The sequence below is a fragment of the Glycomyces tritici genome (assembly GCF_030403505.1).
The window spans coordinates 115,344-170,287 of the sequence record NZ_JAUEMJ010000012.1; the positions used below are offsets into that span (position 1 = coordinate 115,344).

Genomic DNA, 54,944 nt, shown 5'->3' on the forward strand with positions numbered 1-54,944 from the left:
ATGAGGCCGTGGTCCTCGGGGAGGCGGCGGCAGGCCTGGCCGATGGCGTCGGCGCGGACGATGGTGCCGGTGCGGGAGTTGAAGATCAGGTACCGGGTGACGGTCTCCTTGTAGGGGAGGATCTTCAGCAGGATGAGGGGGCCGATGCGGGCGTAGGCGATGTCGGCGTCCGCGAGGGACTGCAGGGGCTCGGCGACGGGCTCGGAGTAGACGCCCTCGCCGGTCTCGGTGTTGTCCTCGATCTTGACGGTGAGGTCGCCGCCGAGGCACTCGACGAAGATCTCGTCCTCGATGGAGACGTGCGGGTGGCGGCCGGTGACATGGTGCTCGCGGCCGGTGGGGGTCCACTCGAAGTCGTGAGGTTCGGGCCAGACGGCGTCCGCGTCGCCGCGGGCGTCCATATAGGCCGGTTCCTTGCCGGGGGCGAGCGCCCAGCGCAGAACGCGCTGGTCGGCGAGGTTGTCGCCGATCTTGAAGACGGCGAGGAGGCGGCCGTCGACCTCGCGGACCTGGAGGAGCTCGGTGGACCGGTAGTACCGGTACATCTCGGTGAAGTCGGCGGTGAACTTCGGCTGGTCGAGGAGGTGCCCGGGCTCGGTGACCTCGGTGAACGCGAACTCACTGCCCTCGCGCTCGAAGTCGTGGAGCGCGAAGACGTCGCCGACCTCGGATTGGGACTTGAGTCCCATGTGGACGTTGTAGCCGAAGAGGAGGCGGTCGCCGACGCGGGCGATGTCGCGGGGCACGCAGTTGTTCGCGGTGCGGATGCGGGTGGTGCCGAGGAGGGTGAGCCCGGTGGAGCCGAAGGCGTCGGTGCGGGCGGTGTTGAGCGCCTCGGCGCGCCCGGCGAGCTCGTCGGCGAAGTCGGCGAGGCGGGACGAGAGGACCTCGTACGTGCCGGCGTCGAGGGCGGCAGCGGCGGGCGCTTCGGTGGCGGACTTCTCTTCGGCCATGGGTTCCCCTGGGAGCGTTGGGAGTCGGACTGAGGGACCGCGACCCTGCGGGCCGCGGTCCCGTGCGATGACCTACTTGGCGATCTCGAGCGCGGGCTTCTCGGCGACGCCGAGTTCCTTGGCCTTGCCGAGGAGACCGGAGAGCACGTCGTGGTCGCCGCCGCCCTGCATGAGCTTGACGAGCGCGGCCGAGACCGTCAGGTTCTTGACGTCCTCGCTGCCGACACCGCTGAGGACGCCCTTGAGGTCCTCGGCGAACGACGTGGAGCCGTTGCCCCACGTGGCCGCGACCGACTGCGCCACTTCGGAGTGGGCGACGAAGCCGTCGACGGCCTTGCCGTAGCCGATCGCGCCGACGACCCGGTCGAAGAACTGGGTGTCGCCGCCGACCAGGGAGATGTCGGCGTTGCTGAGCCCGGCGGAGATGACCCCGGCCTGCTGCTCGGCGATCGAGCGGCGGGCCTCGATCTCCATGCCCCGCAGCTCCTTCTCCATCTCCAGTCGCAGGCGGTACTCCTCGTGCCCGCGGCTGGCGTCCGAGAGCGCGTCCATCGCGACGGCCTTCTCGGTGAGGCCGATGGACTCGGCGAGGAGCTTCTCGCGCAGGGCGTTCGCCTCGGCGGTGCCCTTCGCGGCCTGGGCCTCGGCCTCGGCCAGGCCCTTCGCGGAGGTGGCGGTCGCCTCGGCCTTGCCGATGGCGGCCTGCGCCTCGGCTTCGGCCAGGCCCTTGGCCTCGGCGGCCTTCGCCTCGGCGAGCCCGCCCTTCTCGATCGCGTCCGCCTCGGCCTCGCGGACCTGGACGGCGGCCAGACCCGGGGCGGCCGCGATGGCCTGGTCCCCTTCGGCCTGGCGGATCTTGGCGCGCGCCTCGAGCTCGGCGGCCTGCTGGGCGGCTTCGGCCTCGGTGAGGCGCTGGCGCGCAAGGTGCTTCGAGGCGGCTTCGCCGGCCTCGGCGGCCTTGATGTCCTTGACCAGGCTCTCCTGGGCCTCGGCCTCGGCGAGGATGATCACGCGCTGGCGCTCGCGCTCGGCCTCTTCGACCGCGCGCAGGCGCTTGATGCCCTCTTCCTGCTCGGCGACGGTCTTCTCGACGGCGATGCGCTCGCGGATGACGTCGGCGATGTCGCGCTTCTGCGCCTCGAGCTCCTTCTGGGCGGCGATGCGGGCGAGCTCTTCCTCGCGCTCGCGGCTGACGACCTCGAGGATGCGGTCCTTCTCGATGCGCTCGGTCTCGACGGCGATGACGCGCTCGCGGTTCTTCTCGGCGACGGCGATCTCGCGGAGGCGGTTCTCGTGCTGGATGCCCGTGGCCTCTTCGGTCTTGATGCGCGCGGTCTCGCTCTTCAGGCGCTCCTCGGCCTGGACCTTCTGCACCTCGGCGGACTCGCGGGCCCGCAGGGTCTCGATCTCGCGCTGCTGGCGGATCTCGGCCTCGGTCTGGCGGCGCTCGAGTTCGAGCACGGCCTCCTTGGCCTCGACGTCCTGGCGCTTGATCTCCTTCTCCTCGGTGCGGCGGTGCTCGTTCGTGGTGACCGCTTCGATCGCGGTGAGCTGGGTGATCTTGCGGATGCCCTGCGCGTCGAGGATGTTCTTGGGGTCGAGCTGGTCCATCGGGGTCTGCTCGAGGTAGTCGATCGCCGCGTCCTCGAGGGAGTACCCGTTGAGGTCGGTGCCGATGACGTTGAGGATGCGGTCGCGGAACTCGTCGCGGTTGGTGTACAGGTCGGTGAAGTCCAGCTGCTTGCCGACGGTCTTGAGCGCCTCGGCGAACTTGGCGTTGAACAGCTCCTGCAGCGTGCTCTGGTCCGAGGCGCGCTTGGTGCCGATCGCGCCGGCGACGTTGATGACGTCCTCGACCGTGGCGTTGACGCGCACGAAGAACGTGATGGAGATGTCGGCGCGGATGTTGTCCTGGCAGATCAGGCCGTCCTTGCCCGCGCGGTTGATCTCGATGGTCTTGACCGAGATGTCCATGTACTCGGCGCGGTGGATGATGGGCAGCACCAGCGCGGAGGTGAAGGAGACCTTGCGGGTGCGCAGCTTCGTCACGACGAGGGCCTGGCCGGGCGCGACCTTGCGGTACAGCCGGATGATCATGAGCAGCAGGCCGATGAAGACGACCGCGACGACCACGAACGTGATCAGCGTCGCCGAGTTGGTGGCGTCCATGCGATGGTTCCTAACGAGACTTCGGGGGAACGGGGACTTGACGTGCAGGGCGACGCGCGAGTCAACGCCGCCGCGGCGGGCGTGACCACACCCTAACCAAGGTGCGCCATGTCGTGGGTACGCGAGGGTGCTCGAGGCACGAAACCGGGAGAGCGCAAACCGGGCACACCGTGGCAATACATGACGGTCCACTGTGAGGTGGGAGTGAACTCACGGTGCGGCGGAGGTCAGGACTCCATGACCAGGCCCGGCGGCAGCGCCACCGGCACGACCAGGAACACCTTCTCGACCTCGTCGTAGTCGAAGACCACGACCTTCGAGTGGCGCGCGAACAGCTCCTCGTCGAGGCCTTCGGGCTCGTGCGGGGAGCGGCGCACGTTGATGAGGAGCAGGCTGCCCTCGTCGTCGGTGATCTCGGCCTGGCCCGAGTCGAGGGTGACGGTCCCGGTGCGCACCACGCAGACCTTGCCGACGAGGTCGGCGTGCGCGGTGGCGGGCGCGTCCTCGAAGAGCCGGCCGAGCGGCCGGGTGAGGAGCTTGGCGCCGAGCATGCCGACGCCGATCCCGGCGACGAGCACGGCGGTGCCGGTGAGGGCGGGCGGGATGAACATGTCGGCACTGCGCACCCAGCTGGTGCCGAGCACGGTCACGATCCAGCCCAAGGTGATCCACAGCGAGAGGACGACGGTGAACGGGACCGCGCCGAACCCGAAGGCCGACCAGAAGCCGCCTCCGGCGTCGAGCTCGGCGTCCCCCACGTCGACGATGTCGACGTCGAGCGCGCCGATGATCACGGTGATCCAGTACAGGACGACGACGACGAGGCCGAACGAGAAGACGACCGGTGGGAAGGATAGGGCTATATCCAGGAACTCACTCATGGGGCACGGGTCCTTCTTGGCGAAGCCGAGGGCCCGCGGGCGGCGGATGCGGGCGCTTGCGGCGCTGTAGGCGTTCGGCCGGTCTCTCCGGGTCAGCGAGATCGAGCCTGCTTCTAGGGTAATGCACGCGCCCACTCCGGGGAAGGTTGCGCAAAGCGGACGGTCCGGCCCGCCGACCGGCGCTGCGGGCGGGCGCCACCGGGCTCGCGTCCAGGCCCGGGCACTGGGCAGGCCCGGGGAGCCTCTCCGCGATATGGTGTGACCGGTCGAACAGCTCGTCCGCCCGCAAGGCGGACAGGCCGTCACTCACATCGCGCAAGGAGGTCCGGTGCCCGGTTTCCCGACCGCACTGGCGAACGCGGCCGCAGGCTGCGACGCCGCCGCCGCCCGCCTCGCCCAGGTGGCGCAGCGCCTCGGCGACGCCGCCTTCCAGACCCCGGTGGACCCCGAGCTCCTCGCGGCCGAGCGGCAGATCGCCGACGCGGCCGCCGCCTCCGCGCAGCAGCTGCGCACCGACCCCGAACTGCTCCACGCCGGTCGCGTGATGCTCCACGAAGGACGCACCGTGCCGCTCATCGTGCCGTTCGGCGTGCGCGGGCACCTCGCGACCTCGGTGGACGCCCGCGTCGAAGGCGTCGCGACCCTCGTGCGGACCGCGATCCTCCACGCCGTGGCCACCCGCGAACCGGGCGGGCTGCGGGTGGTCGGGATCGACACCGCGACCCTCGGGGCGTCGTTCGCACCGCTGCGCCCGCTCGCCGACGCGGGCGTGATCGAAGCGGTCGCCACCGACGCGCGCGCCGCCGCCGACGCCGTCGCCCTGGCCGAATCCCAAGTGGCCGAGCACATCGCGGGACGCCGCACCGACCGGATGCTGCTCGTCGTCGCCTCACTCGGCGAAGCGCCGCGCCAGCTCGTCGAACGCGTCTACGCGCTGGCCCGCTCGGGCCTGGCGCACGGCGTCACCGTCCTCGGCTGCGGGCTGCCCGACCTGCCGCAGGCCGCGGTCATGCACGCGGAGGCGGGCGCGGTGGCGATCACGAACCCGCCCGCGGCGCCGTTCGGGCGCGGGGAGCGGCTGGCCGCGCCCGTGGACTGGCCCGAGGCCCTCGATCCGTCCTTCGTGGCCGGTGAGGCGCTGCGCCTCGCCGATCGCGCCAAGGCCGCCGCGACCCTCACCTTCGCCGACCTCATCCCGGACCGGCCCGAATCGGGCGACCCGTCGCGCGGCCTGGAAGTCCTCATCGGACGCGACGCGGCCGGGGAGGTGCGGCTGCGGTTCGACGACGCGACCCCGCACTGGCTCGTGGGCGGGCGCACCGGCGGCGGCAAGACCGTGTTCCTCCTCGACGTCCTGTACGGGCTCGCGTCCCGTTACGCCCCTTCGGATCTGGCATTGTTTTTGCTGGACTTCAAGGAGGGCGTCTCGTTCACCGAGTTCATCCCGACCGAGCGCGACCCCAGCTTCATCCCGCACGCGCGCGCCGTCGGCGTCGAGTCCGACCGCGAGTACGGGCTCGCCGTGCTCAAGACGCTGAACGAGGAGATGACGCGCCGCTCCACGGTGATGAAGCGGTACGGCGTGGCGTCCTTCGCGGGCCTGCGCGAGCACGAGGCGTACCCGCGGATCGTGTGCGTCGCCGACGAGTTCCAGGTGCTCCTCGCCGGGAACGACCGGGTCGCCTCCGAAGCCGTTGCGCTGCTGGAGAACCTGGCCCGCAAGGGCCGCTCGTACGGCGTGCACCTCGTGCTCGCCTCGCAGACCGTCTCGGGCATCGAGGCGCTGTGGGCGAAGAAGGACTCGATCTTCGGGCAGTTCCCGATGCGCATCGCCCTCCCCGGCGCCCGCACCGTGCTGGAGACGAACAACGATGCGGCGTCGCGGATCTCGCTCGGCCAGGTCGTCGTCAACACCGAAGGCGGCACGGCCGGGGCCGACCGCATCGCGCGCTTCCCCGACACCGACACGCATGTGATGCACCGGCTGCGCGAGCAGCTCGGCGAGGCCCACGCGGGCGTCGGCGCGCCGCGCGTGTTCTACGGCTACCGGCCCGTGCACCTCACCGACACCCTTCCGGGGGAACGGAAGCCGGGACGCGCCCTGCTCGGCCGCGAGGTCTCGCTGCGCCTGGACGCCGCCGGCGTCGACCTCGACCGCCGCCCCGGCCGGCACCTGGCCGTGCTCGGCTCCGACCCGGTGGGCGGCGAAGCCCTCGAAGCGGCCGTCGAATGCCTGGCGGGCAACGGCTCCCGCATCCTCGCCGTCGACTTCACCGGCAGCGCCGACCTGCGCTCGGCCGCCGACCGCATCGCACCCGAGGCCTTCGCGGCGGCGCTCGCGGCCATCCCCGACGGCACCGTGATCGCCGCGTGGGGCCTCGACGCCGCGGCCCTGGACATGAAGGCGCAGCAGGCACTGCGCGCGCTCCTGCGCACCGGGCCCGCCCGGGACGTGCACCTGCTCGGCTGGTGGCGCAACCTCCGCCGCTTCACCGACGACATCGGCGGCTCCGCGGGCCGCGAGGACGTCGCGTGCGCGCTCGTCCTCAACCTCCCCGGCGGCGAGATCATGAGCCACTTCGGGCAGCAGTTCCAGCACTGGAGCCCGCGCGCGGGCCGGGCCCTGCTCATCGACCGCCACGCCGACACCGGCGGCGGCAAACTCGTGGTCCCCTTCTCCCGCAATGAAGACCACGGGCCGGGACCGCAGCGCAGCGGCGGCAGCGCCCCGATGGAGAGGACCCGCCAGTGAGCGCCTTCGACGACTACCTCGCGCAGCTGCGCCGCCTCGACGAGACCCGCCGCAGCGCCGCCGAGGCCGCCGCCCGCACGGCCTCGGCGGCCGAGTCGCTCGGCCAGCGCACGGCCCGCCTCGCCGACCAGGCCGCCGCACAGCGCACCGCCGTCGACGACCTCGCCCGCGCCGCCCGCATCGCGCCCCCGCAGCGCGTCCCGAACCCCCCGCCGCTGCACGGCGATCCGACCGCGGACCTGGACGCCGCCGAGGCCGACCTGCGGACGGCGGGCGCGGAACTCGAGGAGGCAAGGTACCTCGCGCACCGGGCGCCGCTGCTGCCGCGCTGGCGCGCGGACGAGCGCAACGGGCTGATCTACGGGCTGTTCGCGCTGCTGTGCGTGGTGGTGCAGCTGCTGGTGCTGCGCAACCTGCGGGCGGAGGACACGTTCGGCATCGTCCTGCTCGCAGCGGTCCTCATCGGAGCGCCGCTCGGGGCGTTCGGCTTGGGCTGGTTGACGATCGGTGTCGCCGCCCGCCCGCGGATCGGCGACGAGGAGAAGCGCCTGGAGCGCAACTACCGCCTCGGCCTCGTCGTGTGCGCATCGACCCTGGTCGTGGCCTGTCTGGGGTTCTTCAGCTAGTGGCATTCGCGGCTTATAGTCGCAGGAGCAGTACCGCGCGGGGGCGTTCCCACCCCCGGATTTCGCCCTGCGGTGCGCGAGCAGAACGGCTGACACCATGTCCGATTCCAGCGAGCACGGCTCCAACATCACCCAGTACGCCCCGGTCCAGGACCCCGGCGCGGGCGAACGGATCGCGAACGACATCCCCTTGGCCAAGCCGGTGTACGGGATCGCCCAGGAGATCAACGACGCCGTCAACGGCGACACGTCCGTCGCCGACGCCGCGGGCGGCATCGCCGCCGACCTCGGGATGCTCGCCGTGGGCGGGCTCATGGCCATCAAGGACCCCGTCTACGCGCTCGCGAACGCCGGGCTCACGATCCTGCTGGAGCTGGTGACGCCGCTGAACGACCTGCTCGAGATGGTCTCGGGCGACCCGGGCCAGATGCAGCATCAGCAGGAGGTCTGGGGGCAGGTCGAGGAGGCGCTGGGCGCGCTGAGCGAAGAGGTCGGCACCGCCGTCGACACGTGCATCCCGAACTGGCAGGGCTCGGCGGCCGACGCGGCCTACAACCAGCTGTACGGATTGTCGGCCGCGATCGGCGCGATGGGGCACGAGGCGGCCGGTATCAAGCAATTGCTGGCCTGGGCCGAGGTGGTCGCGCAGACGATCTACGACGTCATCAAGTCGATCCTCGCCGAACTGGTGTCGTGGCTGATCATGCGGGGGCTGGTCGCGTTGGCGGCCAGCTCGTTCACGTTCGGCGCGGCGTTCGCGGAGTTCCTGCTCAGCGGCATGGTGAAGGCGATGAACGCGATCTCGCGGGCGATCGACAAGTTCGCGAAGGCGGGCAAGATCTTCGCGAAGATCGCGCCCCTGCTGGAGAAGTTCTTCCTGCCCGCGGGCAAGCCGCTGTGGAAGGCCGTGCTGATGAAGGGGCTGGTCAGCATCGGCGTCACCGGCGGCCTCGGGGCGGCCACCACGGGCTACCAGCAGCTGTCGGGCGGGTCCGGCCTGACCGTCTCGCTCTCGGCGCTGAGCGCGCAGGGCCTCACCGTCGACCTGGACGAGTTGGACGCCCTCGCAGGGCAGCTCGAGGGGCTGGCGGGCAGGGGCGGGTCGATCAACACCGTCGCGTCCGGGGCCGCCTCGGAGGAGATGACCTGGGGGCTCACGGGACTCTTCTTCGCCTCGTCGTACCAAGGCTCGTGCGAGGAGGCGGCCGCATCGACCGGGCAGCTCTCGGAGTCGCTCAACGGGCACGGGCAGCTGCTGCGGGACTGCAAGGCGGCATACTGCTCCTCTGACGAGGTCGCCGCGGCGGAGTTCGAGGCGAAGTACAACGAGCTGGCCTAGGAGCCGCGCATGGAGTCGTTCGTCCAAGGGATCGCCGAGGTCGTGTTCGGCGAGGCTTCGCGGGCCGCGCGGCGCCGCCGGGCGTCGGCGTTCGCCGCTTCGCTCGGGCTGCGGTTCCACGCGGAGGGCCGCCCTGGGGACGACGCCTCGTCCGGATGGTTCGACGAGCTGGAGATGCTGGGCGTGCCGTTCGTGCAGCCGGTGGCCGACACGTTCGCGGGTTCGCACCAGGGGCGGCACGTGCTCGGGTTCGAGAACCTGGTCTGGAGCAAGCGCAAGCGCCGCAACGTCCCTCACCGGTTCACGGCGGTGAAACTGGTTCGGGCGGTGCCGGATCTGCTGGTCGCGAACGAGACTCCGGCCTGGTTCAAGCCCGATGCCCCATGCCTGCCGGTGCCGGCTCCTCAGGGATCAGTGGTCTCCGCGGCCGATCCGGGTTCCGCGAGTGCGGTGCTCGCGGCGTTGCGTGGTCAAGGGCCGCTCGACCATTCGTGGATGGTGCGGGCGAACTGGGTGATCGGCTGGCATCGCGGCCGCCTGCGGACCGGCGGCGCGAACGACGCGGCGTCGGCGCTGGAGTTCCTGACCTCAGCCGCCGACGCCTGCGAGCGTTCGTAGCGGCGGCTCAGACTCGGACGATCATCTTGCCGGTGTTCTTGCCGCGCATCATGTCGAGCAGCGCGTCCACCGCGTGCTCAACGCCGTCCACAATGGTCTCGTCGTAGGCGATCCTCCCCTGGCCGAACCATTCGGCCATGCGCGTGCCGAACTCTTCGCGCAGGTGCGTGTAGCCGCCGAGGGTGAAGCCCTTGATGGTGAGGCTCTGCTGGATGATCTTGGCGAGGTTGTCCGGGCCGGGCTTGCGCTCGGTGCTGTTGTACAGGGAGATCGCGCCGCAGGCGGCGATGCGCCCCTCGCGGTTCATGACGTCGAGCGCGGCCTCGAGGTGGTCGCCGCCCACGTTGTCGAAGAAGACGTCCACGCCGTCGGGCGCGAGGGCCTTGAGCTGCTCGCGGACGGGCGCGTCCTTGTAGTTGAACGCGGCGTCGTAGCCGTACTTCTCGGTGAGGAGGCGGACCTTCTCGGGGCTGCCGGCGGAGCCGATGACGCGGCCCGCGCCGAGGAGCTTGGCGATCTGGCCGACCGCGGTGCCGACGGCGCCCGCCGCGCCGGAGACGAAGACGGTGTCGCCCGGCTGCAGGTCCGCGATCGCGGTGAGGCCGACGTAGCCGGTCATCCCGGTCATGCCGAGGATGCCCAGGCGCAGCGAGAGCGGCACGCCCGGCATCTCGGGCACGAGGGTGAACCCGGCGGCGTCCTCCTGGACGAGGTCGCGCCACCCGTACTGGTGGAGGACGACCGAGCCGACCGGGAGGGCCTCGGCGGCGGACTCGACGACGCGGCCGACCGCGCCGCCGGTCATGGTCTCGCCGAGGACGAACGGCGGGATGTAGCTCTTGGCGTCGTTCATGCGCCCGCGCATGTACGGGTCGACCGAGAGGAACGCGTTCGCGACCCGCACCTGGCCGGGTTCGAGCTCGCCGTAGGCGACCTTCTCGATGCGGAAGTCCTCGGGCTCGGGCCAGCCCTGCGGGCGGCGGACGAGCTGGATCTGGGTGCTGACGGCCTCTGACATGTCGGTTCCCCTCGTTTTTGTAATGGTCGTTCTACTAATATATACTGGAACGATCATTACGCAAAGAGAGGTCGGTCATGGGGCGAACGCAGACCTTCGACACCGGTGAAGTGGTCCGGGCCGCCCGAGGCGTGTTCTGGAAGCACGGCTACGAGGCCGCCTCCATCCCGGCGCTCGAAACCGCCACCGGACTGCGCCGATCGAGCATCTACAACGCCTTCGGCAGCAAACGCGGCCTCTTCGACGCCGCCGTCGCCTCATACCTCGACGAGATCGTGCGCCCGCGGCTCGAGCCGCTCAAGGCCGAGCTCCCCGCACCCAACGCGATCCTCGACTACCTGCACGGCCTGCGCACCGGGCTCGAACGCGCCGGCTCCTTCACCTCCGCGAACGGGTGCCTGCTCATCAACACCGCCGGAGCGCCCATCGCCGACGACGCCACCGTGCGCGAAACGGTCGCCGCCTACCGCGCGGAACTGCGCGCCGCCATCGGCAGCGGACTCCGCCGCCACCTCGCCGACCTGCCCGCCGACCAGGTCGAGCGGCTCACCGAGACCTGCACGGCCCTCGTCGTGGCCGCCTACGCGCTCACCCGCGTCGACAACGCCAGCGCCCTCAGCAGCATCGACACCGCCCTCGACCTCATCGACCGGGCTTAAGCGCCCTTGCGGCGCTTGAAGAGGTACACCAGGCCCACCGCGGGCAGCACCAGCGGCACATAGCCGTACCCGGAACCGAAGTGCGACCACACCGAAGGCTCCGGGAACCAGTGCGGCACCGCGAAACTCAACGCGCCCACCGCGAGCACCCCGGCCATCTCCACGCCGACGGCGAGCATCGCGAGGGCGCCCGCGCCGCGGATGATCGCGATCGCGGCCACCAGGTAGATGAGCGCGGCGATCGCGCTCAGCGTGAAGCTCACCGGCGCCGCGTCGAACTTCGTCACCACCTGGAACACGGCCCGGACCCCCGCCGAGACGGCGAACACCACGTAGACCAGCACGATGAGGCGCCCGAACCCGGCCGCGAGCGCCCGCGGCGCCGCCTCGGTCTCAGACATTGACCTGCAGCTCCCAGATCTGGTGCACGCGCAGCATGAGCGCCGCGCAGATCAGCCCCGACGCCGCCACGGTCCCGATCCCCCACCGGCTCCGGTCGATCGAGCCCCAGAAGCAGGCCGCCACGGGCACCAGGATCGTCGTCACCAGGTAGGAGAAGAACAGGGCCTTCCCGTCGCCGGCCTCGCCCGGCACGATCGCGATCGACACCGCGAGCTGCGCCAGGAGCAGCACTTCCAGCGCCGCGACGCCGACGAGGTGGCGGCGTCCGACGAGCTGGGAGCGGGCCGTGTCCACGAAGAACCAGGCGCTCATCAGCAGCGCGGCGGCCTGGACGGCGAGGTAGAGCCATTCGATCACGCCTCGACGCTAATACAGGGCCCCGGCGGCGCCTCCGAGGCCGCACTGCGGAGTGGCCGGCGCGTATCGTGGTCTGGCCCCGGCAGCCCCTCTGCCCCCTCTGATCGAAGTGGACCACTCCCATGCGCGCCTTCAAGTTCAGCGCCGCCGCCCTCGCCCTCGCGATCTGGTTCGCCCTCGCGGCCGCCGTGGTCGTGTGGTGCGTCTCGTACCTGTTCTGGGGCGAGTACCACCAGGTGACCGTCCTCGACGACGGCGCATCCCCGAACTGCGTCGGCACCTGGTGCAGCGACGGGACCTGGATGCGCTCGCCCGCGACCTACGAAGGGGACGGCGGCACCGAGACGATCACGGTCCTCGCCGACTTCGAGCCCGGCATGGAACCGCAGATCCTCATCGGCCCGCTGCCCGGCCTCGGGCTGACCTCGCGCTTCATGGCCGTCATGCCGCTGGTCATCGCCGGACCGGCGGTGCTCACCTCAGGCCTCGCCAACGTCGCGTTCTGGTCCTCCCGCCGCGACGACTGAGCTCGGAAGCTCGGCGGCGTCCCACCGCGCGACTAGACTTCGCGGCATGGCAGACCTCACGCACGTCGACTCGACCGGGGCCGCCCGGATGGTCGACGTCTCAGAGAAGGACGTCTCGCACCGTTCGGCGCTCGCGACCGGGCGGCTCCTGACCACCCCCGAGGTGGTCGCGGCGCTGCGCGAGAACTCGCTGGCGAAGGGCGATGCGCTGGCGACGGCCCGGATCGCGGGGATCATGGCGGCGAAGCGCACGCCGGACCTGGTGCCGCTGTGCCACCCGATCGCGATCAGCGGTGTGAAGCTCGACCTCACGGTGACCGACGAAGGCGTCGAGATCGCGGCGCGCGTGAAGACCACCGACCGCACCGGCGTCGAGATGGAGGCCCTCACGGCCGTGTCCGTGGCGGCGTTGACGTTGGTGGACATGGTGAAAGCCGTCGATCCCGCCGCGGTCGTCACCGATGTCCGCGTAGAGGAGAAACTCGGAGGGAAGACCGGCACATGGCACCGATAAGCACACTCGTGGTCGTCGCATCGAACCGCGCGGCCGACGGCGTTTACGTCGACACCTCCGGGCCGATCCTGATCCAGGGCTTCGCCGCCGCCGGATTCGACGTGGCCGGGCCCGTCGTCGTGCACGACGGCGACGAGGTCGAGCAGGCCCTGCGCGACGCCGTGGACGACGGGTTCGCCCTGGTCGTCACCTCGGGCGGCACCGGGCTGACCCCGCTGGACCTGACACCGGAGATGACGCGCCGCGTCATCGACCGCGAGGTCCCCGGCATCGCCGAGGCCCTCCGCGCCGCCGGACTCGCGAAGACCCCGCACGCGGCGCTCTCGCGCGGCATCGCCGGGACCGCGGGCAAGACGCTGATCGTGAACCTCGCCGGGTCCGCGGGCGCCGCGAAGGACGGGCTCGCGGTGCTCACCGCCGAACTCATCGAGCACGCGGTGTCGCAGCTGCACGGCGGCGACCACGCCCGCACCGACGCGGCGAAGGACCCCGGCGCGACGCCGGAGTTCAGCGACGTGGCGAGCGTGGCGCAAGTGCACGGCACCGGCGCGACCCACGCGCCCGGCGAGAGCGCAGTAGGGCCCGACTCCGGCGCGGCACCGGGGTCCAGCGGCACCGACACCGCGCACGCGCCCGGCGACGACACCGACGCCCACTAGGAGGCGACTGATGACCACCCCGATGCCCTGGGCCGAGGCCCGCGAGACCGCTTGGGCCGCAGGCTTCGCGGCCAAGCCCGCCGCTGCCGAGCTGCCGTTCGGCGAGGCGGTCGGCTCCGCGCTGGCCGCGCCGCTCGTGGCCGTCTCCGACCTGCCCGCGTTCCCGACCTCCGCGGTCGACGGCTGGGCCGTCGCCGGCGAGGGCCCGTGGCGGGTCGAACCGGCGCAGTTCGGCGGGGCCGTGCTGGCCGGCCAGGTGCCGGACGCGCTCAAACCCGGCCACGCGGTCAAGATCGCGACCGGCGCGCAGGTCCCCGAGGGGACCGAGGGCATCATCCGCTTGGAGCACAGCGAGTTCGAGGACGGCCTGGTCAACGGCCCGGCCGCACGCGAATGGCGCGAGGCCGGCGAGGAGGCCGCGCAGGGCGAGGAGCTGCTCGCGGCCGGCACCCCGGTCAGCCCGCCCGTGATCGGCCTCGCGGCCGCCGCCGGGCACGCGACGCTGCCCGCGCACGCCAGGCCCGCCGTGCGCGTCGTCGTCTTCGGCGACGAGCTGCTGACCTCCGGCGTCTCCCGCGAGGGCCGGGTGCGCGATTCCCTGGGGCCCATGGTCCCCCACATGCTCCAAGCCGCCGGCGCGGCGGCCGGGCCGAGCATCGGGCCGGTCGAGGACACCCTCGATGCGCATGTCGCGGCGCTGCGCGAGGCGCTCGCCGACGCGGACCTGGTGTGCACCACCGGCGGCACCATGGTCGGCCCGGTCGACCACCTGCACGCCGCGCTCGCCGAGATCGGCGCGGCGTACGTCATCAACACCGTCGCCGTGCGACCGGGCTTCCCGATGCTGCTGGCGCGCACCGAGGACGGCAAGTTCATCGCCGGCCTGCCGGGCAACCCGCAGTCCGCGGTGATCGCGGTCGTCTCGCTCGTCGCGCCGCTGCTCGCGGGCCTGCGCGGCCTGCCGCTGCCGCCGCTCGGCACCGTCACGCTCGCCGAGGACGTCCCGGGCCGCGGCGGCTTCACCCACCTGGCCCTGGTCGACCGGGCCGGGCACCGCCTCGGCCACCACGGCTCCGCGATGCTGCGGGGCCTGGCCAACGCCGCCGGGTTCGCCGTGATCGGCCCCGAGAGCGCTGGGGCCGCAGGCGCCACCGTCGAACTCGCCACCGTCCCTGGAGCGTGAAACCATGATCCGCGCACATGTGCTGGACGCCCCGCTCGACGTCGCCGAGCACGAGGCCGCGGTCGCCGCGGCCGAGGCCGGGGCGGTCGTGTCGTTCTCGGGCGTCGTCCGCAACCACGACCACGGCCGGGGCGTGCTCCGGCTGTCCTACGAGGGGCACCCGTCCTCGGGCGAGCTGCTGCGCACGATCGCCGCGGAGATCGCGGCGCGGCCGGGCGTGCGGGGCGTCGTCGTCTCGCACCGGATCGGCGACCTCGCGATCGGCGACCCGGCCCTCGTCGCGGCCGTCGCCGCCGAGCACCGCAAGGAGGCCTTCGACGCCTGCGCCGACCTCGTCGACGAAGTGAAGGCCCGCCTCCCGATCTGGAAGCACCAGTTCTTCGACGACGGCACCGACGAATGGGTCAACTGCCCTTAGCTCCGGTCGGTGCACCCGGGCGGGCTCGCAGCGCTGCTCCGAGCACCCGGCCCCGCGCTTGGTGCCCGTCAGATTCGCCCCGCACACCGGCGTCCTCAACGACAACGGCCGCGGGGCCGGGCCCCGCGGCCGCTTCACGAAATGTCGTACCCATGGTGCAGGGTCTATACCGGGGGCCCATCAATGTCCGATTTGCCGGGACCCTCCGCTCAGCTTCGGCGCGTCAGGCCGAACCCTCGCCGCCGCCCTGGCCTTCGCCGTCGTGCCGCTGCTTGCGGCCCAAGGTCTTCACCAGGACCACGCCGCCGACCACGACCACCAGGAGGCCGAGGAGGATCGCGGCCAGCGCCGCGCCCGTGTTCGAGTCCTCCTCCTCGCGGGTCTGGCCGCCGGTCGCCCGGCTGGTCTCCTCCTGCGTCGTGGGGTCCGTTGTCGCCTCGGCGCCGGTCGTGGCGTCGGCGGTCGGCTCCGCGCCGGGGGCGTAGAGGCCCTCGGGGATCGACTCGACGGTGAACGTGATCGTGTCGTCCACCCGGTGGCCGTCCTCGGAGATCACCCGGAACGCCACCGTGTACTCGCCGGGGGTGGTGTAGAGCATCGGCTGGATGAACGTGTCGCCGTCGTAGCTCGGGTCGGCCACGTCGAGGACCTCGCCGGTCGGGTCGGTCACCGCGATCTCGGTCGAGGCCTCGTCGAGGATCTCGGAGAACGTGGCCGAGACTTCGGCGGGCGCTTCGGCGACCGTGGCGCCGTCCTCGGGGTCGGTGCCGGTGAGCGCCGCGTGCGCCGAGGCGGGGGCGGCGAGGCCGAGCGTCAGGAGGCCGCCGCCGACGGCGGCCAGCGCGAGCGCGGCGGCGCGACCGGCGCGCGGGGCTTTGGCGCGGAGTATGGGAGTTCGATCCATTTCGCCATAGTGCCACGGAGCGTTCGGCACCCCATTGCGGGAAAGGTCACATCAATCACCAGGTCACAGGAGTGGCGTGACGGACGGTGATCGTCATCGGCGAATATGGCCCGGTTGGCGCAGATAGTACCGCTGACCCTCGTGTTGACGATCGCGAGAAGTTGTGATGTGCTTACGTCCATGGTTGAACCGATCCGATGGGGAATCCTGGCGACCGGTGGAATCGCATCGACCTTTGTGGAAGATCTTGCCCTCCTCGACGATTGCCGCGTCACCGCTGTGGCCTCTCGATCGGCGGAGCGCGCCGCCGCGTTCGCCAAGAAGCACGACATCCCCCAGGCCTGGGAGTCCGTCCAGGCCCTTGCGGCAGACGACGAAGTCGACATCGTCTACGTCGCCACGCCGCACTCCCATCACTACCTGCCCACCCTCCAGCTCCTCGAAGCCGGCAAGCACGTCCTGTGCGAGAAGGCCTTCGCCTACAACGCCTCGCAGGCCCGCACGATGTTCGACGTCGCCCGCGAGCACCAGCGCTTCCTCATGGAAGCAATGTGGACCCGCTGCAATCCGGCGATCCGCGAGATGCGCCGTGCCATCAAGGAGGGCATGATCGGCGAGGTCGTGTCCGTGCACGGCAACTTCTCCTTCGCCGGCGACATGCCGGCGAGCCACCGGCTCCGCAACCTCGAGCTCGCCGGGGGCGCCCTCCTCGACCTCGGGGTCTATCCGATCACCTTGGCGCACTTGGTCCTCGGCAAGCCCGATGCGATCGAGGCCCACAGCGTCATGGACACGACCGGGGTGGACGCGCAGACCGCGCTGACCCTCAAGTACCCGAACGCGATCGCGCAGCTCTCCTGCTCCTACCGGGGCGGGCCGGCCAACGAGGTCACGATCAGCGGCACCTTGGGCCGCATCGAACTGCGCGACTACGCCTACCGCCCGAGCGGGTACACGCTCGTGCGGTACGACGAGTCGCCCCGCGAGTTCGAGGCGCCGTACGTCGGCCACGGCTACGTCCACGAGGCGCTGGAGGTGCACCGGGCGCTGCGCCAGGGGCGACTCGAGTCGACGCTCGTGCCGCCCCAGAGCACCATCGAGGTCATGGAGATCATGGACGAGGCGCGCGCCCAGATCGGGCTGCGCTACCCCGGCGAGACCCACCCGAAGTAACTCAGGCTCCTTGGCCCGCAGGCGGATCAGTACTCGATCTGCTTGCGGGCCTCTTCGCGTTTGGCGCTGATGGCCGCGTGCTTCTCGCGCAGCCACGCGACCCGGTTCTCGGCGGTCTCGATCGTGGTCTGCTCGGCCTGCTCGACGAGCACGCCGCGCCGCGCGGCCTCCTCGCGGAATACCTGGTCCAGGCCCGGCAGGAGGGCCATCACGGGGCCGGTGAAGAACCCGGTCTCGGCCTCCTTCGTCCGGATCCAGCCCTTGTACTCGATCTCGCAGACCACTTGGCGCCGACCGGCTTCGGGGTCGCGGATGGCGAGGTCGGCGACCATCGCCCAGATCGTGAAGATCGCGGAGGTGGCCTTCTCGGCGACCCAGCCGCGGCCGGGCACGAGCGGCAGGAGGTTCTCGATGCTCTCGGTGAAGGAGTCGGTGGAGAGCTTCTGGATGATGCCGTCCAGGGAACGCGTGCGGATGGCCTTCACCTTGTGCCATTTGGCGGTCGAGCCGTCGAAGCCGACCTCTTCGGGGCCGATGTCGATGGTCCCGAAGTTGTCGAGCAGGCCCAGCAGCATCCCGGTGCCCATGGGGGGCTTGCCGCCTGAGGTGATGAGCTTGCCGAGGCTCCACTGCCACTCCTCCTGCACCGGCGAGGCCGGCAGGGGCAGCCGCCTGAGGAGCTCTTCGAGGTCGCCTTCTTTCAACGCGGTCTTGGCGTCGCTCGCGAAATTGACGGCGCCGTCGCGCTTGGCGACCGCATAGCCGGTCGTTGCGTCCACTTTGCTCTTGGCGAGGCCGACGGCGGCGTCGCGCTTCTCCCGGGCCGCGTCGACGCCCACGTCGACGACCATCTTGCCCGCTTCCTGCGCGCGCTGCTTCATCTGCTCGAGGCGGTCTTTCATTCCCATGCGAGCAAGATACAGGTCGCGGGCCAGTCACCCAGTGGAGCAGCCGTCGCCTACCGTTGGCTGGAGCACCTGCAAGGCCTGCTGAAAGGACCCCATGACGCCCGCCCGCGACGACACGCCCCGCCGCCGCCTCGGCCGCGGCGCCTACCGCACCCGCGACGACGCCTACCCGCAGCCGCTGCCGCTGCGGGTGGGCGACAACGAGATGCGCGTCGTCAACGAACGCGCCACGGCGGCGGCGCGCCCGAACCGGTCCCGCAGCGACCCGCTCACCGGCCTGCCCAGCCGCAAGCCCATGCGGGTCGTGCAGAGCGCCGACCTCCGGCCCGGGCCCGGCGAGGGCGTCGTCTCGGTCGTGGCCGACTCCGGTGCCACCGCGCCCGTCATCGCCGTCGACGGCGTGCCCGTCGCCGTCGGCAACGGCCAGCTCGACCTGGTGCTCCCGGCCGGGCCGCACACCGTCGAAGTGCAGAACACCGCCACCGTCGACCCGGTCGTCGTGCAGGTCGCCGAGCACGGCGCGCACCAGGTGCAGTACTTCGAGGACGGCGTGAGCGGCCACCGCGTCCTCGGCGAGCTGCCCGAGACCGCCGAGTTCATCCCCACGAACGCGGGCTGCTGGTCCTGGCTGGTCATGGTCTCCGCGATCTGCTGCCTGCCGATGAGCGCGGTCTCGATCCTCATGCCCAGCGAGACCTGGCACCTGGTCACGGGCATCGTCCTCGGCGCGGTCGCAGTGGTGCTCATCGGCGCGGGCTGGCCCCTGTACCGGCGCACGAAGGCCAAGTACCACCGCGACATCGCCCGGCAGCGCCGCGCGCTCCCGCGCGAGCCCGTCGCGTACGGGACCGACGCGATCCTCCTCGGCGCCCAGCCGACCGCCGTGCCGCCGCTGCCGGAGGGCATGGCCGCGATCGACCTGCACCTCACCTGCGGCCGGCACCTGTGGGCCGGCGGGCGCAAGGCCGCGCACGGCTCGTTCCTGGCCCGCGCCTGGACGCGACCGCCGAGCGTGCGCATCAACGGCATCGAGCGCCGCGCCTCCTGGGGGCACTGGCGCTACCTCGTCCCCACGGGCGAATACCAGGTCACGGTGCTCGTCGACGGCCGCCCGGTGAACCTCGACGTCCCCGAACGCCACACCGGCGGCCCCGGGGCGCAGCGCGACCTCGTCGTCGAAGCCCATGCGGGGCAAGCGGTCGCGGTCGAAGCCGAGGCGCAGGTGTACGCGGTCTGGCGCTCCGCCACCGGTGAGGTCGAGTCCTTCGAGCCGCGCCTGCGGCTGGAGACCGCCTAACCGTTCAGGATCGCCGCGTACTTCCGTTGCAGCGCAACGAGCTTGTGCGTGAACAGGTGCTCCTGCTCCTGCTTCGGGTCCGCGCCCTGCGTGAGGTTCGGCGTCGCGTAGACGAACATGCCGCCGCGCGCCATCCACACGACGCGGAGCATCTGCAGCTCGTCCTTCGCGGCCTCGGCCACGGCCCGCGCGGCCCCTGAATCCTTGGCCCACACGGTGACCTGCACTGAAGTGTCCAGGAAGTCGTTGATCTTCCCCGCGATCGCACGCCCGATGAGGCTCTTCGTGAAGCGCCCCTCGGCGATCACGGGCCTGTCCGCCGTGAACGCCGCGGCCTTCGCGAACGCGCCCGGCGCATCGCACCACGCGACGTCGTCGGGCACTTCGCCTCGGCTGGAACGGTAGTCGCAGATCAGGTCGGGCAGCCGCTCGGTGTTGCGGAGCACCCAGATCCGGTACGGGAGGACCTCGCCGTCCTCGTCGGCGTCGCATACGCACAGGCTCTCGAAGGGGACGCCCCCGCGCTCGCCGCGCACGAGCGCCCGCACCCGCTGCACCGGCAGGCCGAGCAGCCGCAGCTGCATGAGCAGCGGCCGCCACTGCGGCAGCGCGAACGCCTCGGCGTCGGACTTCGGGTCGGTGAACTCGAGGCGGTTCGGGCGGGCGTTCCGCTTCCACACCTTCGAGGCGTCGTTCACCAGGTCGGTCCTGGTCCGCGTCGCGTCGAGGGTGGCGTCCCCGACCACCATGTCGCTTACGTAGGCGAGGTTGTCGAGCCGCCGCCAGACCCGGTTGCCGTCCCGTCGCCCGCCGGCCCGGCCCTCACTGCCCGCCATCGCGCGCCGCCTCCCACAGTCGCTGCACCGCAACGAATCCGCGCATCGCGCCTACTTCCGGTAGCGGCGCAGGTCGATGCCCGAGCCGTCGGCGAACGCGATCCGGCGGTACACCCCGGCCGGCTTGAACCGCCGCAGAATCCGGGTCCGGCGCAGCCGGTCCACCTCGCCCTCGTACTCGTACTGCGTGCCGCGCACTTCGAGTATCGTCCGGATCGGCACCGGCTCGGTGAACGTGTTCGGATTCCCCGCCCCGCTCAGGAACCTCCCGTAGGTGCGCCCCTCGACCGCGACGAACGCGATGCGCCGGTCGGTGAACACCCACAGGCCGCGGCACCGCAGCTCGGGCGTCACCAGGCGGCCCATGACCGAGTCCCGGCCTTTGCCGCGCAGGACCACGTTGGGGCCCTTCAGCTTCGATCCGCCGGATCCGTCGGCGCTCGCGCCGCCCAGTCCGTCGCTGAGCATGGCGAGCACGACCAGCAGCACGACGGAGCCGACGATCCAGGCCAGCGTCAGCGCGGCGGTCTTCCCGACGCGCCGCAGGACCTGCCCGGCCGTCCAAGGCGGCCTGGGCACGCCCTCGAACACGGGCAGCCTCCACTGCGGGATCCAGTCGATCGTCCGCTCACCGGGCTCCAACCACTGGCGCTCGAGCAGGCCCGGGGAGTCCAGTTGCAGGTCGAAGCGGGGGTTCCGGGGCATCGAGGGCCTCTACTGCCGAGGTCGGGCTACAGGCCGCGTTCGCGGTCGAACCGGGCGCGCATGTCCTCAGGAAGCGTGCTGCGCACCATGCCCATCACGTCCATGCGGTCGCCGAGCAGCGACTGGGCCATCTCGGTCATCTTGACGCCGTACTCGGCCTTGGCCTGCTCGATGAGCATCATGATCGCCGGCGCGAGGGTCTGGCGCATCCGCATCGCGTACTCGTCGATGCCGATGTGGGCGACCTTTCCCTCGGCGTCGAGCTTCACGCGCAGGAGGCCGTCGTCCGAGACCACTTCGATCTCGCTGGCGCCCATCTCATCGGCGAGCCGGTTGTACTTCGCCATCATCTGCTCGGCGTCGGCCTGCATCTGCTCCAGGCGCCGCAGCATCTCCTGCGGGTCGCGGTTGCGGTCGGTCATCGTCACGCCTCCGGCTCGGGGTCGACGCGCGGCAGTCCGCCGCCGAACACGTTCTCGCTGACGGGCAGGCCCATGATGCGGCTCATCTCCGCGGAGAGCTCGGCCTGGACCTTGTGCTCGGCGGCCCTGATGGTCTCGACGATCGCCTCGCCGAGCTCCACGCCGCTCAACTGGAACGCGCTGAGTCGCAGATCGAGCTCCCGGAGGTCCCCGGCCGCGCCGGTGACCACGCGGACGGAACCGTCCTCGCTCACCGCCTCGCCTCGGGCCTCGACGGCGAGGCGCTGAATCTCGCCCGCTTTGCGCTGCATGTCCGCTGTCGGATCCGCGTCCACGGCGCCTCCCTTCGATTCCGCGATCGCAATTCGCCCGCGGTTCACCTGCATGTTAACCGGCTCCCGCCCGCATCCGAACGCAGCGTGCGCGCGCCCTCGCGCAGGCCGCGCCGCCCGGCAGGGCCGGCGGGCGCGCCGCTGCGGCGACGTGCGACCAATGGGACCCGCTGCGCTGCCGGCCGGGCCCCAAGCCGTAGCCGGGGCCCGCGCCTGCGGGTCACTTGCCGTCGAGCTGCCCCTGGAGGTTGCCGAACTCCCCGGCGATGTCGCCGTCGGCCGCCGAATAGTCGTCCGCGCACTGACGAAGGCTCGTCGCCGTCCCCGTCTGGGCCGTCGAGAGATCGCCGATCACCTCGGTGAGGCCCTGGCCGGTGTCGGTGTACTTGCTCGCGAAGATCAAGCCCGGAAGGCCCCAGGTCATCTCCGCGGACGTGGCCTGCTGGGCGACCGACTGGATCGAGTCGGTGTTGCCCGCGAGGCCCTCGAGCGCCCCGGCGGTGGCCACCAGTTCGTCCGGGTCCACGGCCAGCTGCCCGCCGCTGCCGCGCGAGATACCGCTCTCGTTCGGCATCAACGCATCCAACGCCGCGTTCTTCCCGATGTCCTTGCCCTGCATGACCGCCCCGAGACCGCCGACGGTGGCGACCGAGAGGCCGGCCTTGGCGCCGATCGCCTTCAGGAAGTCCAGGAAGCCGCCCGCGCCGCGCAGGATCGTCGGGTTGTCGAGGAGGAACTTCCCGAGGAAGCCGTAGAGCATGCGGAACAGGCGGCTGGCCTCGGAGAACTTCCGGAACGCGCGGCTGAACATCGAATACGACTTGTAGGCCGCCGAGAGCAGGAACGTCGCCACGGACGCCCCGAACGTGAACGCGCTGGAGGCCAGGGCCAAGAGCCCCCGCATGATCAGCCAGGACACCAGCTCGGCGATGATCGACCTGATGACCGCCTCGATGGTCTCGGCCAGGAGCTTCGACCACTCCAGGAGCTGCTGCACGCCCTCGACCTCGTGCGCGGCGGCGTAGGCCGAGGCCTCGAGCCCGCCGAGCTGGTTGAACGCGGCGTCCGCCGCTTGGCCGGTCCACGCCGTCAGGTGGCTGTTCACCGCGTCGGCCGTCTCGTCCTTGAGCGCGGTGAGGGCCTCCGCGACCTGGCCCCAGACCTCGATCTGGACCTGCATCTCGTCGGGGTCGCCCGAGACCGCGTGCAGCATCTCCTGCAGGGGGTCCACGAGTTCGAGCACAATGCTCAAGCCGGCGTTGACGAGTGCGTAGACCGGGTCCCGGACGGCGAGCATCGCGTCGAGGCCGAGGGTGTAGATGTCGCCGGCGAGCCCTGCCGCCGAGGCCATCCGGTCGTCTCCGGCGACGACTCCGTAGATGTCCTCAGCGGTCTTGTAGACGCTCTTGACGACCGGGGTGCCCTGCGCGATGTCGGTGAGGGTGCCGTCTTCGGTGGGGGTGTCGTACTGCGAGATGTCGGATCCGTACTGATCAGCGTTGCCTGTCATGGCATCAGACTCCAGTGGGCCGGGGGATGAACACTCCGTGTCGCTTCGGGGTCGCGACGGGCCCAATCTAACGCATTCGGGCTAACTTCCAGTAGGCGTCGTTCCCTCACATGCGATCAGAGCGGTCGGCCAGCGCGCGGAGGAACGCGACCTCGGCGTGCAGGCCGCGCTTGCCCCGGCGACGAATCCGGTCCCCGAACGAGACCGCCCACCCGCCCAGGACCGCCCAGGAGCGACGGGGCTTGGCGAGGAGCCCGCGCTCGTCCACGAGATGCCGCGCAACAGCATGGTCCACGGCCGAGACCCGGAACAGCCGCTCAGCCGTCGAATCCTCCAGGTGCACTCTGGTTGCCCCTGGGAGCCAACCGCATTCATCGCTCGTGATCACCGGGACCCACTGCCGGACGACCACCGCCGGGCGGGGGCGCCGCAGCGGGACGGCGACGAAGGCGCCGCCCGGATGCAGGTTCGCGTACTGCACGTGGTCCTCCCCGAGGGGGACCTTGACCTCGCGCTCCCAGGCGATGGCGTGCCCGCCGCCGACCTGGCCGGAGACGACGTTCCGGAGCGGGCCGGCGCCGATCTCCCCGAAGGTCCGGGCCATGTGGGGCGCCTGCACGGCCGCGTCGTAGCGCAGGCCCGCCTTCTCCGCGAAGCGGGCCGTGCGGCGGGCGTGCAGACGCTGGTCGACAGAGTCGACGCCCGCGTTGACGAGGCCTTCGAGCAGCATCTCGACCATGTCGTACTCCTTCAGGTAAGACGATGGCCGGGCACGCGGCCCGGCCATCGTCGCGGTATGGGTCGGGCCGGACGACATCGATCATCGTCCGGCCCGGAATCGGTCTACGAGTAGGGGTCTTCTTCTTCGTTGCCGATGCCCCAGACGTCTTCGTCCTCGGTCAGCCAGGTGCCGGTCTCCTGGTCGCCTTCGCCTTGGCCGCCCATGCCGCGGCCGCCACCGGCGCCGCCCATCATGCCGCCGGCCATGCCGCCGCGACCTGCGCCGCCCATGCCCTTGCCCATGCCCTTGGGACCGCCGGCACCGCGGCCGCCGCCGGCACCTGCACCGGCTCCGCGGCCGCCACCGGCGCCGCCCATCATGCCGCCCATGCCGCCGCCCATGCCACCACCGAGGCCGCCGCCGGCGCCACCGCCGAGGCCGCCGCCGGCACCGCCGCCGGGCCCACCACCGGGAAGCCCGCCGCCGCCGAGGCCGCCACCGCCGAGCCCGCCGCCGGAGGCCAGACCACCGGACAGGTCATCGGGGTCGGGAGTGGAAGGGCTCCACGGGTTGTCGTCCAACCCGTTGGGGTCGGGGAGGTTCGAGCCCGGACGGTCCGGGTTGCCCGGGAGGTTCGGGTTGTTGGGGTCGAAGTCCCCGGGGCCGGGGCCGGTCGGAAGGGACGGCGGGTTCATCGGCTTGGGAGAGTCGGGAGGAGTCATGTCGCCGAGGCCGGGAGGGGCGCCGCCGCCGGGAGGGCTGCCGCCGTCGAGATCGGGAGTGGGAGGGACAGCGGCGTCGTTGAAGGCCGTCTGCTCCGAGTTCTTCGCCTTCGTATCGATCTCGGAGACCTGCACATTGGCGTTGGTCTTGCGGTCCATGATGTCGCCGTTGACGATCGTGGCCTGCTCCTGCAGGTCCTCCTGACCGTCGGTGCCCAGGGCGTCGGTCTGGTCCTTGACCCACTGGTCGGTCGTTTCCTGAGCGTACTGGGAAGGCGTCCTGCCTCCCACGACGTACGCGTTCGGGTAGTCGGTGGCGAACTGGAGCGAGTTCTGGTAGAGCTCATCGCGATTGTTCTCGATGTCGGTGATGATGCTCGAGTCGAACCCGGCCCACTCCATCGCGGTCTTGGTCTCGTCGTCCGGGAAGACCTCGCACTTCTGGAAGTACGCCGGGCGGATGTGGATCTTGTGCGAGCACGCGGCGGCGTCTTCGAGGTGGAACTTCGGCGCGGGGTACACGCACTCGTTGCCGCCCTGCTGGCTGAAGATCTCCTCGGCCTTGTCGTTGAGGACCTTGACCGCGCCGCCGTCATCGCCCCAGACGTCGTCGAGGATCGTGCGGCAGTTCTTGATGACCTTTTCCACCTGCTCCTCGAAGGCGTCGTAGTCATCGCCTTCCCAGTCCTCGGAGAGCGTGGAGAGGCCGGCCTTGAGGTCCTCGGGCACGTTGTAGAGCTCGGAATAGAACGTCTGCCACTCCGAGCTGATCTTCTCGATCGAGTACTCATCGGCTGGCGAGGGGCGCACCGAGGCGACGAGCGAGGCTACCGACTCGCCATTCGGCAGCGCGTAGGACTGAATGTCTCGCGCAGGTCGGATATTGGCAGTCTGCCCCTTCATGGGAACCGCCGACATGAGCCGGAGCCATGCCTCCTCAGCCGGTTCGACGACCTTGGCAGTGCATTCGCTGAGGCTGCAGCTCGGCGTCTTCACCAGCTCCGAGATACGGGCCTGGATCGCGGAATCCTCGATCCCGGCCTTGGCGTCGCCGTACTCTTCCTTCTCGAATTCATCGGCCATGACTAAAGCCCGCTCTCTTTCTTGGCGAGGAGGTCGGTGAGCGTCTGCGACATGTAGTCGTTGGCGACCCAGGGAATGATCTCCTCGTGGGTGAAGGGGTAGGTCGGCTCGGCATCGAACATGACGCCCGGGTCCTCGGTGTAGTTGAGGAAGGTGTAGACGACCAGGTCCCCCTTGCGGCCGATGGCGTTGATGTACCAGGACGTGGTGTCCTGGCCTGTGTAGAGGTAGCTCTCGTCCCAGTCGCCTTCGAGTTCACCCTCCTTCACGTTCGTGCGCTCGGTGCCGTCGGTCTCGATCGAGTCCAAGAGCTGGGTGACGCGCGACTGGAAGTTCTCCGTCGCCTCTTCCTCAGAGTTCCACGGCACGCCGCCGACGGTGATGGTGGCGTTGCCGGGGAACTCCCGGCCGTCCTTCTCGAGGGGGGCGATGTCGGCCATGGCCCCGCAGGTGAAGGCCTCACCGTCAAGACCGGCGCCGATCTTGCTGGTCACCAGCCCGCTGCTGCCGAGGTCCGACACTGCCATGTAATCCTGGATCGGCTGGATGTCGTCGAGTGCCTCGCACCCTTCCCAGCTCTCCATGACCGAGAACGAACTGCCCGCAGTACTCCCGCCGGTGCTGGAGTCCTCTCCGCCGTCGGTATTGCCGGCAGGGGGGTTGTCGCCACCGCCGCCGCAACCGGAGAGGAGTAGACCGGCCACGCCCGCGACGGCGAGGCTCTTGATCAGGGTCAGATTTCGGGTCACGTCAGTGTTCCTCTCTGTCGGCCGCCCGTATGCCGGCTGACCACTGTCACAGTTCGTTCTCGAAGTCGGTGGCACTGCTCTCGTCCGAGTCCTCGTGCGCGGCCCCGGAATCGTTGAGGGTGTCGATGATGCCTTCCAGCGCTTGCCGGAGCAGCTGCAGGTTCTCCCAGGTCGTGGAGTGGAAGGTCGCGTAGCTCTGCTTCGCGGTCTGCGAGCTCTCCAGGTACCCGAACGCCGGCGCCTTGCCGAGGACTTCACCGTTGCGGAGCTTCGGGATGAGGGTGTTCTCCACGATTTCGAGCTGCTGCTCCACCTTTGTACGGTAGGCGCGCAACGCTTCCGGGTCGACTTGCTTGGACGCCATCGCATTCCCTGTCTATGAGTTCAGTACCTGCGGTACGTTCCCCCGACGAACGGTCGGACGCCATCGCGAGAGGACGGCTGCGGTCAGGTCCGGGGACTGTGCGCGGCCATGCGTCCTCCGGGGGGATTACGCGGGTCTCGATGTGAGTTCAGAATTCAGGTTAGCAGGGGGCCGCAACCGGTGCATTCCCGAAAGAAGGCGTCGAAGGTCCAGTACAGGCCGCCTTGCGCCGCCGGTTCCGGACCGAGTTCAGGGTCCGTGATGTCGGTTTTCGCCGCACCGTCTTGGCGGGGAGGTACGTCAGTCACGACCGGGGCTCACCGAAGCGCGCGAAGGAGCGTCCGCTGCGCGCGGATGGCCTGAAACGGGAACTCGAACCCCAAGTCCCGGGACGTCACGACATCAGCTGGTCGAAGACCATCGGCCACCAGGCACCTTCTTGGAACGCGTTCTGGTCGATCGCAGCGAGGGACTCCCGTAGGGCCGAGGCCTTGTCGGCTCGGTCCGGCTTCCCCTCGTCCGCTTCGACGAACTGGGCGAAGCGGTAGAGGAACTCGACGAAGCACCGATAGTTCGAGTTGACACCTTGGACCTCCTGGCCGGTGAGGTCGAACAGGACGACATCCCCCGTGCCCGGATCCAGCATGTACAGCAGGTCATGGTCTTCAGGCACGGCCCCGATCACAATGAGGGGAATGTCGAGCGAGCCGGTCGCCGTGGTCAGGCGGATCGGGTCGTAGAGCTTGAGGTCCCCGGTGAGATAGGCGGTGTACACGACGGCGACGTCGAGTGGCACCTCGTCCCCTTCGGGAAGGGCGGGGGCGGGCATGCCCGCCTCGACCCAGGGACCGCGGGGATACGGAACCATCTCGTCCTCGCTCCACAGGGCTCGGAACCTCGCTGATGCCGCCATGTTCCTTCCTTACCTATCCGTCGCTCGGCTGCTCGTCCAACCCGGCCTGCTGCAGCACTCGGAACCAGGTCTCGTCGAACCACTCTTCCTTGGGGATCGAATCCGACGAGTAGATCGTTTCCTCAGGGATCAGCTCGGGGTAGCGGGGACCGAAGAGGTACTCAGTGAAGAACTGGAGCGGCCGGGGGCAGACCTCCTGGACCTCGAGCCATTCGCCGTCCACGACCGCGTACTGGATCTCCTCCGGGTCGTAGAAGCCCATAGCCCCGGTCTCGGTGTTGCCCGAAAGCGTGAAGTCGAAGCCGCCGACAAGGGCCCCGAAGTTCTTCCATTCGCGGGGGACGGGATCGGTGAACTCCCCGGTCACCTCGTTCAGGTCGGGCCTGCCGTACTCGGCCGTGATCTCCTCGAGGTCGTGGATGCGCAATGACTCGCCGACGACGCCCCCGACGACCGAGTACACGGTCTTCATCTCGGCATGCATCGCTTCGGGCAGCCGGTCGACGGGAATCGGGTCGAGCACTCGGATGCCGTCGAGGCCGAGCTCGACCAAGGCGGCCTTGAACCGCTCCACACGCTGCCTCAGCAGGTCACTCATCAGACGATCCTCACAATGATCGGCGTGCCCTCGGGTACGCCCGACAGCGCGACGTTGATGTCGCCTCCGAGCAGACGGTTGGTCCGAGAGTCCATCCATCTGAGGTTAGCGGCCTCGTCCTTGCCGCCGAGCTGCAGTTCGTGGATGTGATCCGGCTCCATGTACTGGTCGCGTTTGGTGACGCTTCTGGGATCGACGCCGCTTTGCGACGAGTCGAATTTCTTGAGCATCTTCTTCATCAGCGTCGGATTGCCGGCGTACCGCTGCTCAATGCGTTTCACCGTGTCCTTCCGGTACTTCTTCACCGGATTGCCTCGCTTCGGAGGCTTCGTCTTGATGAGTTTGCCGTCCCTGCCGAGCGCTTCCAGCGCCTTCGCCTTTCTACGGAAGTCGCGCCTCTTCAAGTCCTTGGTCAGCTTGAGCTCCAGGACCATCGGCTGCTTCCCGGAGTTGTCCATCGCGTCTCGGCCGCCCTTGGACGTGCGGAAGGCTTTGACGTCTTCAAGGGTCGCGCTGACGAGCCTCGCAGTCGGGGTACGAGTGGAGCGATTCGGGTTCACGCGCGGCCTAGCCATTGAGCACCATGTCAATGGCCATGCCGATGAGCTGGTCGACGATGATGCCGGTAATGGTCTTGAAGATCGGGATCTGCACAAGGGACGCACCGAAGGTGACCGCCGCGGTGGCGATGGCTTGGGCTATCTGGAAGGCGAGCATCACCAACTGGACGATCACCTGGACCTTCAGGGCGAGAACAACTCCGGCCGCGATCGTCAGGCCGATGTTGATGAGGTTGGTCGGGTCGGCGGCGTCGGCGATGTTCCGCACCGCCGACTCGGCATCGTCCCACTCGCTCTTGAACGCGTCGATCTCCTTGCCGATGTTGTTCTCGAGGAGCGTCGATGCGGCGGCGTTCAGCGTCTCGACCCTCCCCGAGATCTGGTCGGCCATACCGGTCCACTCGCCGGCGAGGTTGAAGATCGACTCCTCGTCGGATTCGGGGAAGTCGTAGCCGAGCATGCTCAGCAGGCCGGTGAGTTCTGAGGGGAGTTGCAGTCCCATGGGGGTGGTACCTCCTCGGAGGCCGGGGTCAGGGTCAGGTGCCGAGCTCGCCGAGGAGTTCGTTGAAGATCTGCGCGGTCTCGTCGTCCGTGGCCTGGTGGTTGTCGGCCATCTCGCGAACGCATTGCGCGTAGTCGGCGAGCTCTTCGATGTTGGTCCCGAAGCATTCGCTGAGGGCGTCGGCGCAGGCCTGGTGGGCGAGGCCCACGAGCATGCCGATCTCGTCGCCGCCGAAGGCGTCGGCGAACTGCTCCAGCGCACCGGTGAACTGGTCGAGGAGGCCCTGCACTTCTTCTTTGGCGGCGTCGAGCTGGTCGGCGGCCTGGCGCATGGAATCGGGGTCGATGTCGAAGCTCGGCATGGCTACTTGCCTCCATGGAGCTTGTTCATGACCTCGCTGATCGAGGCGCTCATGGCCTGGAACTGGCGCAGCGACCGGTCCTGGATTTCGGCCACGGACTCGTTGATGGCCTCGAGGTCCGGCACGGGCTCGTCGGTGCCCATGGCCTCGGCGCGTTCGTCCAAGGCGGCGTTGACCATGCGTTTGATCTCATTGAAGAGGGTTTCGGAGCCGATGCGCATGACGCGGGAATCGAACTCGAACTTGTCCACGCGGCCTTCGACACCGAGGGTGAGTCTGAGAAGGCCCTCGACGCCCTCCACGACCACCGGTTCGACCTGGTTGGCCTCAGGAGACTTGACCACCGTGCTCAAGGTCGCCCGAGCATCCGCCAGTTGCTGAGCGATCGCGTCCTCTCCGAACATGTGATCTCCAGTCGCTTTGTGCCATCTGAGGATCACTCATCATATATCGGCGGCGCAAATCTGCGGGTCCGGCGATATCTTGTGCCGCAACAGGAACCACAGTTACCACTCTGGAACCACCCCGCGCACGGCTCACGCGTAGAGGTCGTCGCCTTCGGCGAGCCGGGCGATGTCGGTGGCCACCTGCTGGTCGACGGCGCCGCCGGTGTCGATGGCCGCCTGGAGGCCGGCGATGAGGCCGTGGAGGGTGCCGCGAAGGTACTGGAGGTTGCGCCAGGTGGTGGCGTGGAAGTCGGCGTACTGGACGGCGGCGTTCTCGGCCGCGCCGGGGGCGGTGCCGAAGGCCGGGGCCTTCTTCAGGTCGCCCTCGCTGAGGGACGGGATGATCTCGTTCTCGAGCTCTTCGAGGCGTTCGGCGAGGAACTCCCGGTACCGCTCGAGTGCGGCCGGATCGAAAGCGCGCGTTGGCATGTCAGGGTTCCCTTCCGAAGGTGTCGTGGACGCGGGGCGTTACGCGTAGGGGTCGTCGTCCTCGTTGACGAAGCCCCACATGTTCTCGTCCTCGACCAGGTCGACGTCGGGTTCGCGGTCCTTGTCGTCCATGTTCGCGCCGTGCCCGGCGCCGGCTCCCCCGCCGCTCATCATGGCCGTGGAGCCGCGCGAGCCCGATGCTGCGGCCGCGCCGCCCGCTGCGGCGCCGAGGGCCGCACCGCCGAGGGCGCCGCCCATCGGAACGGAACCTGAAGCGGCACTGGCGGGTACGGTGCCGCCTCCGGCGCCCGCGCCGAAACCGCCGCCTCCACCGAAGCCGCCCCCGGTGGCGGTACCCGGACCGCCGCTCGCCAGGCCGCCGCTCGTCTCCTCGCCATCGTCCTCAGCGGGCTCGTCGGGCTCCACGGGGCCGGCGAGAGTATCGCCGACGGGCGGGTCGAGAGAGGGGTCCTCGCTGGCCATGGGCTGCGCGGAACCGGTGGGCTGCTCCATCGGCGGGGGCTCGAGGTGCATGTACGCGGGGTCGGCGGACGCCGGGTACTCCTTGTCGCTGTGCACGGTCCGCACGGAGCGGTCCTCGGCGTCGGTGTCGGTGCTCCGCTGCTGGATGTCCTCATTGGACTCTGCTTGGCGGGCGTCGTACGCGCCCCAGCTCTGGTCGACGAGGGTCCCGTAGTGCTCCATCGCATCGGCGACGGCGAGCTCCTTGGCCTCCACCACGGTGAGCCCCTTCGAGGGGTCGAGGCCGTCGCGCTCGATGTTGACCGGGCTGGCGTAGTAGTCGATGTAATGGAGGATGCGCTCGTCGATGTAGTCGATGATCTCGGTGGCGAGCTCGGGTTCGGCCCCGCCGAGGGCGAGCACGTGCTCGGCGTCCTGGCAGGTGTACTCGATGCAGTCGCCGTGCCACCACGCGGGCCGCACATGCACGGACACCCAGCTGTGCCAGTCGCCGTCGATCCAGAACTGCGGTGCGGGGTAAGGGATCTCGCCCGAGGCGCCGCCCTGGATCGAGTAGAGCGCCTCCTCAGTGGACTCGAGGCCGGCGACGGTGGCGTCGATGTCGTCGACGAGGTCCTCGACGAGCTCGCGCGTCTGCGCGCACGCGCTCTCGAACGCCTCGAAGTCGGTGCCCGACCAGCCTTCGGCGAGGTCGTTCAGGTTGGACTTGATCTGCTCGGACCAGTCCGCGAGCCTCCCGGACACCTGCTCGGTCCAGGCGCCGCGCAGGCGCTGGAGCGAGTGCGCGTCGGCGCGCTCGGGCCGCACGGCGGCGACGGCGGCCCGGAAGTCGGCCTCGGTCGGGAACGCCATCCCGGCTTCCTTGGGGCGCAGGCGGTACAGCTGGCCCTCGACCGGTACGGCGGAGACGAGCTGCTGCCAGTCGAGTTCGGCGGGGTGCTCGGTCGGGTTGCCGCAGTTGGGGTTGGAGCAGGCCGTGCGCCCTGCGGGCAGGCTCTCCTCGGCCACCGGCGGGACCGCCTCGTCAGAGGAAGGCGGCGGCGCCGCGGGCGGAGGGGGCGCGGCGGGCGGTGCGGCACTGCCGAACGCGGGCGCACCCAGGGCCGGGGCGGCGGCGTCGAGCCCAGGGTAGGACCCGCTCGAGTTGTCGCTCATCGATACGCACCTCGCGCCTTCAGGGGTGACCGGATGGGTTCACGGTAGCAACCGGGCGCCATCGATGGGAACCTCCCGAACGGCCGCCATCACCGCTCGGGGGGATTGTCGTGCCTAGTCTCCCAGTACCGGCCGGTGACCGCGCGGCGCAGCCCGCCGCGGAGGTCGGCCTTCGGCGCGGCGGGCGCCTCGTGCGCCGCCGCGGGGCCGAGCCGGTCGATGCGGCAGTGCCACAGGTGCAGCACGGGACGCAGCGGGTCGGGCACCGCGGTCACCGTGACCGCGAGGTCGATCCGCGCCACCTCGCCCGCGTCGAGGTCGATCTGGGCGGCGGCGGTGTGCGGCAGGTGCGTCCGCCCTTCGATCGGGAGCGGCGCGGCAGGCGTGCGCACCTCGAGCCGGTGCGCGCCGGGCGGCACCTCCAGCCACATGCGGGTCCAGAACGCCCCCAAGGCGACCCCGTCGAGCAGGACTTCCGGTGGCGGCACGGCGTACCGGTGCCGGATCGGGACGACCTCGCCGACGGCGTTGAACGCCTTGGCCTGCTTCCCGTCGATGCGGTCCTGGCCCTCGGGCAGCTGCAGCGCCAGCTCGTCGGAGGCGAGGTCGGCCTTCAGGAACCGCGCGTCGAGCAGCACGGCCGCGGCCCCGGGCCCAAGTCCGGGCAGGTCCCCGTCGGCGTCGAGCACGAGCGGCGCGGCCGCACCGCGGGTGAACGGGCGCGTGTCCAGCGGCGCTTCGGGTGCGAGCCGGTTGTAGCGCCGGTGCGTCCACAGGACCCTGCACCCCCACACCGCCAAGGCGCCCAGCCAGATCGCGCTGGAGACGGACATGACGACGTTGATCGGCAGCCCGGCGTAGGCGAGCGTGCCCGCGAGGGTGGCCGCGACGAGGAGCGAAAGCATGAACGCCAGGAAGCTCCTGCGCTCCTTGGCGTTCGCGGGCAGGTACTGGAAGTAGTTCAAGCGCCCGCGCGGCCCCACGGTGTGCCCGTGCAGGCCCCTCAGGTTCCAGCGGAGCTCCTCCTCGCCGTACGCCCGGTGCGCTTCGCCGAGCATCCCGATGTAGTCGAGCTTCGTGGTCTTCCCGGCCGCGATGTCGAACGCCCGCCACGTGCGGGAGTGCTGGCTCTGCACCTCGATCAGGTGCCGGCCCGCGGCGAGCGGCAGTTCGACGCGGCCCCACCCGGTCGCGGCCGGCGTCCCGTCGACGAGCACCACCGGTACCAGGCTCGACCGCAGGTCGCTCCAGACGGCGATCGGGTCGCCCGTCTTGCGGCGCTCCGAGACGTTCACCGCGGCTTGCGCCGGCGTCTTGTCGGTCGCGCCGCCGCAGTGGCCGACCCGCAGGTCCAGTACGCCCCCGCCGGGCGCACTCGGCGGTTCGCCGATGCGCGTGATCTCCCAGCCCGGCCGCGGCGCCCGGAACGAAGGGCTCCCGGTGCGCATCAGGACCAGTCCAGGTCTTCGGGGTTCTTCATCGACTCGGGCGCGTTGTCCTCCCACAGCCAGTTGAGCGCGGAGTCGGGGACGCCGAGCAGCGGCCCGCCGCCGTCGAACCCGGCCTTCCAGCCCTCGTCCTCGCCCTTGTACGCCGGGAACGCCGTGGACGCCGCCTGCGTGAGGTGCCCCGCGAGCGCCCAGCCGCTGGCCAGCGCACCGGTCGCGTGCCGTCCGCCCGAGGTCATCGTGGCCGCGTTGAGCCCGTAGACGAGCAGGCCCTCGACGATGTTGGCCAGGCCGGCGCCGGCGATGTCGAGCGGCGAGACCGGGTTGCCCTGGGACTTCTGGAACGCGAACGTGAAGATCGACATCGCTCCGGTGATCGCCGCGCACCCGGTCGAGATGGCGATGAGGGTGGCCTCGAAGCTCTTGGCGGTGGCCAGCAGTGCGGCGGCGGTGACGTTCGCGCTGGTCAGGATTGCGGGGGCGCCGACGGCGCTCACCACGCCGGAGAGCGCGGCGATGTAGGCGCCGAAGTAGACGGCCATGATGGCGGTGGCGGCGGTGAGGAACATCCAGAAGACGGTGAGCATCACCGCGAACGCGAGCAGTTGCGCGCCGACGAGGTAGGCGTTGACGGCGAGCTCGGTGAGCTGGGCTTTGACGTCCCCGGCGGCGGCTTTGAAGGCGTCGGCGTCGGCGCCCGACCAGTGCTCGTCGTCGACCTTGTCGACCTCGGCCTGGAGTGCTTCGACCGCTTCGAGGTTCTTCTCCGCCAGGGAGATCCAGGCCCCGGCGCCTTTCATGATGTCGCCGGGGTTGCACTGGTTGAGGTAGACGACGGTGGCGAGCGCCTGCGTGGAGAGCCCGAAGGCGATGGCGGGCGCGGCGATGCCGATGGCGCAGCCTTTGATGACGGCGTTGTACTCGCCGGCCATCGCCTCCCCGGCCTCCATGATGCTCTGCCCCGTAGACATGGTCCGCCCGCTCCTATCCGTTCGCGCCGAACGCGGTGGCGCAGGCTTCGTCGGTGTCGTCCATATCCTGCGCGCACGCGTCAAGTGCGGCGTTGACTTCGCGGAAGCATGCGGCGGCTCCGGCCATGGACTCGGTGACGGTGGAGGTGGCGATGGAGTAGGCGGCGGCCATGGGGAGGGTGACGGTGGTGTAGAGGCCGCGATCGATCTCGCTCATGACCTGGAGGTACTCGTCGGTGCTCTCCAGGATCGGGACGACGTTGGCCTCGATGTCGGCGCCGAGCCGCCGGACGAATTCGCTGTCGAAGACGCGGGTCATCGGGGTCCTGCCTTTCGCTGGATGCTGTCGCTGAGCCGCTGGATGCGCTCGGCCATGTCGCCGGCGGCGCGGGTGGCGCGGTCGGCGGCGGCGGGGGCCTGCTCGGCCTTGCGGGCGAGGTCGGCGGGGAGCTCGCCGCGGGCGCGCTCTTCTGCGGTGCGGCGCAGTTCGTCGCGGGCGCGGGCGATGAGGTCGGTGAGGGCGCGGCCGAGGCCGTCGAGGCCCCGCTGGCGGGCGGCGGGGGCGATCCAGACGGCGGCGACGGCCAGGGCGGCGCTGGTGGTGACGGCAAGGTCGCCTTCGTCGCTGTGGAGTCTGACGTCGAGGTGGTCGCGTTGGGCGGTGGGGCCGGTGCGGGCGGTCTGGGCGGCGCGCATGGTCTTGAGGACGCCGTCGAGGTGCCCGGCGAGGGCGCGGTCGTGCTCGGGGTCGCGGCTGAGGGTGGTGGCGGGCCCGATGGGGCTGGTGAGCCCGTCGATGCCGAGGCGTCCGCGCATGACGGCGGCGAAGGCCTCGTAGCCGCCGGTGGCGGCGGCCTGCTGGAGCGCGCCGATCGCTTTGACGCCGTCGGCGACGGCGGCGTCGGCTTCGGCGCCGGGGCGGGGGAGCCGGGCGGCGAGTTCAGTGACGAGTCGCGCGATGGTGCTGGTGGGCTGGCGGAATCCGGCGGCCGTCACCGCGACGATGATCTTGTCGTCGTCGAGGCGCAGCGTCACATATTCATCGATGTCGGTGAAAGTCTGGCCGGGATCGGTCACAGCGGCGGCTCACTTCGGTGGACGTCACCATGACAATACCGAACAAACGCGTGTGGAGCGCACCGCTGCACGAGCGGTAGGGCGACCGTTCGGGCAGCTCACCGCCACGGTGGGCACTATTCCAAGCGGTCGCCTCAGCGGTCGGCTTCGGCCTCGGTCCTGCCGTTCTCGCCGTTCTCCAAGGGCCACACGGTGGCTTCGACGGATCCGACGAGTTCGAGGGGGCCGACGAGGGAGGCGGTGCGGGCGACGGTGAAGTCGTCGAGGGCGAGGAGGCTGATGCCGCCGCGGCTCTGGGCGACGGCGGCGTAGTACGCGCCGGTGCCGCGGTCCTGGAAGACCCAGCCGGGCCTGGTGTCGGTGGGGATGGTCGGGACCTTGGAGCGGGCGGCGGGGAGGCTGCCGGTCGCGGCGGTGTCGGGGGCGTACGGCGACCGCGGTTCCGAGTACGTCTGCTGGTACTGCTGCGGGTGGCGCGGTTCGGGTGCGGGGTGCGGGTAGTCCTGCGGCTCGGGTTCCATGGGGGTCTCCGTGTAGTCCGGCATCTGGTAGCGGGTCGGGTCGCCCGACACCGGGATCGGCGGCGGGTTCAGCGGCTGGTCGGGCACGTTGATGAGCGTGCGCATCTCGACGTTCCCCGCAACGTAGCTCACCAACCACAATCCGAGGGCGAGGGCGGCGAGGTCGACGCCGACCGCGATGAGCACCCGCAGGTTCGCGTTGAGCCCGGTGCCGAACTGCGCCAAGGAGAACAGTCCCGCGGCGAGGGCGAACATGATGAGGCCGACGAGCGCGCCGGTCATGACGGCGGGGCGGCCGAGGCGCGGGACGGGGGCGGAGGGCCACTTCTCGGAGGCGCGGACGCCGCCGAGGGCGGCGGCCGAGAGGGCGGCGACGGCGAGACCGGCGACGGCGAAGGCGATCGCGGCGGCGGTCAGCCTCCCGGCGATGTCGTCGATGTTGTCCAAGGTGGTCTCCGCGAGGTCGGTGCTCGGCCTGGTGGCCGGCGGTGTGGGCTGGATTCGGTTGTGGCGGGCGGCGTCGGGTACTCGGGCTCTATTGTGCGGTGCCGGGGCGTCTCCGAGCGTAGGACACCGTCCTCCCCGAGTTTAGTGTCGGATTGCCGACACGGAGTGATCGCGCCCATCGGATTGCCTTCCGCGGCTGAATCAGATTCACTGTCTCCTGGCAGCGCTTGCAGTCGCTCTTCGGCCCGACGAAGGTGCGTTCTGTCAGCACCGCGGCATATGATGAGGGCAAGACCCGGCATTGGGTTGGGAGACAAGAAACATGAGTGAAAATTGCGTTACGTGAGACAACAGTGACTCCTGTGACGGAAGGATGGGACTGACGATGATGAGTGAGACACTCTGGACGGTGGCCGCGCACGCCCAGGCCGGCGCCGAGATCAACACGCAGGGGATCATCGGGTTCTTCCTGTCGAAGATCGCCCCGATCCTCTTGGCCATCCTGGGACTCATCTTCATCGCGCGCTCCAACAAGGGCGAGGTCAGCCGCGTGCTCACCTCCTCCACGATCGCGATCATCGGCATCGCGTTCATCGCCGGAGCCGTGGTCCTGGTCGCCGTCGGCAGCGGCCTGGTCGACGTCCTCTTCAGCTCCGAGGACTAGCGAAGCCCCCCACATCGCCCCTGAAGTAAGGCCGGACGGAGGACGCCATGCGCTTGCGCACCGACGATGACATCTACCGTGCCCGGCTGCTGTACCTCGGCCCTCCCGGCTACACCCTCCCCGTCCACCTCCCCTACGGGCAGTACGGTGCCTTCGCCGCCATCCTGGCCCTCTTCATGCTGCTCCGCTGGTCCTTCACCGGCGACGTGGACCTCTTCCCCGCCATCGAGATCTCCCTCGCCCTCGTCGCCACCTCGCTGATCTTCCGCTACGTCGACTCCGACCGCCCCGCGTCCACCGTCGTCCGCACGCTGCTCACCGACTGGAAGCACACGCGCGACGCCGGCGACGAGAAGCGGATACCGGCGTTCACGACCCGTTCGATCCGCTTGCGGCCCACACTCGTGGAGCCCGTCCGAACTGAGGAGCGTCTATGAGCGGCGAGGATCGCCGACAGCCCGTCGCCAAGTTCTCCGCCCCCCGGCCCCCCGCACCCGTGCGGGACCGGGAGCGGCAGTCCGGCGACCTCGGCGACGACGCCACCGCGCTGGCCGACGCCGTCTTCAGGGCAGAGCCGGTCACCGCGCACCGCACGGCGAGCCCGCCCGCCCCGGCCCCCACGCAGCCGAGCCCGGCCGCCCAGCCCTCCCCGACGGACCCGGGACGTCCGGCCTCCCCTTCGGACTCCGTCCGACACGCTTCACCACCTGCACCGATGACCCCTCCCGCCGGGAGTCGTCCACAGGCTTATCCCCAGGGTTATCCACAGAATCCGGGGAGTTATCCACAGGGCTATCAACAGCGGTACCCACAGGCTCCCACCAGCGGAAATCCACAGGGTTATCCACAGCACAACGGAAGTTATCCACAGCAAGGGCAGAGTTATCCACAGGCTGTTGACCAGCGGCGCGGGAATGTTTCCACAGGTCGTACAGCAGCTGAACAAAAGGGTGCACAACGGGTGCCGGGCCAGGACCTCGTCCCGGTCAAGCAGGCCCGCGCCGAGGCCGCCCAGCTGCAGACCACCGACCTCAAGCCGACCCGCGTCAAGCCGCTGCCCCGCGACAAGGAGAAGCAGCCGCTCCGCGAACTGAGCCTCACCGAGATCGCCGGGCACGCCACGTTCACGCCCGCCTCGGTCACCGCCTGGTACAAGCTGCCCGGCGTGCGCTGGTCCTTCCGGCCCGACCTCGAGCGCGAGGCGCTCATCGTCGCCATCGCCGAGCAGTTCGCCGGCCTCGCGGGCCTCCGCGTCCACCTGCGCCGCACCACCCGGCCGTTCCCTGCCGACCAGTGGGCCCGCACCGTCGACCACAACACCGCCCGCCCGCTGCGCACCGTCCCGGGCGGCACCAGCTGGGCCGACCACCTCGTGGCCGCCCAGCGCCACCTCCAGCAGCTCTCCCACGCCGAGGGCGAGACCTTCCTCGGCATCACCTTCAGCCGCCGCGGCGCCCTCGACCAGCTGGGCGAGAAGGTCGGCCGCATGTTCGGCCGCGGCACCAGGCTCTCCGAGCGCGAGAAGATCGAGAAGCGCAGCCTCCAGTTCGACGAGGTCCTCGGCTCCTTCGGCGTGCGCGCCCGCCGCGCCACCACCGCCGAGCTCGAATGGCTCGTCTACCGCTCCGTCGCCCTCGGCATGTCGCCGCCGCGCCTGCTCTCGGGCTCCAACGGCGAGTGGGAGTCCGGCGACGTCCTGGCCCTCACCGAGTCCATCGAGCGCTACCGCAGCCCTTACGGCTCCACCGTCAAACTCGTCAACCGCCTCACCGGCGAGGAGAAGCACACCGCGGTCCTCACCGTCGGGCGCATGGAAGAGCTGGAGATCCCCCAGCGCCACGAGCCGTGGCTGCACTTCCACGAGCGCTGCCCGTGGCCCGTCGAGATCTCCAGCCGCATCGACATCCTCGGCCCCGGCGAGGCGTTCCGCGACCTCGACCACCGCCTGCGCCTCATCAGAAGCCAGCAGCGCGACTACGACGAGCACGCGATGGACGCCCCGCCGGAACTCCAGCGCCTCGCCGAACGCGCCCTCGGCGTGGGCGACGAGATGACCACCGGCCTGCCGATCGACGCCGCCCGCGCCCACGGCTGGCACCGCATCGCCGTCACCGCCGACACGAAAGAGGAGTGCCTGGAACGCGCCCGCACGCTGATGCAGATGTACCAGCGGGACATGCGCATCAGCCTCCAGCACCCCAAGAACCAGGACTGGCTGGCCCGCGAGTTCATCCCGGGCGAACCGGTCGCGCAGACCGGCTACGTGCGCCGCATGCCCGTCAAGCTCTTCGCCGCGGCCCTGCCGCAGGCGGCCTCCACCGTGGGCGACCAGCGGGGCGACCTCATCGGCCGCACCGCCGGCACCTGCCGCCGCCCGGTCTTCCTCGACATGCACTTCGCCACCGAAGTGCGCGAGAAGTCCGGCCTCTCGGTCTTCGTCGCCGAACCCGGCGGCGGCAAGTCCACGCTCATGGGCGCGATCGGCTACCTCGCGGCCCGCCGCGGCGTCCAGGTCACCCTCCTGGACCCTTCGGGCCCGCTCGCGCGGCTGTGCGAGATGCCCGAGCTCAAGCCGTTCTCACGGGTCCTCAACCTGACCGGCTCGGAGTACGGGACGCTCGCGCCGTACGCGCTCATCCCCTCCCCGAAGCGGGAGCACTACGAGGACTCCCCGGACGGCCAACGCGAGTACGACATCGCGGTCTCCAACGCGCGCAGCGAAAGGCGCATGCTCGTGCAGGACATCTGCGCAATGCTCCTGCCGCCGCAGATCCAGCGCGAGGCCTCCACGGCGCGGCTCCTGCGCCACGCGGCCCGGCATGTGCCGGCCGAGGAGGACTCGACCATCGAGGACATCGTCGAGTCGCTCCAGGACGCCGAGGACCACGTCACCGGCGACGGCGCCGAACTCGCCGCGCTCCTGCTCGACACCGCCGAGATGCCGCTCGCGAAGCTGTTCTTCGGCAGCCCCGACAAGGGCGTGCTGGAGGACGACACCGCGCTCACGGTGATCACCATGTCCGGCCTGCGCCTCCCCGACCTCGGGATCGAGCGCGAGTACTGGAGCGCCGAAGAGGCCCTGGCCCTGCCGATGCTCCACACCGCCCACCGCTTGGCCGTGCGCCGCGCCTACGGCGGGGACATGCACCGCCGCAAGCTCGTCGGCCTCGACGAGGCGCACTTCATGGAGGGCTGGAAGTCCGGCCGCTCGTTCCTGGTGCGCCTGGCCCGCGACTCCCGCAAGTGGAACCTCGCGGCGCTGGTCGCGAGCCAGAACCCGAAGGACATCCTCGGGCTCGACGTGCAGAACCTGGTCTCCACGGTCTTCGTCGGCCGCATCGCCGAGGACCGCGAGGTGGCCGAGGAGGCCCTGAAGCTGCTCCGCGTGCCCACGGGCGTCGGCTACGAGAGCGTCCTCGCCTCACTGTCCGAAGTGGACGCGGCGGAGACGCAGAAGCTCCCCTACCGCGAGTTCGTGATGCGCGACGTCGACGGACGCGTGCAGCGCATCCGCGCCGACTTCAGCTGGGTCCGCAACCTGCTTGAGTACCTGAACACCACGCCTGGGGAGGCGAAGTGACCGACCCCTCCACCGATCACGACCTTGCTCCTCCTACTCCCTCACACCGACGACCTGGCCTCGCCAAACGCACGGTCGGTCGCCTGGGCCGGGTACTGCTCGCCTTGACAGCGGCAGCCGGGGCCTTGGTATTCACGCCGGGCATGGCTGGGGCGCAAGGCGATGCGGAGGGGTGCACGGACTACGAGTGGCACACCGAATGGTCGGGTTGCCTCGATGAACTGCCTGCGGGACAGGAACTCCAGTGCGAGGCCGCCCCCCAGCCCGCCTCGCCCGACTCCGGCATGGCGGGCTGGTTCGCCGAGCCGAGCAGACTCGACAAGAGCGAAGGCATCGGCACCTACAGCGCCTATGGCTACGCCGGCTACCAACTCCCGATGTACGGGTCGCAGGAAATGGCGATCGGCGGGGGCTGTGTGGACGCGGTCTCGATCCCCAACGGCGCCGACACCGCGAACGCCTTGGCGAACATGGAGTTCAACCTGTCCCTGGCCACGGTCGGCGCAGCGAACTCGATGCGCCAGGCCGCGTGGGAGCCCGACAACATGTGGGGCTGGTCCAACGACTTCATGGAGCAGGGCACCGAGGTCCTGTACCGCCAGATCTTCACCGTCTTCGGCGCGGTCACCGTGGGCCTCATCGGCCTCTATCTGCTTTGGCGCTCAAAGCAAGCCGACATGAACAACGCGGTCACGACCGTGGCCTGGGCTGTGCTCATCCTCGTGCTCGTCACCGCCGTGGTCCGCTGGCCGGTCAAGGCCGCCGAGTACACCGACCAAGCTTTGACCATCGGAATGAACCTGAGCACCGTTCTCATCAACGATGACAAGGTCGAGGGCTGCATCCGCGAAGACGGCATGACCCAGGACCGCTACGACGAGCTCAAAGAGCTCAACGGCGAGGACTTCTGCATCGACACCCGCTCTGCCGCCGTGGTCGCCTCCGACACGGTCTCCGGCCAGGTGCTCTACCAGAACTGGCTGCGGACCATGCTCGGCCAGAGCGAAGAAGTCACCTTCCAGGAACGTGACGGCGAGGTCGTCGAGGACGGCGACGGCAACCCGGTCGTCACGGATTCCAACACCGCTTACAAATACGGTCCTGCTCTCTTCGCCGCCCAGGCCTTTTCCTGGCAGGAGAACGAAGATGCGGAAGAGTCACCCACCTACCGCAATGACCTCATCGAGGAGAAACAGGAGGCCTGGCGGAACCTGGTCGCCCAGATCCAGACCGAGGACCCTGAGGCGTACGCGAACATCAGCGGCCAGCGCGCTTGGGAGCGGACAGGCACTGGCTTCCTTGCCCTACTAACCGCGATCTTCTTCTCACTCTTCGACCTCACGGCCTCGATCCTGATCATCCTGGGCTTCATGATCGTGCGTTTTGCGATCGTCGCCCTTCCGATCATCGGCACGATCGCGCTCCTGCGCCCAGCGGGCGGCCCGTTCAAACGCCTCGTCAATACGGTCCTCGGCGCGATCATCAACGTTGCCATCTTCTCGCTCGCCGCGGTGATCTACATCTGGGCTTCGAGCCGAATCCTGGGCACCACGATGCCCGTCTGGCTCCAGGTCGTCCTCATTGGACTCTTGGGTGTCGCTGCCTGGCTGCTGCTACGACCAGGCAGGCGCATCGCAGGGCTCGTCGCCGGCGGAGGCGTGGCCGACTCCCTTCTCGGCAGGCGGACCACCGAATCCGAGCGCGAGGCCGAACGGGAGCGAGAGCGCGAACGGGTCTCGCGCCGCCGTGACGACGCGCGGCCCGAAGAGGTCCCTGACACCGTGCGAACTCCGCGCGGCACTGACACCCTGCCGGAACAGAAGACGGGAGCCGACCAATCGGCCGGCGCGGGCGGTCAAAGCGGGACGGCGGCGTCCGGCGGAGGCGGCTCCGGTGGTGGAGAGGTCTACCGGCCTTCGAGAAAAGAGTGACCGATGAACCGAGCCCTCCGGATCATCTTCTCCCGCTACGGGATCGTCGTCATCATCCTGATCCTCGTGCTCGGTGTCATCGCACTGGCCAGCCAACGCGCGCAGACACCGCTCGACGGCGGCAACTCCAGCAACGGCGGCTCTACCGCAGAGGCCAGTTCCGAGGCGTTCACTGAAGACGACGGCTTTGCGACGGAGAACTGCGAAGGCGACGACTGCTACCCCGAAGAGGAGCTGCCGCAGGAAGCGGTCGACCGCTCGGTCGAGTTCGCCGAGGCCTGGCTCAATCCGAACGGCTACAGCGCCGACGGCTGGTACGAGTCCATCATCCCGTTCCTCACCGACGAGCAGGCCGAACTGATGCAGGGCGTCGACCCCAGCGCGGTGCCCGCCACAGAGATCACCGCACCACCGGTCCCCGAGGGCCTGAAGGTCGCCTTCCCGATGGACACGGGAACGCTGACGCTCACCATGACCGAAGGCTCCAACAACCTGACCGGGACCGGCTGGCTCGTCTCGGCGATCGACTGGGAGCAGTCATGAGTGCCATCGGCGACGACGAGACCACCGCGAAGGAACGCTCCGCGAACCCCATCGCCCCCAAGATCCCCAAGAAGCTCCGGCCGTGGATGTGGATCCTGACCGTGGTCAGCGTGTGCTGCCTCGGAGCGGTCGTCTCTATCATGCAGCTGCTGTCCGACCAGTCGAACGGCGACGACGGCACGGTGAGCCTGGCCGGCTGCGGTACGAACTCGACGGTCGACCCGAACGCCGAGTTCCCCGCGATCACCCCGTACACCTCCGAGGAGATCAAGAACGCCGCGATCATCATCTCGGTCGGGCAGGACCTCGAAATCCCGGCCCGCGGCTGGATCATCGCCGTCGCGACGGCGATGCAGGAGTCGAGCCTGACCAACCACGGCCACCTCGGCGACCAGAACGACCACGACTCCCTCGGCCTGTTCCAGCAGCGCCCCTCATCCGGCTGGGGCACACCCGAACAGATCCAGGACCCCGTCTACGCCTCCACCAAGTTCTACGAGAAGCTCCTGACCATCGACAACTGGGAAAGGCTCCCGCTCACCGTTGCGGCCCAACGGGTCCAGATCTCCGCCTTCCCCAACGCGTACGCCAAGCACGAACCGAAGGCGACCGAGATCGTCAACACCCTGACCGGCGGTGGCGGCCGCGTGGCAGCGGTGGACACGCAGCTCGGCAGCTGCACGCCCTCGGGTGAACTCTCGGCCTCGGGCTGGATCATCCCTGTCGAGGGGCCGCTCAACTCCGGGTTTCGGACCGCCCAGCGGCCGACCCACAACGGCGTCGACATCGGCGCACCGCGCGGCGCGACCGTAGTCGCCGCAGCTGCGGGAACCGTGATCACCTCAGAGTGCAATGCCAGTCTGTACGGGGCGCCGTACTCCTGCAACCAGGACGGCTCGCCCGAAGTGGCCGGATGCGGCTGGTACGTCAACATCGTGCACGCCGGTGATTATCTGACCCGCTACTGCCACTTCGGTTCCGCACCGATGGTGAAAGAAGGCGACGTGGTCCAGGCCGGTCAGATCCTCGGCTATGTCGGCTCTTCGGGCCGGTCGAGCGGGCCGCACCTGCACTTCGAGACGCACCTGAACGCCGACCGCAGCCCGGCCGGCGCGGTGGACCCCGTCGACTTCATGAACCAGATGGGCGCCCCTCTCGGATAACGACCCACGCGAAAGCAACCGTGCCCGACCCACGTCGAGTGCCACCAGTCTTCCCACAGGCGCGTTCGCCCTCCTCAAAATGAGAACTCGTCGCGTACCCCCCGACTTGCCTCAGGTCGATAAACTCTCGGATTGTGAGCGGCACACAACCCCTTGTGCTGCTGCAGTACAGAGGAGTTGCGATGGTCGAAGCAATACCTGATCCCGAGGAGTCTCGAGAGCGTCTGCGAGCGTGGAAGGGCAGGATCGACCAGCTCGCCGCCGACACGCAGGCCATGAGCGATCGGATGCAGGAACTCCGCGTGACAGTGTCCGACCCGAACCACATGGTCAGCGTGACGGTCGATTCCACCGGCAACCTCCTCGACATTCAGCTCACCGAGCGCAGCAGGCGCGTCGAGCTGCAGCACGTCTCGCAGACGATCATGGAGACGATCCGGGAAGCGAAGGTCCAGGTCGCCGAGCAGGCCAAGGAGATCATCGAAACCACCCTGGGCGGTGATTCGGCTGCCGGCCGCGCCATCGCCGAACGGGTCCGCAACCAGCTCATGCCGCCGGTCGAGCCCGAGGAGCGCTGGTAGCCATGGGGAACGGATTCACAGTCGACCCGGAGGAACTGCGCGCGCACGCGGGCCACCTCGAAGAGCTGAAGGGCCGCTTCGACGCGGTCATTAACGCCAGCACACACATCGAACAGGACGACGAAGCGTACGGGACCCTGTGCGGCTGGATCTCCGGGTGCCTGGAGGAACGCCACCAGGACCAGGACAGGATCACCGCCTACCTGGCCGAGAACTTCACCATCGCCGCCCAGTCCCTCCGGGATTGCGCCGACGACTACGAGACCAGCGATACCGAGTCCCAAGGCGCGTTCAGTGAGCTCGAAGGCCGGATGGGGGCGTAGGCGATGTCGGACAACTCATTGATCGCCCCGGTCGAATCGAACCGGAACGCCTACGACGGCGCCGGTCTGGTCGAGGGCTACTTCGACATGGTCGCCGCCTTCAAATCCGACGGATGGGTGGACGACCTCCTCGGCGGCGCCGGATTCGCTCTCGAGGTGGTCGGCTCGGCGCTCGACCCCTTCAGCGCATTGCTGGCCAACGGCCTCGGGTGGGCCATGGAGTACTTCGAACCGCTCCGGGAGATGCTCGAAGAGCTCACCGGCAAGGCCGACGTGGTCATGTCGCACGCCCAGACCTGGACCAACATGTCCAGCGAGCTGAAGTCGATCGCCGAGGATCTGCAGTCGTTCCTCGCCTCTGACATGCCCGGCTGGAGCGGCGACGCCGCCGACTCCTACCAGGCGTTGATGGTGCACAACGTGAACTCAGCCAACGCGCTCAGCGCCATGGCGGAGGCACTGTCCGCAGCAACGCAGGGCGCAGGCGGGCTCGTACAGGTCTCGCACGATCTCGTGCGGGACTTGATCGCCGAGCTGGTCGCGCATGTCATCGTGTGGGCTATCGAGGCGATCTTCGTGGTCACGATTCCTGTCATCGCCGCGCAGATCGTTGCGGCAGTCGTGAAGTGGGCCGGAATCATCCTCGGGTACGGCATGGCTCTGGTCCAGAGCCTCCAGAACCTCAAAGCACTCCTGGGGCTCTGAGGCGGAACCATGAGAAGAACCCTGAAACTCCTCCTGCTCCTTGGCATCGGCCTCTTGATGGCGAAGGACAAAGACGGTGGTATCACCCCTGGGGGCACCGACAACACCATCGACCCGGCCACTGGCAAACCCAAGTCCGATGCCGAGCGCAAAGAAGACATGTCCTACAAGGGGCAAGATGCCGGCAAAGACTTCGAAGGCGTAGCGAAAGCAGCCGAGGACGAGGCCCAAAGCGGACGCAGCGACAGTACCGAAGGCAGCCCGACCGACTCGGATGCCGACACCTCGCAGGATTCGGATGGGGACGGCCAACCCGACACGACTTCCGAGGGCGGTCCCTATGCGACGGAGGAGAACCTCGAAGGGGAGGTTGACACGCCGATCAATAACCCCAACGATCCGTCCGATACGATCACGGACATCGACCGGGTGAAGGACGGCGTCCTGTGGGAGGAGAAATCTGCGACTTCCGCAGGGGATACAGGCAAATGGGTGGACAAGCACATTGAAAAGAAGTTCAATGCTTACCTTCGGGCCCAGCAGTACATGAAGGGGTACGAGGACGCTCCCATTGGATTCAAATTCACAGAGCCCAACGCTGATCCTGCCTTCAAGTCAGCAGTGGAGGCGAAGATCGCCGAGCTGCAAGCGCAGAACCCTGACGTTGATATTCGATTGGAATGGTCGTAGTGAGCTACATTTTTGATGTCGGAGATGAAACGGTCTGGAGCCCTTCGCTGAGCGTCGGTCGCCTCTACGTTGAGACGACGGAAGCGATGGGTCTGAGCATCGGTGTCTCAACCGGGCTCATCGCCGAGGCATCGGATATGTACGAGCTGCATCCTCAGCAGTTCCCGGCATTCGTTTACGAACTCGGCTTCGGGAGCACTTCGAAACATGAGGTGTACCGCTCACTTGTACGCGGGTTCGTAGCGGTCAGCCTGGTGATGATGGAGCGAGGCGGAATCGGTCCGGATGTAGTAGGCGCTGCAGGCCAGTATGGTGCCGAGATGGCTCTTCTGAGAAATACGATGCCACGATAGCGAAGCGAGATTGCTCGGGGAATTCTTGTGGCTACGAACTATAGGTTCGAGCTAACGGCGTGTCCAGTCGAGGAAGCTTCGGCGCTGTTCAGTGCGGTTTTGGGCTTGACTCGCTTCGAATAATCGCCTCCCACGCCGTTGGTCGGGAAGGCCTGGTGGGGCCGGTGACCTTGAGTCTCGCTAGGGGTTCGAGGAGGGTCGGCGGCTCAGGGTGGAAGAGGCAGCTATACCTCTATCGGGGTTCCGAACAGGCGGCTGTCTTAGGAAAACGAGGTGCGCGGGGTCTGGACAGGATCGTCTCGGCATCGATCGGCTCCAGCAGTTCTGAACGCCACGCGGCGCGAAACGCCCGACGGGTTGGGCCGCACGGATTTCGAAGCTTCATAATGAACAGGTCGGCGCACTGCCCCACCGCGGTGCGCCGACCAACCCCTAATGCTCCAGCTCCACCGCCGCGAGAGCTCGACCTCCAAACCGACACGGCTTCCGCAACGATCTCCACTGCGTGGTCCTCAGCCCACTCGACCTCCAGCGGCGCGCAGACCCGCAGGCCAGGGCTGTCGGTATCGAGCCTGATCACCGAGCTGAGCGGTCCGGTCCGGCGCTCCCAAGCCTGAACCATCGTGATGCGAAAGCGCGCTTGGGAAGGAAATGCAGCGTAGTAGAGCCGTCGCCCTCCGATCACGGCTGCGAAGTGCAGGCCGGCCAGGTAAGGACCGGTGGACTCAGTCGCGTGCTTGTCGAATCTGCCATCGTGCTCGAAGCTCCCAGTGCCACCGCCTCGCGGAATGCCTGACGCTCATCGAAATGTCGCTCCCAGTTGCCGAGGTACGGGCTGATCGGGTTGGTTCGGTGCGCCCCTTGGAAAGGCGTTCCAGCCAGGATCCGTCGTGAGGCTGTCGGGACAAGCGCGGACACGATACGGAGCGGCACTGTCGGGCTCTCGAAAAGTGCCGGGGCCTCGGCCGAGTCGACGCCGAGCGCGCGCCGGAGGAAGGCGAGCAGCCCCACCCAGAGCTGGACACAGCGGTCGGCGAAGGTGGTCGTTGCGGTCAGGTGAGCATGGTGCAGCTCTTGTGAACCGACCAGGAACCGCGCCCAGGCGTCTTCTCGGAGCTTGCCGAAGTCGTAGCGGTCCTCGCGATCGTCCTCCCAGAACCGGCGGCGGGGCCGCTCCGGCGGCTCTGGTGGTTCGTCGCCATTGCGGCAAGGTGCAGGGCGACGCCCCGCGGCCCCTTCGGAGGTGGGGCCGGGCGATGGCCGATCCGCGTGTCCGGAGCGGGGTCGGCCCGTCTCAGCCGTGTGGGGTGGGTCAGGTTGTTCGCCTCGGCGGTGTCGGCCAGTGCGGTTGTCAGGACGCCAGTCCGGCGAGTCGAATGGGCCGTGATCGAGCGGATCATGCGGGCGCTCGCGGTCGATAATCCACGTGTCGCCGGGCCGATGCCGCAGATGCGGCGGCTCGAAACGCGGGGAACGCGGGTCCGATTCGGGGAGCGCCGGGTCGGACGAGTCGGGGTCGTAGCGGTACGCGCCGAGTGAGTCGTGGTCGCCAGCGACGACATAAACCACCTGCTCAAGGTAGGTGGGAACGCCCGGTCGACGGTTCTGATTCGCCCCGGAATGGCTGTTTGCGGGCAGCCCGAAATCGAGTATGGTCGTAGTTGCCAAGGGAGCTTGCTCCTCTGGTTTAGGGGCCGCCCGGTGGATCTTGTTTGGCGACTAGGGCCACCGGGCGGCAGTGCCATCTCTGCCATGTTCAGCGAATCTTCGCACAGCCGGATCAACCGAAGGTGCACAGACGTGCTGACCAAATGGTGAGCGAACATCGGATGGTTGTCAACCGTCACTCTCGGTGTGTCGTGAAGTCTTAAGTGGTGCTTCTCTGCGGGGCGGTCAGATCAGTCCCTCTCCGCCCGCGAGCGAGGCGACGCAATCACCTTGCACTGCAACGACAAAGACAAACGTTTCATTGTTCAAGTCGCCTTCGAGGGAAACTTCCACCTCGATGTTCGTGATGGACGTCCCTGAGGTCTCTGCGGGTTCGGCTCCGTTTAGGAAGGCGGTCGTTTCACCGTTGGACACAGCCCATTCGGTGATTGCAGTATCTAGGTCTTGTGGCGTTACACCTGTGTAGGAACCGCATTGGAAGTCAGCTGCCGTGGCCGGCTCGCGCTCGACGACGATTGTGCGCAAGAAGTCAGTAGCCAGCGCCTGCGGATCGACAGCCTCACCCGTGGCGTCGTCTGAGCTTGGCTCCTCTTCCACCGCCGCCAGAACAGCGTCGGAGACGCAGAAGGTGCCGTCGTCTTCTTGGACCGTGACAACAAAGTCCTCGAACTGCTGCTTGCCGTCGTAGATGTAGAAGACCGTGATCCCGACCCCAATGCCATCGGTAGTGGGCACAGCGTCACCTGCGTCGAGGTCGACTCGAGTGATTCCTCCTAGGTCATCTGCATGAGTTTGGCGAATGTCATCGAGATCAGAAGTTGTCACTTCTGGGGAGGCGTCTTCACAGAGTGCTGCGTTTGCCCGCTCCGGATCCTCATTAGAGCCGTTGCTGAGATAGCGCAAGGCAGCACCGATCGCGTCAGTGGCAGCTTCGTCCCGCGGGTCAACGTTCTCCGGATTCCCGCTCGCTGCGATGCCAGGAGCGGCCCAGGCGCCGAAACCCAGGGCGACAGCCCAGAGGGCTGCCATTGCTCCGACGCGGCCCCACTTTCTTGGCGGGTCGGCGAATTCGGTGTCCTCGGTCTGGTCTACCGCGACGACTCGGTACTGCTTGCCGTCGGAGCTGCGGACCGTGGACCCGCGGCTAGCACGGCGCGGACCTCGAGCGGTGCGAACGACACGCCGGAACAACCTACCCATGACCACACCCTATTGGACCGGACCCACCGACCTCAACCACAAGCCGCCGACTCCCGCCGCGTCCTTCGCCCGACGGGTCCGCCTCGCGGAGCGTTGAGGACGACAGCCACCGAACCTGGCCAAGCATCACCTCTTAGATTTCGAGGCAATCAGGTGCGAGTGACAGGTTCTTTGTCCTTTTTCATGCGGTTCATTATGATCTGTAAGGTCCAGCCTGGCGCTCCACCGTCTCATTAACTGGCGTTAGCGGCATTGGCGGGTCGTGGCGCTCCCCCGTCGGATGCGCGCTCCGCGCGGTCTTGGCGAGTGGCCTCCTGAGCTGGGTTCGCTTGGAATACTGGCGCGTGAGGGGGCTGGGGATGAAGTACCGGATCATGGAGCAGACGCGGCCCGGCGGGCTGGTGGAGCAGGTGTACCGCGAGGTGCTGGCGCCCGCGTTCCCCGCTGAGGAGCTGGAGAGCGAATCGGGTGTCACAGAGACCCTGGAGGCCGGGCTCGGGAGCCTGCTCGTGGCGGTCGACGAGGCGGGCCGGCCTGCCGGGGCGGCGTTCGGGCGCTGGTCGGAGGCGTCGCGGGTGCAGCTGCTGGCGTACCTGGCGGTGAAGCCGGGCACGCGCGGGCACGGCCTCGGCGGGCGGCTGCTGCGCGACGCGATCGAGGCGTGGCGCGAGCGGTACGACCCGTGCGCGATCGTCGCCGAGGTCGAGTCCCCGGACGCGCCCACGGTGCACGAGGCCTACGGCGACCCGCGCCGCCGCCTGGCGTTCTACGAGGCGGCCGGCGCCCGCGTCCTCGACCTGCCGTACTTCCAGCCGGGCATCGGCAGCCCCTCTCGGCGCGTGCGGGGCATGCTCCTGCTGGTGCTCCACGCGGACCCGTCCTTCACGCAGGGACGCCCGGACCGCCTCTCAGGGCGGCCGCTGCGCACGTTCATGGAGGCGTACCTCGAATCGGCCGAAGGCGCGAGGCCGACCGACTGGGACGCGAGGACCCTGTTCGAAGCGATCGACCGCGAAGGCGGTATTCCCATGGGGCGCACGGCAACTCAGCACTGAGCGAAGCGGTGGGGGTTCCCGGGCCTGCATCGGTGCACTACAGTCGCTCCCAGTGCGCCAAGCCACACCCCCCGCCAGCGAACATGAACTTGGAATGATCGAGCGACCCGCAACCCCCGCCCCGAGGGCCCCCCGCGACCGCGTGAACGACGCGCCCCCGCCGCCCGCCCTCGCGCCGAGGGCGCGCCGGTGATCGCCGCGTGCCTGACGGCCGCGCTCACCGCGTTCGTGTCGGCGTTCTTCCCGATCACGCCCGTCGAGCCCTACCTGCTGGCGCTGGCCGCCGCGACCTCGTACAGCCCGATCGCGCTCGGCATCGCGGCCGCCGTGGGCCAGACGCTCGGGAAGACGACGCTCTTCCTGGGGGCCCGCGGGGCGTTTCGGTCGGCTCGGCTGCGCCGGTGGGTCGAGGCCGCCGAGGAGCGGCGCGACCGGCGGCGTGCCGACCGGAGTCCCGAAGGGGCCGCAGCGGAGGGCGACGGGGCCGCTTCGACCGCTGTGCGGGTGCGCCGCGGCCCGCTCGCGGCGCTGATCGCGTTCGGTCGCAGGCTTCTCGCGCTGCTGGACCGCCCGTCCCTCGCCGTGCCGATCCTGCTCCTCAGCGCCACAACGGGTCTGCCGCCGTTGATGGCCACGAGCATCTACGCTGCGGGCACGCGCATCAACCTCCCGCTGTTCGTCGCGGCCTGCCTGGTCGGCCGCTCGATCCGCTTCATCGCGATCGCGTACGCCCCGCAGCTGGTCCTCGGCTGAGTTGCCGTCTCCGAGTACGGTCGGTCCACTATGCCCTTCGACTTTCCGCTCCCCTGCAACCGCGTCGACGTGCCGGACGGGCTCGGCGTCATCGACTTCGACGCCGGGGTAGGCCGTGTCACGCTGAAGCTCGCCGGGGATCCGATCGCCCGGGACTGGGACGAGCGCGGCGGCTCCATCATGTGGCTCGCCAGACGCATTGCGCCGCAGCCGGATGACGAACCGCTGCACCGTCCGGAGGCATGGGCGGAACCGGCGGAGTGGGACGTGCTTCGCCAATGGGTGCGCCATGTCGAACCGGAGGACGACCCCGTAGTGCCGCTGCGCCCGCTCCTGGGGCTGCTCGCGTCCGGCCGGTACGGGGTCGGGCTGGGGACCCTGCCGAACGCCCATGTGCGGGCGGTGAAGACCGGCAAGGAGGCGCGGTGGTACGCCGACAGCTCCATCCCGTTCTTCGGGCACACGATCATTCCGACGCATCACTGGCCGCCGCCGGACAAGGCGGCCGTGGCCGCCTACCGGGAGCAGATCGCCGACGCGCGGGCGCAGCCGGCGCTCATCCTCGTCACGCACCCGGAATCGGAGGCGTACTACCTCCTGGACGGGCACCACAAACTCGCCGCTTACCTTGCGCTCGAACGCGATCCGGTGTGCGTGGTGATCGAGGCCTACACGGCGCGCCGCGACTACCTCTCCTATCTTGAGGAGCCGTCGGAGGAGTACCGGTTCTCCGAGAACGAGTCCGGGACCGGCGTGCTCCATGTCGTGGGCCGCGACGGGGCGAGCGCCCTGCGGATCGGCGGCAAGCCCTGCCTGGTCGAGGGGTACACGGGTTCGGGGACCGCCGACCGCCTGGCTGTGCGTTCGGGCGACCCGTGGGTGCGCCGGAAGGTGCGGCGGCTGCGGGCCGCGCTCCGCGAGCCCGCGCAGGCTTCGGCGCTGGAGATGTCGCGGGCGCTGTGGCCCCTGCTCGCGCCGGGCCGCTACGGCCTCCGCCGGTGGGTGCCGGGCACCTACTACGTCGAAGCGGTGCAGCCCGAGCGGATCAAGAGCTGGTATGTGGGCATCACGACCCCGGACCTCGGCGCGGTCCTGCTCCCGACCGACCAGTGGCCGCCCCGGGACGCCGCCACGGTCGCCGACTACTGCCGCAGGATCAAGCGCGGCGAGCGGCCCCTGGTCGTGACCCTCCGGGCCGCCCCGCCCGAGGACGAGGACGACGCGGTCGCGTTCGTCGTCGACGGCCACCACAAGCTGGCGGCCTACCAGCGCCTCGGTGTGGCCCCGCACTGCCTGGACATCGCCCGGGTGTCGGAGGAGACCGCCTGCGACCCTGCGGACCTCGACGCGGTGGCCGGTGAGGACCCGGTGCTGCGGGAGGCCACCGCCAGACTGCTGGCATACCTGCGCAAGCCCGCGGGGCGGTAGCCTGCGCCCGGCCGGGATCGCATCGTGAGTGCCGTGGGCGAAGTTCCCGCCGGCCGGCCGTGCGCGGGGGGCGCAGGGCGCAGGGGTCAGTTGCCCCGGTCCTCCAAGTAGCGCATGAGGTTCGCCGCGGACTGCCTGAGCTTCTCGTCGCCGTCGATCACGTCGCGGAGGTCGGCGGGTTTGCACGGGCGCCGGTCGGCGAGGCGGGCGATGTCGAGGAAGTGGGGGTTGATGCCGGTGCGGCGGTAGGCGGCCAGCTTGTGGTGGCCGTCGATGAGGAAGGACGCGCAGTCCTGCTCGTCGCCGGGCGGTTCGGAGCGGAGGATGACCGCGAGCGGGCGGTCGCCCTCCTCGATGGCGTCCACGTACCCGGCGATGGTCCCCTCGTCGCGGGGCGGCCACACGTCCGTGGGGATGACGGCGGTGCCTTCGGTGCCGATGGGCTCGTACGGGTACCACCAGGCGGTGCCGTTCTCGCCGAACGGTTCGATGTGGATGTTCGCATCGCGCCAGATCCGCACGCCGTAGTGGCCGGGCTGCAGGAGCCTGAGGATCGGCCGCGCGAGATCCACGGGGTCGGTGTCGCGGGTGGCGTGGCGCAGGCGCCCGCGCAGGTCGCGCAGGGATCCGCGGAAGGCCGCGTCGCGCGTGCGGATCGCGAAGCGGTCGATCGAGCCGGAGCCGGTGTAGCCCTCGACTATGAGCGGTTTCCAGCCGACGCGGAGCGCGCTCGCCCCGTCGTGGCCTCCGACCGACAAGGTGCCGTCCCCGTCCTGCACCTCGAGCACCTGGTATCCGAGAGACTCTGCCAATCGCGTGATCATCTGCTCCTCCGTCCAACCGTCGGCCGCCAGGCCCGCGCGGCGTTCGCACTCGCCGCCTGCCGCGACGAACCCCGTCATTTCGGGCGGCGCGGGCCTCCGTCCAGCCTAGTACCCCTTCGCGAAACGCATGAACACCACTGCTTTGACCTGGGCGTTCTGTATGCGCGCTTAACGGTTGCGGCCTTGGGGTACCCCGTTTCGGGCTCGAAGCACCTACAATGAGCAACCAGACCCTTCACTGCCCCTGGAGATCCGCCGTTGGCCGTCCCCCCGCAGCCCCCAGCCCACCACCACTACCCTCCTCCGAACTACTTGTACTGGCAGCAGCCCCCTCCGCCGCCGCGCATGCCGGGGCTGACGATCACCGCCATCGTGCTGATGTGGGTGATGGTGGCCCTGGCCGTGGTCGGCGGCTTCCTGGCGGTGGTGCCGCTCCTGCTGCTGCAGGACGTGAGTTCATCGGCGCTGCTCGGACCGCTCGGGGAGTGGGCGGTGTGGCTGCTGGCGTTCGGCGCCCTGCAGGGCCTGGTCTGGGCGGGGCTGCGCGCGTACTTCGCGGTAGGGATCGCCAGGCGCAGCGCTCGGGCCCGCCGCGGCGCGATCTGGGCCGAGTCGATCGCGCTCGTGTTCCAGGTGGCGTACCTGGCGGTCTCGGTCGCCGCGTTCTCCTCCGCCCCGCGCGAAAGCGGGTACAGCTACAACTTCACCTTCGACTGCACCGGTCTCGTGCTCCCCATCCTGGTCATCTGCTTCCTCTCCGCTTCACGGTCG

60 protein-coding genes (2 of these 60 cut by a window edge) are annotated in these 54,944 nt (G+C 69.4%); 27 read left to right on the plus strand and 33 right to left on the minus strand.

Annotated elements, in window-relative coordinates:
• The 3 genes from QWI33_RS26450 to QWI33_RS26460 all read right to left on the minus strand — a co-directional run.
• A protein-coding gene (locus QWI33_RS26450; RefSeq protein WP_289958171.1) for a DNA repair ATPase crosses the window boundary here: on the minus strand, positions 1–953 show its beginning. Its footprint begins 3,958 nt before the window's first position; the window shows 953 of its 4,911 coding nt (coding positions 1–953); the start codon lies at positions 951–953; its stop codon lies off the left edge, out of view.
• Positions 954–1,025: 72 nt separating this feature from the next.
• Positions 1,026–3,122 (minus strand): SPFH domain-containing protein, encoded by a 2,097-nt coding sequence (locus QWI33_RS26455; RefSeq protein ID WP_289958172.1) that lies wholly within the window; start codon positions 3,120–3,122, stop codon positions 1,026–1,028.
• Positions 3,123–3,349: 227 nt separating this feature from the next.
• Positions 3,350–4,003, minus strand: coding sequence for a hypothetical protein (locus QWI33_RS26460; protein WP_289958173.1), 654 nt, complete (start codon positions 4,001–4,003; stop codon positions 3,350–3,352).
• 328 nt (positions 4,004–4,331) lie between these two features.
• On the opposite strand from QWI33_RS26460, the gene QWI33_RS26465 reads away from it, so the two are divergent.
• The 4 genes from QWI33_RS26465 to QWI33_RS26480 all read left to right on the plus strand — a co-directional run bounded on the left by QWI33_RS26465 (position 4,332) and on the right by QWI33_RS26480 (position 9,338).
• Positions 4,332–6,755 (plus strand): FtsK/SpoIIIE domain-containing protein, encoded by a 2,424-nt coding sequence (locus QWI33_RS26465; protein WP_289958174.1) that lies wholly within the window; start codon positions 4,332–4,334, stop codon positions 6,753–6,755.
• Positions 6,752–7,381 carry a hypothetical protein gene (locus QWI33_RS26470; RefSeq protein ID WP_289958175.1) on the plus strand — a complete coding sequence of 210 codons (630 nt, stop codon included), beginning with the start codon at positions 6,752–6,754 and terminating at the stop codon, positions 7,379–7,381. Before QWI33_RS26465 ends, QWI33_RS26470 begins: the two co-directional genes overlap by 4 nt.
• Before the next feature lie 97 nt (positions 7,382–7,478).
• Positions 7,479–8,720: a hypothetical protein gene (locus QWI33_RS26475; RefSeq protein ID WP_289958176.1), complete on the plus strand. Its 1,242-nt coding sequence runs from the start codon at positions 7,479–7,481 to the stop codon at positions 8,718–8,720.
• Between the two features lie 9 nt (positions 8,721–8,729).
• A complete protein-coding gene (locus QWI33_RS26480) occupies positions 8,730–9,338 on the plus strand; it encodes a hypothetical protein (RefSeq protein ID WP_289958177.1) in 609 nt (202 codons plus the stop codon).
• 7 nt (positions 9,339–9,345) lie between these two features.
• Here QWI33_RS26480 and QWI33_RS26485 read toward each other — a convergent pair whose 3' ends face one another.
• Complete coding sequence (locus QWI33_RS26485) at positions 9,346–10,356, minus strand: NADP-dependent oxidoreductase (RefSeq protein ID WP_289958178.1); 1,011 nt, start codon at positions 10,354–10,356, stop codon at positions 9,346–9,348.
• A 77-nt stretch (positions 10,357–10,433) separates the two neighbouring features.
• Between QWI33_RS26485 and QWI33_RS26490 the strand changes: the two genes are divergently transcribed.
• Positions 10,434–11,015 carry a TetR/AcrR family transcriptional regulator gene (locus tag QWI33_RS26490; RefSeq protein WP_289958179.1) on the plus strand — a complete coding sequence of 194 codons (582 nt, stop codon included), beginning with the start codon at positions 10,434–10,436 and terminating at the stop codon, positions 11,013–11,015.
• Here QWI33_RS26490 and QWI33_RS26495 read toward each other — a convergent pair.
• Together QWI33_RS26495 and QWI33_RS26500 are read right to left on the minus strand one after the other, a co-directional pair.
• Positions 11,012–11,416, minus strand: a complete 405-nt coding sequence (locus QWI33_RS26495; protein WP_289958180.1) for a hypothetical protein — start codon at positions 11,414–11,416, stop codon at positions 11,012–11,014. The genes QWI33_RS26490 and QWI33_RS26495 overlap by 4 nt on opposite strands.
• Complete coding sequence (locus QWI33_RS26500) at positions 11,409–11,774, minus strand: hypothetical protein (RefSeq protein ID WP_289958181.1); 366 nt, start codon at positions 11,772–11,774, stop codon at positions 11,409–11,411. Before QWI33_RS26500 ends, QWI33_RS26495 begins: the two co-directional genes overlap by 8 nt.
• Before the next feature lie 122 nt (positions 11,775–11,896).
• On the opposite strand from QWI33_RS26500, the gene QWI33_RS26505 reads away from it, so the two are divergent.
• From QWI33_RS26505 to QWI33_RS26525, 5 genes are read left to right on the plus strand one after another with little or no spacing between them, the layout of a single operon-like run.
• Positions 11,897–12,301 carry a hypothetical protein gene (locus QWI33_RS26505; RefSeq protein WP_289958182.1) on the plus strand — a complete coding sequence of 135 codons (405 nt, stop codon included), beginning with the start codon at positions 11,897–11,899 and terminating at the stop codon, positions 12,299–12,301.
• A 46-nt stretch (positions 12,302–12,347) separates the two neighbouring features.
• Positions 12,348–12,815, plus strand: a complete 468-nt coding sequence (gene moaC, locus QWI33_RS26510) for a cyclic pyranopterin monophosphate synthase MoaC (RefSeq protein ID WP_289958183.1) — start codon at positions 12,348–12,350, stop codon at positions 12,813–12,815.
• A complete protein-coding gene (locus QWI33_RS26515; RefSeq protein WP_289958184.1) occupies positions 12,803–13,474 on the plus strand; it encodes a MogA/MoaB family molybdenum cofactor biosynthesis protein in 672 nt (223 codons plus the stop codon). Before moaC ends, QWI33_RS26515 begins: the two co-directional genes overlap by 13 nt.
• 10 nt (positions 13,475–13,484) lie before the next feature.
• Positions 13,485–14,657, plus strand: coding sequence for a molybdopterin molybdotransferase MoeA (locus QWI33_RS26520; protein WP_289958185.1), 1,173 nt, complete (start codon positions 13,485–13,487; stop codon positions 14,655–14,657).
• 4 nt (positions 14,658–14,661) lie between these two features.
• The gene (locus QWI33_RS26525; RefSeq protein ID WP_289958186.1) at positions 14,662–15,075 is read left to right on the plus strand and encodes a molybdenum cofactor biosynthesis protein MoaE; all 414 of its coding nucleotides are present in this window, start codon (positions 14,662–14,664) and stop codon (positions 15,073–15,075) included.
• A 223-nt stretch (positions 15,076–15,298) separates the two neighbouring features.
• Here the strand turns inward: QWI33_RS26525 and QWI33_RS26530 are convergent, their stop codons facing one another.
• Positions 15,299–15,979 (minus strand): copper resistance CopC family protein, encoded by a 681-nt coding sequence (locus tag QWI33_RS26530; protein ID WP_289958187.1) that lies wholly within the window; start codon positions 15,977–15,979, stop codon positions 15,299–15,301.
• A gap of 180 nt (positions 15,980–16,159) precedes the next feature.
• On the opposite strand from QWI33_RS26530, the gene QWI33_RS26535 reads away from it, so the two are divergent.
• Entirely contained in the window at positions 16,160–17,152 is a 993-nt protein-coding gene (locus QWI33_RS26535) for a Gfo/Idh/MocA family protein (protein ID WP_289958188.1), read from the plus strand.
• A 26-nt stretch (positions 17,153–17,178) separates the two neighbouring features.
• On the opposite strand, the gene QWI33_RS26540 is transcribed toward QWI33_RS26535, so the two are convergent.
• Entirely contained in the window at positions 17,179–18,060 is an 882-nt protein-coding gene (locus QWI33_RS26540; protein WP_289958189.1) for a hypothetical protein, read from the minus strand.
• 94 nt (positions 18,061–18,154) lie between these two features.
• Here QWI33_RS26540 and QWI33_RS26545 point away from each other — a divergent pair, with 94 nt between their 5' ends.
• Positions 18,155–19,357 carry a hypothetical protein gene (locus QWI33_RS26545; protein WP_289958190.1) on the plus strand — a complete coding sequence of 401 codons (1,203 nt, stop codon included), beginning with the start codon at positions 18,155–18,157 and terminating at the stop codon, positions 19,355–19,357.
• On the opposite strand, the gene QWI33_RS26550 is transcribed toward QWI33_RS26545, so the two are convergent.
• The 22 genes from QWI33_RS26550 to QWI33_RS26655 all read right to left on the minus strand — a co-directional run bounded on the left by QWI33_RS26550 (position 19,354) and on the right by QWI33_RS26655 (position 36,712).
• Positions 19,354–20,193, minus strand: a complete 840-nt coding sequence (locus tag QWI33_RS26550) for a hypothetical protein (protein WP_289958191.1) — start codon at positions 20,191–20,193, stop codon at positions 19,354–19,356. The genes QWI33_RS26545 and QWI33_RS26550 overlap by 4 nt on opposite strands.
• 51 nt (positions 20,194–20,244) lie before the next feature.
• Positions 20,245–20,898, minus strand: coding sequence for a hypothetical protein (locus QWI33_RS26555; protein ID WP_289958192.1), 654 nt, complete (start codon positions 20,896–20,898; stop codon positions 20,245–20,247).
• A gap of 26 nt (positions 20,899–20,924) precedes the next feature.
• On the minus strand, positions 20,925–21,320 hold the full coding sequence (locus tag QWI33_RS26560) for a YbaB/EbfC family nucleoid-associated protein (protein WP_289958193.1): 396 nt from the start codon (positions 21,318–21,320) through the stop codon (positions 20,925–20,927).
• A gap of 2 nt (positions 21,321–21,322) precedes the next feature.
• Positions 21,323–21,655: a YbaB/EbfC family nucleoid-associated protein gene (locus tag QWI33_RS26565; RefSeq protein WP_289958194.1), complete on the minus strand. Its 333-nt coding sequence runs from the start codon at positions 21,653–21,655 to the stop codon at positions 21,323–21,325.
• A 217-nt stretch (positions 21,656–21,872) separates the two neighbouring features.
• On the minus strand, positions 21,873–23,162 hold the full coding sequence (locus QWI33_RS26570) for a WXG100 family type VII secretion target (protein WP_289958195.1): 1,290 nt from the start codon (positions 23,160–23,162) through the stop codon (positions 21,873–21,875).
• 106 nt (positions 23,163–23,268) lie between these two features.
• Positions 23,269–23,901, minus strand: coding sequence for a hypothetical protein (locus tag QWI33_RS26575; RefSeq protein WP_289958196.1), 633 nt, complete (start codon positions 23,899–23,901; stop codon positions 23,269–23,271).
• Between the two features lie 104 nt (positions 23,902–24,005).
• Positions 24,006–25,688, minus strand: coding sequence for a hypothetical protein (locus QWI33_RS26580; protein WP_289958197.1), 1,683 nt, complete (start codon positions 25,686–25,688; stop codon positions 24,006–24,008).
• 2 nt (positions 25,689–25,690) lie between these two features.
• Complete coding sequence (locus tag QWI33_RS26585) at positions 25,691–26,437, minus strand: hypothetical protein (RefSeq protein ID WP_289958198.1); 747 nt, start codon at positions 26,435–26,437, stop codon at positions 25,691–25,693.
• Positions 26,438–26,483: 46 nt separating this feature from the next.
• The gene (locus QWI33_RS26590; RefSeq protein WP_289958199.1) at positions 26,484–26,801 is read right to left on the minus strand and encodes a hypothetical protein; all 318 of its coding nucleotides are present in this window, start codon (positions 26,799–26,801) and stop codon (positions 26,484–26,486) included.
• Positions 26,802–27,195: 394 nt separating this feature from the next.
• Positions 27,196–27,714 carry an SUKH-4 family immunity protein gene (locus QWI33_RS26595; protein WP_289958200.1) on the minus strand — a complete coding sequence of 173 codons (519 nt, stop codon included), beginning with the start codon at positions 27,712–27,714 and terminating at the stop codon, positions 27,196–27,198.
• A gap of 13 nt (positions 27,715–27,727) precedes the next feature.
• Positions 27,728–28,312, minus strand: coding sequence for a hypothetical protein (locus tag QWI33_RS26600; protein ID WP_289958201.1), 585 nt, complete (start codon positions 28,310–28,312; stop codon positions 27,728–27,730).
• Positions 28,312–28,872 (minus strand): hypothetical protein, encoded by a 561-nt coding sequence (locus tag QWI33_RS26605; protein WP_289958202.1) that lies wholly within the window; start codon positions 28,870–28,872, stop codon positions 28,312–28,314. Before QWI33_RS26605 ends, QWI33_RS26600 begins: the two co-directional genes overlap by 1 nt.
• A gap of 7 nt (positions 28,873–28,879) precedes the next feature.
• The gene (locus QWI33_RS26610; protein ID WP_289958203.1) at positions 28,880–29,374 is read right to left on the minus strand and encodes a WXG100-like domain-containing protein; all 495 of its coding nucleotides are present in this window, start codon (positions 29,372–29,374) and stop codon (positions 28,880–28,882) included.
• Positions 29,375–29,408: 34 nt separating this feature from the next.
• The gene (locus tag QWI33_RS26615) at positions 29,409–29,735 is read right to left on the minus strand and encodes a WXG100 family type VII secretion target (protein WP_289958204.1); all 327 of its coding nucleotides are present in this window, start codon (positions 29,733–29,735) and stop codon (positions 29,409–29,411) included.
• Positions 29,736–29,737: 2 nt separating this feature from the next.
• Positions 29,738–30,139 (minus strand): hypothetical protein, encoded by a 402-nt coding sequence (locus QWI33_RS26620; RefSeq protein WP_289958205.1) that lies wholly within the window; start codon positions 30,137–30,139, stop codon positions 29,738–29,740.
• A 132-nt stretch (positions 30,140–30,271) separates the two neighbouring features.
• Positions 30,272–30,610 carry a hypothetical protein gene (locus QWI33_RS26625; RefSeq protein WP_289958206.1) on the minus strand — a complete coding sequence of 113 codons (339 nt, stop codon included), beginning with the start codon at positions 30,608–30,610 and terminating at the stop codon, positions 30,272–30,274.
• A gap of 39 nt (positions 30,611–30,649) precedes the next feature.
• The gene (locus QWI33_RS26630; protein ID WP_289958207.1) at positions 30,650–32,248 is read right to left on the minus strand and encodes a WXG100 family type VII secretion target; all 1,599 of its coding nucleotides are present in this window, start codon (positions 32,246–32,248) and stop codon (positions 30,650–30,652) included.
• An 89-nt stretch (positions 32,249–32,337) separates the two neighbouring features.
• On the minus strand, positions 32,338–33,696 hold the full coding sequence (locus QWI33_RS26635) for a hypothetical protein (protein ID WP_289958208.1): 1,359 nt from the start codon (positions 33,694–33,696) through the stop codon (positions 32,338–32,340).
• Positions 33,696–34,667 carry a hypothetical protein gene (locus tag QWI33_RS26640; protein WP_289958209.1) on the minus strand — a complete coding sequence of 324 codons (972 nt, stop codon included), beginning with the start codon at positions 34,665–34,667 and terminating at the stop codon, positions 33,696–33,698. Before QWI33_RS26640 ends, QWI33_RS26635 begins: the two co-directional genes overlap by 1 nt.
• Positions 34,668–34,680: 13 nt before the next feature.
• The gene (locus QWI33_RS26645; protein ID WP_289958210.1) at positions 34,681–34,986 is read right to left on the minus strand and encodes a hypothetical protein; all 306 of its coding nucleotides are present in this window, start codon (positions 34,984–34,986) and stop codon (positions 34,681–34,683) included.
• Positions 34,983–35,744 (minus strand): hypothetical protein, encoded by a 762-nt coding sequence (locus QWI33_RS26650; RefSeq protein ID WP_289958211.1) that lies wholly within the window; start codon positions 35,742–35,744, stop codon positions 34,983–34,985. Before QWI33_RS26650 ends, QWI33_RS26645 begins: the two co-directional genes overlap by 4 nt.
• 134 nt (positions 35,745–35,878) lie before the next feature.
• Entirely contained in the window at positions 35,879–36,712 is an 834-nt protein-coding gene (locus QWI33_RS26655; RefSeq protein WP_289958212.1) for a hypothetical protein, read from the minus strand.
• 388 nt (positions 36,713–37,100) lie between these two features.
• On the opposite strand from QWI33_RS26655, the gene QWI33_RS26660 reads away from it, so the two are divergent.
• From QWI33_RS26660 to QWI33_RS26710, 11 genes are all read left to right on the plus strand, one after another.
• Positions 37,101–37,376 carry a hypothetical protein gene (locus QWI33_RS26660; protein ID WP_270116960.1) on the plus strand — a complete coding sequence of 92 codons (276 nt, stop codon included), beginning with the start codon at positions 37,101–37,103 and terminating at the stop codon, positions 37,374–37,376.
• A 47-nt stretch (positions 37,377–37,423) separates the two neighbouring features.
• Positions 37,424–37,813 carry a hypothetical protein gene (locus tag QWI33_RS26665; RefSeq protein ID WP_289958213.1) on the plus strand — a complete coding sequence of 130 codons (390 nt, stop codon included), beginning with the start codon at positions 37,424–37,426 and terminating at the stop codon, positions 37,811–37,813.
• 524 nt (positions 37,814–38,337) lie between these two features.
• Positions 38,338–40,956, plus strand: a complete 2,619-nt coding sequence (locus QWI33_RS26670; RefSeq protein ID WP_289958214.1) for an ATP-binding protein — start codon at positions 38,338–38,340, stop codon at positions 40,954–40,956.
• 143 nt (positions 40,957–41,099) lie between these two features.
• Positions 41,100–42,887 carry a hypothetical protein gene (locus QWI33_RS26675; RefSeq protein WP_289958215.1) on the plus strand — a complete coding sequence of 596 codons (1,788 nt, stop codon included), beginning with the start codon at positions 41,100–41,102 and terminating at the stop codon, positions 42,885–42,887.
• Positions 42,888–42,890: 3 nt separating this feature from the next.
• On the plus strand, positions 42,891–43,430 hold the full coding sequence (locus tag QWI33_RS26680; RefSeq protein WP_289958216.1) for a hypothetical protein: 540 nt from the start codon (positions 42,891–42,893) through the stop codon (positions 43,428–43,430).
• Positions 43,431–43,516: 86 nt separating this feature from the next.
• Complete coding sequence (locus QWI33_RS26685) at positions 43,517–44,593, plus strand: M23 family metallopeptidase (protein WP_435367590.1); 1,077 nt, start codon at positions 43,517–43,519, stop codon at positions 44,591–44,593.
• A 182-nt stretch (positions 44,594–44,775) separates the two neighbouring features.
• Positions 44,776–45,174 carry a YbaB/EbfC family nucleoid-associated protein gene (locus QWI33_RS26690; protein ID WP_289958218.1) on the plus strand — a complete coding sequence of 133 codons (399 nt, stop codon included), beginning with the start codon at positions 44,776–44,778 and terminating at the stop codon, positions 45,172–45,174.
• Positions 45,175–45,176: 2 nt separating this feature from the next.
• A complete protein-coding gene (locus tag QWI33_RS26695) occupies positions 45,177–45,497 on the plus strand; it encodes a type VII secretion target (RefSeq protein ID WP_289958219.1) in 321 nt (106 codons plus the stop codon).
• A 3-nt stretch (positions 45,498–45,500) separates the two neighbouring features.
• Positions 45,501–46,202 (plus strand): WXG100 family type VII secretion target, encoded by a 702-nt coding sequence (locus tag QWI33_RS26700; RefSeq protein ID WP_289958220.1) that lies wholly within the window; start codon positions 45,501–45,503, stop codon positions 46,200–46,202.
• A 9-nt stretch (positions 46,203–46,211) separates the two neighbouring features.
• The gene (locus QWI33_RS26705) at positions 46,212–46,892 is read left to right on the plus strand and encodes a hypothetical protein (RefSeq protein ID WP_289958221.1); all 681 of its coding nucleotides are present in this window, start codon (positions 46,212–46,214) and stop codon (positions 46,890–46,892) included.
• On the plus strand, positions 46,892–47,245 hold the full coding sequence (locus QWI33_RS26710; protein WP_289958222.1) for a DUF6086 family protein: 354 nt from the start codon (positions 46,892–46,894) through the stop codon (positions 47,243–47,245). The genes QWI33_RS26705 and QWI33_RS26710 overlap by 1 nt, the downstream gene beginning before the upstream one ends.
• A gap of 681 nt (positions 47,246–47,926) precedes the next feature.
• Here QWI33_RS26710 and QWI33_RS26715 read toward each other — a convergent pair.
• Positions 47,927–48,913 (minus strand): hypothetical protein, encoded by a 987-nt coding sequence (locus QWI33_RS26715; RefSeq protein ID WP_289958223.1) that lies wholly within the window; start codon positions 48,911–48,913, stop codon positions 47,927–47,929.
• Between the two features lie 225 nt (positions 48,914–49,138).
• Positions 49,139–49,942 carry a hypothetical protein gene (locus QWI33_RS26720; protein WP_289958224.1) on the minus strand — a complete coding sequence of 268 codons (804 nt, stop codon included), beginning with the start codon at positions 49,940–49,942 and terminating at the stop codon, positions 49,139–49,141.
• A gap of 530 nt (positions 49,943–50,472) precedes the next feature.
• Between QWI33_RS26720 and QWI33_RS26725 the strand changes: the two genes are divergently transcribed.
• From QWI33_RS26725 to QWI33_RS26735, 3 genes are all read left to right on the plus strand, one after another.
• Complete coding sequence (locus tag QWI33_RS26725; protein ID WP_289958225.1) at positions 50,473–51,168, plus strand: GNAT family N-acetyltransferase; 696 nt, start codon at positions 50,473–50,475, stop codon at positions 51,166–51,168.
• A gap of 189 nt (positions 51,169–51,357) precedes the next feature.
• A complete protein-coding gene (locus tag QWI33_RS26730) occupies positions 51,358–51,921 on the plus strand; it encodes a hypothetical protein (RefSeq protein ID WP_289958226.1) in 564 nt (187 codons plus the stop codon).
• Positions 51,922–51,951: 30 nt separating this feature from the next.
• Positions 51,952–53,349: a hypothetical protein gene (locus QWI33_RS26735; protein ID WP_289958227.1), complete on the plus strand. Its 1,398-nt coding sequence runs from the start codon at positions 51,952–51,954 to the stop codon at positions 53,347–53,349.
• 86 nt (positions 53,350–53,435) lie between these two features.
• On the opposite strand, the gene QWI33_RS26740 is transcribed toward QWI33_RS26735, so the two are convergent.
• Entirely contained in the window at positions 53,436–54,161 is a 726-nt protein-coding gene (locus QWI33_RS26740; protein ID WP_289958228.1) for a hypothetical protein, read from the minus strand.
• A 357-nt stretch (positions 54,162–54,518) separates the two neighbouring features.
• On the opposite strand from QWI33_RS26740, the gene QWI33_RS26745 reads away from it, so the two are divergent.
• Positions 54,519–54,944, plus strand: partial view of a hypothetical protein gene (locus QWI33_RS26745; RefSeq protein ID WP_289958229.1) — the 5' portion only. It continues 21 nt past the right edge of the window; the window shows 426 of its 447 coding nt (coding positions 1–426); the start codon lies at positions 54,519–54,521; the stop codon falls past the right edge of the window.

Excerpts from the sequence above, each read along its gene's own strand:
- moaC (WP_289958183.1), top strand. The coding sequence starts at position 12,348 with ATGGCAGACCTCACGCACGTCGACTCGACCGGGGCCGCCCGGATGGTC.
- QWI33_RS26505 (WP_289958182.1), top strand. The coding sequence starts at position 11,897 with ATGCGCGCCTTCAAGTTCAGCGCCGCCGCCCTCGCCCTCGCGATCTGG.
- QWI33_RS26540 (WP_289958189.1), bottom strand. The coding sequence starts at position 18,060 with ATGGGAATGAAAGACCGCCTCGAGCAGATGAAGCAGCGCGCGCAGGAA.
- QWI33_RS26645 (WP_289958210.1), bottom strand. The coding sequence starts at position 34,986 with ATGACCCGCGTCTTCGACAGCGAATTCGTCCGGCGGCTCGGCGCCGAC.
- QWI33_RS26620 (WP_289958205.1), bottom strand. The coding sequence starts at position 30,139 with ATGTTCGGAGAGGACGCGATCGCTCAGCAACTGGCGGATGCTCGGGCG.
- QWI33_RS26690 (WP_289958218.1), top strand. The coding sequence starts at position 44,776 with ATGGTCGAAGCAATACCTGATCCCGAGGAGTCTCGAGAGCGTCTGCGA.
- QWI33_RS26610 (WP_289958203.1), bottom strand. The coding sequence starts at position 29,374 with ATGGGACTGCAACTCCCCTCAGAACTCACCGGCCTGCTGAGCATGCTC.
- QWI33_RS26720 (WP_289958224.1), bottom strand. The coding sequence starts at position 49,942 with ATGGCAGCCCTCTGGGCTGTCGCCCTGGGTTTCGGCGCCTGGGCCGCT.
- QWI33_RS26660 (WP_270116960.1), top strand. The coding sequence starts at position 37,101 with ATGAGTGAGACACTCTGGACGGTGGCCGCGCACGCCCAGGCCGGCGCC.
- QWI33_RS26725 (WP_289958225.1), top strand. The coding sequence starts at position 50,473 with ATGAAGTACCGGATCATGGAGCAGACGCGGCCCGGCGGGCTGGTGGAG.
- QWI33_RS26575 (WP_289958196.1), bottom strand. The coding sequence starts at position 23,901 with ATGGTCGAGATGCTGCTCGAAGGCCTCGTCAACGCGGGCGTCGACTCT.
- QWI33_RS26580 (WP_289958197.1), bottom strand. The coding sequence starts at position 25,688 with ATGGCCGATGAATTCGAGAAGGAAGAGTACGGCGACGCCAAGGCCGGG.
- QWI33_RS26595 (WP_289958200.1), bottom strand. The coding sequence starts at position 27,714 with ATGGCGGCATCAGCGAGGTTCCGAGCCCTGTGGAGCGAGGACGAGATG.
- QWI33_RS26590 (WP_289958199.1), bottom strand. The coding sequence starts at position 26,801 with ATGGCGTCCAAGCAAGTCGACCCGGAAGCGTTGCGCGCCTACCGTACA.
- QWI33_RS26545 (WP_289958190.1), top strand. The coding sequence starts at position 18,155 with ATGACGCCCGCCCGCGACGACACGCCCCGCCGCCGCCTCGGCCGCGGC.
- QWI33_RS26480 (WP_289958177.1), top strand. The coding sequence starts at position 8,730 with ATGGAGTCGTTCGTCCAAGGGATCGCCGAGGTCGTGTTCGGCGAGGCT.
- QWI33_RS26735 (WP_289958227.1), top strand. The coding sequence starts at position 51,952 with ATGCCCTTCGACTTTCCGCTCCCCTGCAACCGCGTCGACGTGCCGGAC.
- QWI33_RS26665 (WP_289958213.1), top strand. The coding sequence starts at position 37,424 with ATGCGCTTGCGCACCGACGATGACATCTACCGTGCCCGGCTGCTGTAC.
- QWI33_RS26685 (WP_435367590.1), top strand. The coding sequence starts at position 43,517 with ATGTGGATCCTGACCGTGGTCAGCGTGTGCTGCCTCGGAGCGGTCGTC.
- QWI33_RS26535 (WP_289958188.1), top strand. The coding sequence starts at position 16,160 with ATGGTTGAACCGATCCGATGGGGAATCCTGGCGACCGGTGGAATCGCA.
- QWI33_RS26600 (WP_289958201.1), bottom strand. The coding sequence starts at position 28,312 with ATGAGTGACCTGCTGAGGCAGCGTGTGGAGCGGTTCAAGGCCGCCTTG.
- QWI33_RS26550 (WP_289958191.1), bottom strand. The coding sequence starts at position 20,193 with ATGGCGGGCAGTGAGGGCCGGGCCGGCGGGCGACGGGACGGCAACCGG.
- QWI33_RS26460 (WP_289958173.1), bottom strand. The coding sequence starts at position 4,003 with ATGAGTGAGTTCCTGGATATAGCCCTATCCTTCCCACCGGTCGTCTTC.
- QWI33_RS26560 (WP_289958193.1), bottom strand. The coding sequence starts at position 21,320 with ATGACCGACCGCAACCGCGACCCGCAGGAGATGCTGCGGCGCCTGGAG.
- QWI33_RS26640 (WP_289958209.1), bottom strand. The coding sequence starts at position 34,667 with ATGTCTACGGGGCAGAGCATCATGGAGGCCGGGGAGGCGATGGCCGGC.
- QWI33_RS26455 (WP_289958172.1), bottom strand. The coding sequence starts at position 3,122 with ATGGACGCCACCAACTCGGCGACGCTGATCACGTTCGTGGTCGTCGCG.
- QWI33_RS26530 (WP_289958187.1), bottom strand. The coding sequence starts at position 15,979 with ATGGATCGAACTCCCATACTCCGCGCCAAAGCCCCGCGCGCCGGTCGC.
- QWI33_RS26625 (WP_289958206.1), bottom strand. The coding sequence starts at position 30,610 with ATGCCAACGCGCGCTTTCGATCCGGCCGCACTCGAGCGGTACCGGGAG.
- QWI33_RS26495 (WP_289958180.1), bottom strand. The coding sequence starts at position 11,416 with ATGTCTGAGACCGAGGCGGCGCCGCGGGCGCTCGCGGCCGGGTTCGGG.
- QWI33_RS26635 (WP_289958208.1), bottom strand. The coding sequence starts at position 33,696 with ATGCGCACCGGGAGCCCTTCGTTCCGGGCGCCGCGGCCGGGCTGGGAG.
- QWI33_RS26705 (WP_289958221.1), top strand. The coding sequence starts at position 46,212 with ATGAGAAGAACCCTGAAACTCCTCCTGCTCCTTGGCATCGGCCTCTTG.
- QWI33_RS26520 (WP_289958185.1), top strand. The coding sequence starts at position 13,485 with ATGACCACCCCGATGCCCTGGGCCGAGGCCCGCGAGACCGCTTGGGCC.
- QWI33_RS26700 (WP_289958220.1), top strand. The coding sequence starts at position 45,501 with ATGTCGGACAACTCATTGATCGCCCCGGTCGAATCGAACCGGAACGCC.
- QWI33_RS26515 (WP_289958184.1), top strand. The coding sequence starts at position 12,803 with ATGGCACCGATAAGCACACTCGTGGTCGTCGCATCGAACCGCGCGGCC.
- QWI33_RS26475 (WP_289958176.1), top strand. The coding sequence starts at position 7,479 with ATGTCCGATTCCAGCGAGCACGGCTCCAACATCACCCAGTACGCCCCG.
- QWI33_RS26630 (WP_289958207.1), bottom strand. The coding sequence starts at position 32,248 with ATGAGCGACAACTCGAGCGGGTCCTACCCTGGGCTCGACGCCGCCGCC.
- QWI33_RS26485 (WP_289958178.1), bottom strand. The coding sequence starts at position 10,356 with ATGTCAGAGGCCGTCAGCACCCAGATCCAGCTCGTCCGCCGCCCGCAG.
- QWI33_RS26695 (WP_289958219.1), top strand. The coding sequence starts at position 45,177 with ATGGGGAACGGATTCACAGTCGACCCGGAGGAACTGCGCGCGCACGCG.
- QWI33_RS26555 (WP_289958192.1), bottom strand. The coding sequence starts at position 20,898 with ATGCCCCGGAACCCCCGCTTCGACCTGCAACTGGACTCCCCGGGCCTG.
- QWI33_RS26615 (WP_289958204.1), bottom strand. The coding sequence starts at position 29,735 with ATGCCGAGCTTCGACATCGACCCCGATTCCATGCGCCAGGCCGCCGAC.
- QWI33_RS26490 (WP_289958179.1), top strand. The coding sequence starts at position 10,434 with ATGGGGCGAACGCAGACCTTCGACACCGGTGAAGTGGTCCGGGCCGCC.
- QWI33_RS26680 (WP_289958216.1), top strand. The coding sequence starts at position 42,891 with ATGAACCGAGCCCTCCGGATCATCTTCTCCCGCTACGGGATCGTCGTC.
- QWI33_RS26570 (WP_289958195.1), bottom strand. The coding sequence starts at position 23,162 with ATGACAGGCAACGCTGATCAGTACGGATCCGACATCTCGCAGTACGAC.
- QWI33_RS26675 (WP_289958215.1), top strand. The coding sequence starts at position 41,100 with ATGGCTGGGGCGCAAGGCGATGCGGAGGGGTGCACGGACTACGAGTGG.
- QWI33_RS26525 (WP_289958186.1), top strand. The coding sequence starts at position 14,662 with ATGATCCGCGCACATGTGCTGGACGCCCCGCTCGACGTCGCCGAGCAC.